We start from the raw sequence: 56,258 nt of genomic DNA, 5'->3' as shown, positions 1-56,258 counted from the left end.
GACGTATCGGCCGATCATGGATTCGGGCAGGTTCGCCCAGCCGTGCCCGGCCTTTACGAGCGCGATTGCGGTGGCCATGTCGGTCACCTTCCACGTGCGGTTGCCGATCACCGGCCGCACGTCAGTCAGCGGCCGCTCGGGATCGGCGATCACGATCTGCCTGAAGCCCGACAACCGCTCGATCGCTTCCGGTTGCGCGCATTCGGCGATCGCCGGATGGCTCGGCGCGGCGACCGCGACGAGCGTCTCGGTCCACAGCGCGTGGATCTGCTCCTGCGGATGCAGGTCGAGCCCGCCATACGCGACGCAGAGATCGACGGCGCCGCGATGCAGCGCATCGATGATCACGTCCTGCGGCGCCGTGACGATGCTGATCGCGAGCGCCGGGTATTTCGCGGCGACGGCGGTCAGCGCGCGGGCGACGGGCGCGCCGTCGAGTTCGGCGGCGAGGCCGAGCCGCAACGTATCCTCGACGCCTTCCGACAAGTGCTGCGCATGCGCGCGCAGCGCGTGCAGCCGCTCGGCGATCGCGCGCGCGTCGGGCAGCAGCGCCGCCATCGCGGCGGTCGGCGTCGGTTCGCGCGTGCCGCGGTCGAACAGCACGAGGTCGAGCTCGGCCTCGAGGTTCGCGATCGCCATGCTGATTGCCGACGGCGTGCGGCCGAGCGCCCGCGCGGCCGCGGAAAACGAGCCTTTGTCGATGACGGTCAGCAGCATGTCGATGTGGTCGCTGGTCAGCATGCACTGGCCTCCTGTCAGAAAAATTGAAAGGACCTGACTTTGGCGGACGCGCTACCCGCTGATAGTCTCGCCACCTTGTTCGATAGAAGGTGGATGGTGATGCAAGGGTGGAAGAGACGCATAGTCTACGTCGTGATGTTCGAGGTGCTCGGTATCCTGATCGCATCGTCGGTGCTCGGCATGCTGAGCGGCGCCAGCGTGGCGGCGAGCGGCCTGCTGGGCGTGATGATTTCGACGACGGGCGTCACCGTCAATTTCCTGTACAACCTCGCGTTCGAGGCGTGGGAACGCAGGAGCGCGGCGACGACGCGCACGGTCGGGCGCCGTGTGGTGCATGCGATCGGCTTCCAGATCGCGCTCGTGACGTTCCTGATCCCGCTGATCGCGTGGTGGCTCGACGTGTCGCTGCTGCAGGCGTTCCTGTACGACGCGGTGCTGATCGTGTTCTTCCCGATCTTCACGTTCACGTACAACTGGGCGTTCGACAGCGTGTTCGGGCTGCCCGATGCGGTCACGCGCAAGGCGGAGCCGGACCCGGCCGTGTGGTAAGCCATGCTGAAGGAATCGCGCAGGCGGATTGACGGGACGAACGCGCCGGCGACGCACGGCGGTTGATGAAGCGGCGCTGCGGCGCGTATCCGCATCGTCGTTGAACAGCGAGGAGAACGGGCGGCGCGGAAGCCGCCCGGGAGCTTTTACGCGGCGACGAACTCGTGCACGAAGCGGTTGAACACGGCGGGGCTTGCCGCGTTCATCCCGTGCGACGCGCCGGCGACGGTCTGCCGTTGCGCGTTGCCGATCCACTGCGACAGCGTGTCGACGTTGTTGCGGAACATCTTCGGGCTGCGCTGGCCGTCGATCAGCAGCGTGCGGCATGCGATGTCGCCGGCGGTGTGCTGCGAGTACGCGGGCAGGGGGTCGCGCAACTGCTTCGGCAGCGTGCTCGCGTTGTCGATCGCCATCGTGCGGAAGCGCGACGTGCTCTTCTTCCATGCGCCCGGCAGGCTCACGGAATCGACGAACATCTCGAGGCCCGATTCGATGTCGCCTTGCCCGATCAGGTTCACGGCCTGCGTGCGCAGCGCGATCGCGGCGGCCGGCAGCGCGGCTTCGCGCACGCCCGGCTGTTGCAGCGGGCCGCCCGGATCGGCGAGCGTCAGCGATTCGACGAGATGCGGATGCTGGCGCGCGACGTTGAACGCGACACTGCCGCCGCGCGAATGGCCGACCAGGTGCACGGGGCCGAGGTCGAGCGCGTCGATGAATTCGGCGAGCTCGTCGACGTGGTTCTGCCAGCTGAACTCGTCCTGGATGCCCGCTTCGACGGCCGGCCAGTAATGGCTGAGGCTCGGCGCGATGCAGCGGTAGTGGGCCGACAGCGACGCGAGCTGCGGATCCCAGTAGCGGTAGTCGCACAGCGAGCCGTGCACGAACACCATCGGCGCGCCGCTGCCCCGCTCGACATACGGCAGGCTGATGCCTGACGAAAGCGTCGCAAATTGCAGGTCGGGGTTCGCGAGCACGGACGGCTCGATTCGCATGTTCATGACTGAAAGACTCAAAGGTGCGTCAACACGACGCAACTATGCATCACGGCGACCTGCAAGGAAAACGCATAATTTTCATCGTGACGATCAATTTTATTGATGGCTCTGCCGGAAACCCTTGTCGGAAGGGGATGGGTGTCGATGCTTTCAATCGTCTGACGATTGGTCGCGGCGCCGGAAAGGCCGGAAGAGGGCGTGCGGCGGCCTGTGTATCGGGATATTGAATCGTGAAAGAACTCGACCTAGCGCTTGCCGATCCCGACCAGATTTTCTAGGCGGATGGAAGAACGGCGATACAGGCAAGCAGTATTCACGAGGCGAGATGAAGGCGTTAACACAAAGCCGCACGCTATTCGTAAATTAGGCAAAAGATAGCCCCTTGTCAGAACGGGGTATAAAAAATCCGAATATTAAGATATCCGAATAATATTGAGATGTGTGATCGATGCGCCCGGCTACGATTGTGGTTTTATAAGAGGGCCGGGTGATGAATAGAAGAATTGCAGTTGTTGGTGATAGCCTTTCAAGTGGCGGGACGATCCAACCCTACAGCGGGCCACGGTTCCTTGTGCACGGACATCAAGCGGCTCTGATCGGGGGCAGCGCATTCTGCACTGCGTGCATGAGCATCGGCATCATCGCGAAGGCGGGTGGTCCATACCGGCTCAAGTTTCAGGGAGAGGTTGCACTAGACCGCGACATCATCCTGTGCGGTTGTTCGACGCAGCCACATATCACCGCGTTACTTGCCGGCGACGCGTGGTGTAGTGATGGGTTAAAGGGGCTCGGAGAGGTCGTTTCGAGCCGCACAACCACAGGCGGAATCGCATCAATCAAAAAAGGTGCGTTTGACGAGCAAGTCGAGATGACGGTAAACGGCGACGTTGTTGCCGAACCGACAGGCTACCCATACTACATCGAGACGGCAGACGGCCGAGTGCAATCCGGCGAGCTTGATGCGAGCCGCATCCTGCCTCGCATCCATACGGGTGATGCATCCGGGGAGTACACCGTCTATTGGGGAGACGAAGCCATTGCGAAACAACGCCACGGGGTAAGCGATGCCTAACCCGCCCACAAAAGTCATCACGAACAAAAAGGAAAAATCGAAGAAGTCGGTGCCGCTCCAAGCTCTGTCGTTTCAAGCGCTCTGGAACGCGTACCCGACTGAAGACCCCTATGACGACCGTACCGGCGAGTATGAAAACCAGTGTGCGATCCGTACGAGTGCCACGTTTCATAAAGTCGGGAGCAGCATGAAGTCGTTTTCCCAAAGTGTCTTGAAGCCGATGCCGGGCAAGAAAACGCTGGGTCGTCTGATTCTCGATGAAAAGGCGACCGCGACCCGCGCTTACGAACTGGCTGAGTGGCTGAAGCTGCGCCCCTTTCTCGGCATGGGGAGGCCTGAGAACATTACCGGGACGGATTGGCAGGACAAAATAAAAGGTCGAACCGGTATCATCTACTTCTTCGGTTATTGGCGCCAGGAAGGAGATTCCGTCGGCGCACTGAGCGGCGGTCACATCGACCTATGGAACAGAGACACGCTCACACCGTCCTTTGCGTCGTTTTGGCGGTTTCGCCTTGGTAGACGAACGATGCCGGACCCACGATCCTGGTTTCGTTCTGGTGGGAACGTAAACTGGATATCAGACCTCGCGGAATCCAAAGAGATTTTATTTTGGGAAGTGAAATGAAGCGTATGGCTTTCGCAGTTCTAGGCTTCGTGTGGGGACTTCTGGTGACGGGGGCATCTTTCTATGTCTTCAACCGTATTGATTGGCCCAAGTCATCATCCCCTGCAGTTGGTTGCGGAGAGTCATGTGCGTCTCACATGGGTTTGGTCGCGACGATGCTCGTCATTCTCCTGTGGCCATCGATCGCCTGTGCTGCGCTCAATGCTATTGCTTATGGACGTTGGTCGTTGCACAAATGGCGCATCGCGTTCGCTATCGTGACTTTTTTGGCGATTCTATTCCATCTCGTGACCTACGTGGTCTAGTCGATTAGGTGCGGCGTGATGAATAAGTGAAGCAACTCGCTTTCCTAATCCGGGCCTCGTATTGGGTGCTCGTTGCAAGGTGACTTATTGAGAAAATGATGCCGGGTTGCGGTCTGTTGCTGTTCGAAGCAATTCGCAAAGGTGCGGTGCACGAGCCGCGAAAGCGGCCCGCCCCGTCAGCGCACCGCCAACGCGGGCGCGGTCTGAAGCACGACCGGGAGGTCGTTGTCGGTCGCGAACTGCATCGCGAAATCGAATGCGTCCGCACACACGGTGCGCAATTCGTCCGACACGAACAGGCATTTGACGTTGCCGTCGACGACGGGCATCGCGAGCCGCGACAGCGCGCACGGATAGCCGGGCCGCCGCTCGCCGACGAACAGCGTGATGACGCCCGCGAGGCGTTCGGGCCAGTCGCTCGGGCGGAAGGTTTTCTGCGCGTGCGTGACGCCGCGGATCAGGTGGCCGGTGACGCGGCCGTGTTCGGTGATGTCGATGCGATCCATGCTGTGCGTGTCCTCGTTCGCGTCATTCGCCGCCATCGGCCGCCGCGTCGCCGCGCGCGGGAATCCGCAGGTTGCGCAGCTTGTGATAGAGCGTTTTCTTCGGCATGCCAAGCGCTTCGCTCGCCTCTGCGACGTTGCCATTGTGACGCTGCAGCATGTCCTCGATCAGCATCCGCTCGAAATACGCGAGCTGCTCCGCGAGCGTGCCGCCCGCGGCCGGCGTGCCGCCGGACGACAGCAGGCTGTCGCCGGTCAGCCCGAGCACGAAGCGGTCGGCCACGTTCTGCAGTTCGCGCACGTTGCCGGGCCACGCATGCGTCATCAGTTCGGACACCTGCGCAGCCGTGACGACCGGCGCCGGCTGCCCGAAGCGGCGTGCGGCCGCGAGCACGAAATGCTCAAACAGCAGCGGGACGTCCTCGCGCCGCTCGCGCAGCGGCGGCAGTTCGATCTGCGCGACGTTGAGGCGATACAGCAAGTCCGCGCGAAAGCGGCCGTCGGCCGCGAGCTCGGCTAGATCGGCCTTCGACGCGGCGACCACGCGGCAGTCGACCGGAATCAGCTCGTTCGCGCCGAGCCGCTCGACCACGCGCTCCTGCAGCACGCGCAGCATCTTGACCTGCAGTGGAATCGGCATCGTCTCGATCTCGTCGAGGAACAGCGTGCCGCCGTCCGCCCATTCGATCTTGCCGATGCGTTTCTTGATCGCGCCGGTGAACGCGCCGGCTTCATGGCCGAACAGTTCGCTCTCGAAGACCTGCTCCGGCAGGCCGCCGCAATTTAGTGCGACGAAATGCGCGTCGCGCCGGCCGCCGAAGTCGTGCAGGCTGCGCGCGATCAGTTCCTTGCCGGTGCCCGTTTCGCCGGTGATCAGCACCGACACCGACGTATCGGCGAGGCGCAGGATCTTCTTGCGCACGTCGGCCATCGCGGGCGATTTGCCGAGCACGAACGCCTCGATGCCCTGCCAGTTGTTCAGCGCCGCGCGCAGCCCCTGCACTTCCAGCGTCAGGCGGCGCTTCTCGACCGCGCGCGCGACGCGTCCCGCGATCACGTCCGACGAGAACGGCTTCTCGATGAAGTCGTACGCGCCGACCTGCATCGCGCCGACGGCCGTCGAGATGTCGGCATGGCCGCTGATCAGCACGACCGGAATCTGCGCGTCGATGGCCATCACGCGATCGAGCAGCTGCAGCCCGTCGATGCCCGGCATCCGCACGTCCGACACGATCACGACCGGCGCGCCGGGTGCGACGTGATGCAGCGCGTCGGCGGCCGACGCGAATGCGTCCACTGCGAAGCCGGCAAGCGCTACCGCCTGCTCGACGCCGATCCGGACGTTTTCATCGTCCTCGACGACCAGCACCCGAATCTCATCTTCCATGCTCTGTCCTTTGCAGCGTGGCCGCCGCGAATTCGATACTGAACTGCGCGCCGCCTTCGTCGCGGTTCGTCGCGGCGATCTTCGCGCCGAACGCCTCGACGATGCGCGACGTGATCGCGAGGCCGAGCCCGAGGCCCTGACCGCGCGGCTTGGTCGTGACGAACGGCTCGAACAGGTGCGGCAGCACGTCGGGCGCGATGCCCGCGCCGCTGTCGGCGACCGTGAAGCGCACGCGGCCGGCTTCGTCCGGTCCGGCGGCCTCGATGACGATGCGGCGCACGGGTGCGTCGTGCACCGCGTCGAGCGCGTTGCCGAGCAGGTTCACGATCACCTGCTGCAACTGGCTCGATTCGGCCGACACGGCGGTGCCCGGCGCGATGTTCACGTCGAGCTGCACGCCTTCGTCGCGGATCCGCGCATCGTAGATCAGCCGCGCATGCGCGACGGCCTCGTTCAGCGACACCGCGACGCGCTCGACGTCCGGCTTGCGCGCGAAGGTCTTCAGCTCGCCGGTGAGCACCGCCATGCTGTCGACGAGCTTGCCGATCCGTTCGAGATTGGCGAGCGCCGGCGCGGGCTGGCCGCGCTCGAAGAACGTGCGCGCGTTGTCGCACAGCGTGCGGATCGCGACGAGCGGCTGGTTCAGCTCGTGCGTGAGGCCGGCGGCCATCTGCCCGAGCACCGCGAGCTTGCCCGCATGCACGACTTCCTGCTGCGATGCGCGCAGCCGCTGCTCGGTGCGCTCGCGCTCGACGATCTCGCGCTGCATCCGTTCGTTCGCGGCCGTCAGCGCGGCCGTGCGCTGCGCGACGGTCAGCTCGAGCTGGTCGTTCGCGCGCCGCAGCGCGTCCTGCGCGTTCAGCCGCGCGACGATGGCCCGACGGCGCTGGATCGCATAGCCGGCGAGCAGCGCGGCGATCAGGAACGCACCGGTGACGAATACGAAGGCCGTCTGCTGCTGGCGCCGCGCGCCCGCGATGTCGAGCAGCACCATCAGCGAATCGCCGGCCTGCGGCGCGGGGCGCGACATCACGAGATAGCGCGTGGTGCGGCCGCTGTGGCGTGTATCGGGGAAGGTGCCGAACCACGCGGCCGCGCTGCGGTCGCCGATGTGGCGGTACGGCAGCGCGTCGACCGTGCGGCCCGCGTATTGCCGCGACGCCTGGATGTCGCGCTGCTGCTGCGCGGTGATCGGGCGCAGCGCGGTGAATTTCCAGGCGGGTTCGGTCGAGATCACGGCCACGCCGTTGCTGTCGACGACCATCGCGGCGACCCCCGGTGCGCGCCACGCCGACTCGAGCGGATCGACGCTGATCTTCACGGCGGCCACGCCGATCGGCACGCCGTTGTCCCGCACCGCGCTGGCGAAGTAGACGCCCGGCACGCCGGTGTTGGTGCCGATGCCGAAGAAGCGGCCGCTGCCGCGCGCGAGTGCGTCCTTGAAATACGGCCGGTACGACACGTTGGTGCCGACGAAGCTGAGCGTCTCGTTCCAGTTGCTGGCGGCGATCACGTCGCCCTGCAGGTCGATCACGTCGACCGCGCCGCTGCCCGCGTCGCGGTTCACGGCTTCGAGGTAGGTGTTGACCGTGTGTACGAGTTCGGGAGCCTCATGCGGCGCGGCTTTCAGCATCGTGCGCACGCCGTCCTGCCGCGCGACCAGGCCGGGCAGGATCTCGAAGCGGCCGAGTTCGCTCTTCAGGCTCGACGCATACAGGTCGAGCCGGTGCGCGCCGGTTTCCTCGAGCGCGTCGATCGCGCGTTCCCACGCGAAATCGACGGCCGCGGCCGCCACGCACCCATACAGCACGCCGGCCGATGCCCAGCCCCACCACGGGATTCCCTTGAAGCTCTTCTGCACGTTCGCCCTCATCGAAGCCCGCATCCGTCCGCCCGGCGTGACGCCCGAAGCGACGCCCCGAACGACGCGCGCCGCGCGCCGGCTGGGCCGGCGGCGGCGCGTGCAAAGCAGCCTGCGCGACGGTGCGCGCGGCGGCGCGTCATCCGAAGTGGGCGACCAGGATCAGCGTGACCGTGACGACGATCGCGCCGCCGATCCGCGTTGCGATCTGCGCGAACGGCATCAGCTGCATCCGGTTCGCGGCGGTCAGGATCGCGACGTCGCCGGTGCCGCCTTGGCCGCTGTGGCAGGCGTTCACGATTGCGGTGTCGATAGGGTACATCTTCATCAGGCGGCCGACCACGAAACCGGTGCCCATCAGCGTCGCGACGGTCGACACGATGGTGACGACGTTGACGATCGTGAACGCGGCGGTCAGCTTGTCCCACGGGGTCATCGCGACGCCGATCGCGAACAGCAGCGGATACGTGACGGCGGTCGAGAAGAACTTGTAGACGACGAACGCGCCTTCCTGCAGCGGCGGCGACACCGCACGCGCGAGCTTCACGAGCACCGCGAGGAACAGCATCGCGACCGGCGCGGGCAGGCCGAACAGCTTGTGCGCCATCAGGCCGACCAGGTACAGCGTGATGGCCGTGATACCGGCGCCCGCGATGTGCGAGACGTCGACGTGGCCGCGGATTTCCTCGTTTTCGGGCGTCATGTCGCCCGATTCGCCGACCTGCAGGCGGCCGTTGCCGGTCAGGTGCGGGAAGCGCTTGCCGAGCATGTCGAGCGCGCCCGACAGGATGATCGCGGTCAGGCTGCCGAGCATCACCGGCGGCAGCACCATCGCGAACATCTCGCCTTGCGGCAGGTGCATCAGTTCCGAATAGCCGATCGACAGCGGAATCGCGCCTTCGCCGACGCCGCCCGCCATGATCGGCACGACGATGTACAGCAGCGTGTGGCGCGCGCCGAGGCCGAGCGCGGTGCCGACCGCCGTGCCGACGATCGCGGCCGCGACCGAGCCGGCCGCGAGCGGGATGAAGATCTTCACGAAGCCCTGGATCAGGACGCGGCGATCCATGCTCAGGATGCTGCCGACGATGATCGACGCGATGAACAGGTACAGGAAGTTGGTCGACTTCGTGAACTCGACGGTGAGGTTCAGCACCGGCTTCGGCAGCACGTGGTAGTACGTGAGCGCCGACGGCACGAAGGTCGCGAAGATCGCGGCCGCGCCGATGTTGCGCAAGAGCGGCAGGCGCTTGCCCAGTTCCGCGCAGGTGAAGCCGAAGAACGCGAGCACCGCGATCGCCATCGAGATCTCGCCGGGCACCTTGCCGGTCACCGAGAAGCCGACGATCAGCGCGAGCAGGATGAAATAGACGGGCAGCGGAATGATGCCGATGCGGATTTCCATCAGTTTCCACCAGCCTTCCGGCCAGAAGCGCGCGCGCGGGGCGGCGACGGCGTCGGAAACCGGCTCCGGATGGGACGGGGTATGGATAGAGGTCTGCAAGACGTGTCTCCTGATGTTGGTATGCCTGCATGGCTTCGCGGCATCGTGTGCCGTCTATTACGCAACCCCCGTGCCAGAAATCCGGGCCGCCGGAATATTTTTAATGCATTGATTTATAAGGGGTTTGTTTCGTCTGCGGAAAGAGCGGCCCGACTGGCTGGCCGAGATTTCGGAATTCGTCCGGCGCCGAGGCCGAGATTTCGGCCTGACGGCCGGCCGGGTGCCCGGTCGGGCCGCCGATCCCGCATGGCCGCCCGCCATATCGCCGCGCGCGATTTTCTTCGCACAATCGCTTCGTAGACCGCCCCCGCGCCGCTCTCTATCATCGGCTGATCTTTTCCGATGCGATTGACCCTGTCCGGAGAACGCCCGTGCGTTCGCCGCGGCGTCGCTCATCCATCGATACCGTCTTTGGACAGGAGAGTGGTTTCATGCTGCATGCCGTTTTTTCCGCCCGCTTTTCCGCCGGCCGCGTCGCGCGCCTGCTGGCTGCCGCCGTGCTTGGCGTCGCATTGCTCAATGGCGCGCACGCCGACACCGCGCCGCTGAAGGTCGGCATCTCGACCAGCCCGCAGATCGAAGCGCTGAAAGTTGCCGCGAAGGAAGCGAAGGCGCAGGGGCTCGACGTGAAGATCGTCGAATTCACCGACTGGAATACGCCGAACGCGGCGCTCGCGAACAAGGACATCGACGTCAACTACTTCCAGCACATCCCGTTTCTGGAGAACGCGAACAAGCAGGGCGGCTACAACTTCGTGTCGATCGCGCCCGGCACGATCATGAAGATCGGCCTCTATTCGAAGAAGGTGAAAAGCTTCAGCGAGCTGAAGGACGGCGCGAAAGTCGCGATCGCGAACGATCCGGTGAACGGCGGGCGCGGGCTGTTGCTGCTGCAGCGCGCGGGGCTCATCACGCTGAAGCCGGGCGCCGACTACCGCGCGACGACGCACGACATCGTCGCGAACCCGAAGCACCTGAAGATCATCCCGCTCGAAGCGTCGCAGCTCGCGCGTTCGCTCGACGACGTCGATCTCGCGCAGGGCTACCCGAGCTTCATCAAGCTCGCCGGCACGACCGACCCGAACAGCGCGCTGCTGTTCGACGGCACCGAAAACAAGATCTTCGCGATCCAGTGGGTCGTGCGGCCGGACAGCGTGAACGATCCGCGCATCCGCAAGTTCATCTCGATCTACCAGCACTCGCCGGCCGTGCGCAAGGCGCTCGACAACGCGTTCGGCTCGCTGTACGCGATCGCGTGGTGACGGAGGCGGGCATGACGACGGCGAACCGCAAGAAAATCCTGCTCAACGCGTTCAACATGAACTGCGTCGGGCACATCAACCACGGTCTGTGGACACATCCGCGCGACCGCTCCGCGCACTACACCGATCTCGACTACTGGGCCGACCTCGCGAAGACGCTCGAACGCGGCAAGTTCGACGGGATCTTCCTCGCGGACATCGTCGGCGTGTACGACGTGTTCGGCGGCGGCCCCGATGCCGCGCTGCGCGAATCGGTGCAGGTGCCCGTCAACGATCCGCTGCTGCTGGTGCCTGCGATGGCGCAGGTCACGCGGCACCTCGGCTTCGGCGTGACCGCGAACCTCACCTACGAGCCGCCTTACCTGTTCGCGCGCCGCATGTCGACGCTCGATCACCTGACGAAAGGGCGCGTGGGCTGGAACATCGTTACCGGCTATCTCGACAGCGCCGCGCGCGGCATGGGCCTCGCGCAGCAGATCGGCCACGACGACCGCTACGAGCGCGCGGACGACTACATGGACGTCGTCTACAAGCTGTGGGAACAGAGCTGGGACGACGATGCGGTGATCCGCGACGCGCAGGCGCGCGTGTTCGCGCAGCCCGGCAAGGTGCGGCGCGTGAAGCACGACGGGCCGTTCTATTCGATCGACGCGATTCATCTGAGCGAGCCGTCGTTGCAACGCACGCCGGTGCTGTACCAGGCCGGTTCGTCCGCACGCGGCGTCGAGTTCGCCGGCCGTCACGCGGAATGCGTGTTCGTGAACGGGCAAAGCAAGGCCGCCGCGCGCGCGGCGACACTCGACATTCGCGCGGCCGCTGCACGGCAGGGCCGCGACCCGGCGTCAATCAAGATCTTTGCCGGCGTGAGCGTCGTGACGGCGGAAACCGAACTTCTGGCGCGCGAGAAATTCGACGAATATCGGCGCTACGCGAGCGCCGAAGCCGGTCTCGCGCATTTCGCGAGCTCGACCGGCATCGACTTCGCGAAGTATGGCCTCGACGAACCGATCTCGTACGTGAAGACCGATTCGATCCAGTCGGCCGTCGACGCGATCTCGCGCAAGAGCACGACCGGCACGTGGACCGTGCGCCGCATGCTCGAACAGATGTCGCTCGGCGGCCGCTATGCGCCGATCGTCGGCTCGCCGTCGCAGGTCGCGGACGAGCTGCAGTCGTGGATCGACGAGACCGGCATCGACGGCTTCAACCTGACGCGCACCGTGATGCCCGAGTCGTTCGAGGATTTCGTCGACTGGGTCGTGCCCGAGCTGCAGAACCGCGGCGTCTACAAGGAAGACTACGATCCCGCGCCGACGCTGCGCGAGAAGCTGTTCGGCGCAGGCCCGCGCCTGCCCGCGTGGCACACGGGCGCACAGCACCGGCCGGGCGCCGCCGTGCGCGCCGAATCCGCGCATCCCGCGCATGTCTGAACGTGACGGAGCGAAGCGATGACGCAATTGTTCGATACGCTGGGTTTCATTGAGACGTCGGCAGTGCGTGCGGGAGCCGAGGCAACGGCACATGACGAAGCGGCCGCGTCGGCCGAATCGACCCGCGCCGGCGCCGCCGTATCGCTGGAGCAGGTCGGCAAGGTGTTCGCGACGCCGCGCGGCCAGGCTGCCGCGTTGCGCGACGTGACGCTCGACGTGCGGCGCGGCGAGGTCTTCGGGATCATCGGCCGCAGCGGCGCCGGCAAGTCGACGCTGCTGCGGCTCGTGAACGGGCTCGAGCGGCCGAGCTCGGGCCGCGTGCGCGTGCAGGGCGTCGATGTCGGCGCGCTCGACGAGGATGGCCTCGTCGCGCTGCGGCGCCGCACCGGCATGGTGTTCCAGCATTTCAACCTGCTGTCCGCGAAGACGGTGTTCGAGAACGTCGCGCTGCCGCTGAAGATCGCCGGCGTGCCGAAGGCCGAGCGCGTGCGCAAGGTCGAGGCGCTGCTCGAACTCGTCGGGCTCGCCGCGAAGCGCGACGCGTATCCGGCCAGCCTGTCGGGCGGGCAGAAGCAGCGCGTCGGCATTGCCCGCGCGCTCGTGCACGATCCGGAGGTGCTGCTGTGCGACGAGGCGACGTCGGCGCTCGATCCCGAGACGACGCAGTCGATCCTCGCGCTGCTCGCCGACATCAATCGTCGCCTCGGGCTGACGATCGTGCTGATCACGCACGAGATGGAAGTGATCCGCGCGGTGTGCGACACGGTCGCGGTGATCGAACAGGGCGAAGTCGTCGAAACGGGCCCCGTGTGGCGCGTGTTCGGCGATCCGCGCCACGGCGCGACGCGCGCGCTGCTCAGCACGCTCGTGCATGACCTGCCGGCCGAACTGGCCGCGCGCGTGCAGCCGTTGCCGGAACAAGCGGCGTTGCCTGAAGGCGCGCAGGTCGTGCTCGACGTCCGCTATACGGGCGAGAGCGGCGGCGAGCCGGATGTCGGCGCGCTTGCAGTGGCGCTTGGCGGCTCGGTGCGGTTCCTGCACGGCGGAATCGAGCGCATCCAGGGGCATGCACAGGGGCGGCTCGTGATCGCGGCAGCCCTGCGCGCGGAAGATGCCGGCCAGCCGCCGGCCCGCGGCGGTGCAGTGGCCGCGCTGCTCGAACGCGCACGTCGCCACGCGAATCACGCAGAGGTGCTCGGCTATGTTTGACCTATGGTGGCCCGAACTGCTCGACGCGATCCGCGACACGCTGTCGATGGTCGCAGCGTCGGCCGTGATTGCCGCGCTGATCGGCATCCCGCTCGCGGTGATCCTCGTAACGACCGCGCCCGGCGGCATCTACGAGCGGCGCGGCGTGAATGCGGTGCTCGGCGCGCTCGTCAACGTGTTCCGCTCGACGCCGTTCATCATCCTGCTCGTCGCGCTGCTGCCGTTCACGCGCGTGCTGATCGGCACGACGATCGGCGTCTGGGCGGCCGTCGTGCCGCTGTCGATCGCCGCGATCCCGTTCTTCGCGCGGATCGCCGAGGTGAGCCTGCGCGAAGTCGACCGCGGGCTGATCGAGGCCGCGCTCGCGATGGGCGCGAAGCGCCGCCACATCGTCTGGCACGTGCTGCTGCCCGAAGCGCTGCCCGGCATGCTCGGCGGCTTCACCATTACCGTCGTCGCGCTGATCGGCTCGACGGCGATGGCGGGCGCCGTCGGCGCGGGCGGCCTCGGCGATCTCGCGATCCGCTATGGCTACCAGCGTTTCGACACCACCGTCATGGCGACCGTGATCGTGATCCTGATCGCGCTCGTCTCGGCCGTGCAAATCACGGGCGACCGCCTGGTCCGACGTGTGACCCGGCGTACCTGAGCGACGCCACAAGCGTCCGCTCGCTTCATTCATGATCCTGAGAGAAAGAACCTATGACCTTGCCCATCGGCGCGCCGCGCGAATGGAACGGACAATTCGAGGAAGCGCTGTTTCTCGACGTGGCGCGACGCCATCGTGCTGACTTCCCGGCGAAGCTCGCCACGCCGCCGCGCGAGCCGCGCAACGACGACGAACTGGCCGCCGTCGCCGACTACTACACGAAGATGGCGTCGCACGACCTGTTCATCGTGCAGGTCGTCGCGAAGGCGATCGACACGCTGTTCCGCGACGATCCGCATTTCCAGCTGATCCTGTCGCGCCAGCTCGGCGACGACGGCGCGCACGCGGTGATCGGCCGCGAACGCGTGACCGAACTGACGGGGCGTGATCCGCTGCCGGAAGTCGACCGGCTCGTCGCCGCGCACTGGGCGCGCATCGGCGACATCGCGGTGCGCGACATCGCCGGCTTTCTCGCGTTCGAATGGCACTACGAGCTGCACATCCTCGCGAAGCTGTGGATCCAGCGCAAGACCGGCCGCATCGGCGATTCCGCGATGCGCGAGCACGGCGAGAACCGGATCCGGCCGGACGAGGAATGGCATCGCGTGCAGATCGTCCAGTGGTGGTTCGACACGTTGAAGGCGCTGCCGGCAGCCGAACGCGATGCGCTGATCGATCGCGTGATCGCGGCCGACGAGGAAACGCAGGCGCGGCTCGACGGTTACCTGCACGACGAGTACGCGCACACCGCGCACGTGTTCGGCGCGGATATCGCCGAATACCGCGCGATCTACGATGACTGGCGGCGCGAGATCCTGTCGCGGCTGACCGGCCGCCAGCTCGACGCGCTCGTCCCGCTGTCGGGTGAAGCGGTTGCGCAGGAAGCCGTCGCATGAACGATCCACGCGGCCCGGCGACCTTCGCGCCCGATACCGATGCCCCGGCCTTCGACCACGCCGCGCTGGCGCGCGCGATCGACGCGTTGCGCACCACGGCCGCCGCGCGCGACCGCGCGGGCGGTCATGCGGCACAGGAGAAGCAGTGGCTCGCCGATGCGGGCTTGCTGACGCTCGCGGTGCCGCGTGCGTTCGGCGGGCAGGAAGCCGCGTGGCCCGGGATCTACGATGCGATCCGGCAGATCGCGCGCGTCGACAGTGCGCTCGCGCATCTCGTCGGGTTCCAGTGCCTGCAGGTGGTGAGCGTCGACGTGTGGGGCAACGCCGCGCAGCGCGAACGCTACCTGCGTGGCACGGTCGAGCAGCAATGGTGGTGGGGCAATGCGGTCAATCCGCTCGACACGCGGCTCGTGGCCACGGCGACGCCTGACGGCGGCTACCGGCTCGATGGCGTGAAGGGCTTCTGTTCGGGCACGCGCGGCTCGCAGCGGATGACGGTGTCCGCGCACGATCCGGACACCGGCCGCACCGTGTTCGGCGTGGTGCCGACCGATCGCGCGGGGATCACGGTCAACGAAGACTGGGACCCGATCGGCCAGCGCCAGACCGACAGCGGCAGCGTGCGCTTCGACGGCGTGACGCTTGCGGCGGACGAGGTGCTGCACCGCTCCGAGACGCCGCCGACCCCGCGCGCGACGCTGCGCACGCTCGTGTCGCAGCTCGTGCTGACCAACCTGTTCGTCGGGCTCGCGGAAGGCGCGCTGGCGGAAGCGCGCGACTACGTGCTGAAGCATGGCCGCCCGTGGATCCAGTCGGAGGTCGCGCAGGCGAGCGACGATCCGTACACGCTACAGCGCTTCGGCGACATGCGTGTGCGGGCGATCGCCGCGGCGGCGCTGGCCGATCGCGCGGCCGCCGCGTTGCAGGACGCGTGGGCGCGGCAGGATGCGCTGACGGCGGACGAGCGCGCCGAGGTGGCGCTCGCGGTATCGGAGGCGAAGATCGTCGCGCAGCGCGCGGCGCTCGAGAACGGCGAGGCGCTGTTCGACGCCTGCGGCGCACGCGCGACGGCCGCGTCGCTCGGCCTCGACCGCTTCTGGCGGAACGCGCGCACGCATACGCTGCACGATCCGCTCGACTACCGGTTGCGGGATGTGGGCCGGTTCGCGTTGACGGGCGAGTTGCCGCAGGCGTCGCTCTATACATGACGGCGTGATGCCGGAGCGGCGCGGTCCGCTTCGGACAAAACCTAACCGGCATGCTGGACGTTTGAAATGATATGTTATATCGTTGCGATACTATATATCACTCGATGATCGTCCACTCTCCTCCCGGAATCGCCCGATGAGCCCCGCACTCTCCCCGTCCACGCGGCTTCCCGTGACCGTCCTGTCCGGCTTCCTCGGCGCCGGCAAGACGACGCTGCTCAACCACATCCTGAACAATCGCGAGGGCCGGCGCGTCGCGGTCATCGTCAATGACATGTCCGAGGTCAACATCGACGCCGCGCTCGTGCGCGACGGCGGCGCGGGGCTGTCGCGCACCGACGAGAAGCTGGTCGAGATGAGCAACGGCTGCATCTGCTGCACGCTGCGCGAGGATCTGCTGATCGAGGTCGACCGGCTCGCGCGCGAAGGGCGGTTCGACCAGCTCGTGATCGAATCGACCGGCATCTCGGAGCCGCTGCCGGTGGCCGAGACGTTCACGTTCGAAGGCGAGGATGGCCGCAGCCTCGGCGAAGTCGCGCGGCTCGACACGATGGTGACGGTGGTCGATGCGTTCAATTTCCTGCGCGACTACGCGTCGCGCGACAGCCTGCAGGCGCGCGGCGAATCGATGGGCGAGGAAGATGCGCGCACGGTCGTCGATCTGCTGATCGACCAGATCGAGTTCTGCGACGTGATCGTGATCAACAAGATCGACCTGATCGACGCCAGCGCGCGCGAGCGGCTCGTCGCGTTGCTGCGCGGCTTGAACCCGCGCGCACGGATCGAGATCGCCGAATTCGGCAAGGTGCCGCTCGAGCGCGTGCTCGACACCGGCCTGTTCGACTTCGAAGCCGCATCGCGCGCGCCGGGCTGGCTGCAGGAGATGCGCGGCACGCACACGCCCGAGACCGACGAGTACGGCATCCGCAGCTTCGTCTATCGCGCGCGTCGGCCGTTCCATCCGCAGCGTTTCTTCGATCTCGTCGAAAACGAATGGCCGGGTGTCGTCCGTTCGAAGGGATTCTTCTGGCTCGCCACCCACCCGACCGTCGCCGGTTCGTGGTCGCAGGCCGGTGCGGTCGCGCGGCACGGGCCGGCCGGCTACTGGTGGGCGGCCATGCCGCCCGAGCGCTGGCCGCAGGACGCGGAAGCCGTCGCGCAGATCCGCGCGCGCTGGGACGAGCACGTCGGCGATGCGCGGCAGGAACTCGTGCTGATCGGCATGGACATGGACGAGCCCGCGCTGCGCGCGCGCTTCGACGCGTGTCTGCTGACCGATGCCGAGATGGCCACCGGCCCCGAACACTGGACCACGTGGGACAACCCGTTCCGCGACTGGCCCTGACCTGAACGCGCTTCCTGCATCGATCCGGATGGAGAAGGCGCTCCACCGGATTTCGAGCATGAACGCACCGCTTCCCGATATTTCCCTGACCGATGCCGCGCCGGGCGGCCGCCCGCTCGAATGGGTCGGCATGCAGGGCATCGACCTGCCCGTTGCAGTGGCCGAACCCGGCTGCCGGCGCGACGTGCATGCGCGCGCCGACGTGCAGGTCGATCTCCCCGCGCCGCACGTGAAGGGCATCCACATGTCGCGGCTGTACCGGCTGCTCGACGGGCTCGATGATGGCGCGGCGCTGTCGCCGGCCTGCCTTCAGCGTGTGCTGCACGCGATGGTCGACAGCCATCGGGACTGCGACACGCGCAGCGCGCGGCTCCGGTTGCGCTTCGACTTGCTGGCGCGCCGCGCCGCGCTGGTGACGGACGGGCTGGCCGGATGGAAGGCCTATCCGGTCCGGCTCGACGCGACGCTGACCGGCTCCCGGTTCGCGCTGCGCGCGCAGGTGACGGTCGTCTATTCGTCGACGTGCCCGTGCTCGGCCGCGCTGTCGCGGCACTGGGTCGAGCAGGCGTTCCTGGCGGCATTCGGTCGCGACGATCGCGTGGAGCCGGCGGCGGTCGCCGCGTGGCTGAAGCGGCACGCGACGGCGGCCACGCCGCACAGCCAGCGCAGCGAAGCCGTCGTCAGCGTGGCGTTGCCCGCCGATGGCGCGACGCTGGGGCTGATCGACCTGATCGATCGCATCGAGCACGCGCTCGGCACGCCGGTGCAGACGGCCGTCAAGCGCGCGGACGAGCAGGCCTTCGCGGTGCTCAACGGCGGGAACCTGATGTTCGTCGAGGACGCCGCGCGCCGGGTCCAGGCCGCGCTGGACGGCCACCATGCGACCCCGCGCGTGCACGTGCGCCATCTGGAAAGCCTGCATCCGCACGATGCGGTGGCCTGGGCCGCGCCGGTTCGCGAAGGCGCCGACGCATGCTGATCCGCAAGTTGTTCCGCTTCGAGAACGCGCACGTCGTGCGCGGCTGCAGCACGCGGCGCTGCTCGCATTCGATCCACGGCCATTCGTACCGCGTCGAGCTGCTGCTGGAAGCGCACGCGCTGGATCACGGGCAGATGATCTACGACTTCGGGCTGCTCAAGGGCGACGTGCGCGAGCTGATCGACGCGTTCGATCACGCCGTGACGCTGTGGTCGGATGACGACCCGTGTTATGTCGAGAGCATGCGCCGGCATTCCGAGCGCTGGGTGCTGCTGCCCGTGTCGCCGAGCGCCGAGCAGTTCTCGCGCGTGTTCTTTCGCCTCGTCGATGCGGCGCTGTCCAGCACCCGCATGACGAACGGCGAAGCCGACGTGCGGCTGCATTCGATCATCGTTCACGAGACCGAGACCGGTTACGCGCAGTGCTTTCGCGACGATGCGTTCAACCCGCGCATGGGCCGCATCGACCTGGACGACATCGTGTTCGCGCCGGCCATCGCCGCACAGTGGCGCGATCCGGGCTTGTTCGAGCGGATCAAGCGCGGCCGCCCCCTTTCAACGCAGGAATCCTGATGATCAGAAAGAACCCGCGCGGCGACCTGCCGCAGATTCATCCGAGCGCCTTCGTCGATCCGACCGCCATTCTGTGCGGGCTCGTGATCGTCGAGGAGAACGTGTTCATCGGCCCGTACGCGGTGATCCGCGCCGACGAAACGGATGCCGGTGGCCGGATTGCGCCGATCGTGATCGGTGCGCATTCGAACATCCAGGACGGTGTGGTGATCCATTCGAAGTCGGGCGCGAGCGTCACCATCGGCCAGCACACGTCGATCGCGCATCGCGCGATCGTCCACGGGCCGTGCAAGGTCGGCAACGGCGTGTTCGTCGGCTTCAACAGCGTGCTGTTCAACTGCACCATCGACGACGGCTGCGTGGTGCGCTACAACGCGGTCGTCGACGGCTGCCACCTGCCGCCGGGGTTCTACGTGCGTTCGACAGAACGCATCGGGCCGGAAACCGATCTCGCCGCGTTGCCGCAGGTGACGGCCGACGCGAGCGATTTCTCCGAGGACGTCGCACGCACGAACAATGCGCTGGTGCTGGGCTACAAGCACATCCAGAACGAGTTCTGAGTCATGGACGAGCCTATCCGACGTGAAGCGGGCGTGAGCGACGCGCTGAAGCGACGTCACGCCGACCTGCTCGTGCATGGTGGCACCGCGATGACACCCAACGGAGCCGAGCGGATCGACATCGCGTGCGTGGGCGGCCGTGTCGTCGCGCTGGGCGCGTTGCACGGCACGTGGAGCGCCGACGTCCTGCTGGATGCCGGCGGCCTGCACGTGTTGCCGGGCGTCGTCGACAGCCAGGTGCATTTCCGCGAACCGGGCTTGACGCACAAGGAGACCCTCGAGGCCGGCACGCGCGGCGCGGTGCTCGGCGGCGTCACGACGATCTTCGAGATGCCCAACACGCATCCGCTGACGCTGACCGCGCAGGATCTGCAGGCCAAGCTGGATCTTGCGCGCGGCCGTGCCTGGTGCGACTACGCGTTCTACATCGGCGGCTCGGCCGCGAATGCCGAACGGCTGCCGGCGCTCGAAAACCTGCCGGGCTGCGCGGGGGTGAAGGTCTTCATGGGCAGTTCATTCGGCGACCTGCTGGCCGACGACGAAGCCGTGTTGCGCCGGATCGTGCGTAACGGGCGGCGGCGCATGGCCGTGCACGCGGAAGACGAGGCGCGGCTGCGCGAACGCCGGGCGCTCGTCGAAGCGAGCGGCGATGTGCGTGATCATCCTCGCTGGCGCGACGAGGAAAGCGCGCTGGCGGCGACGCGGCGCATCGTCGGGCTGGCCGCCGAGACGGGCCGCCGGCTGCATGTGCTGCACGTGTCCACCGCCGGCGAAATGGCGTTCCTCGCGCGGCACCGGCAGCGCGTGACCGTCGAGGTCACGCCGCATCATCTGAGCCTGCACGCGCCCGATTGCTACGAGCGGCTCGGCACGTTCGCGCAGATGAATCCGCCGGTGCGCGAGCGGCATCATCAGGATGCGCTGTGGCAGGCCGTTCGCGATGGCGTGGTCGACGTGATCGGCAGCGATCACGCGCCGCATACGCGCGACGAAAAACGCCGGCTCTATCCGCAGTCGCCGAGCGGGATGACCGGCGTGCAGACGCTGCTGCCGTTGATGCTCGATCACGTGCAGGCGGGCCGCCTGAGCCTCGCGCGGCTGGTCGACCTGACCAGCGCCGGGCCGGCGCGCATCTTCGGCATCGCGGGGAAAGGGCGGATCGCGGCCGGCTACGACGCCGATTTCAGCGTCGTCGACTTGCAGGCGCGTCGCGTCATCCGGGACGAATGGATTGCCAGCGTGAGTGGCTGGACGCCGTACGACGGGTGCGCGGTGACGGGCTGGCCCGTGCATACGGTCGTGCGCGGGCAGGTCGCGGTGCGCGATGGCGAGCTGAACGGGGAGCCGGCAGGGCAGGCCGTGACGTTTCTGGATGCCTAGATCGGCAGGCGAACCGTCTGCTTGATGCGCTTCAGCGGAATCTCGGTTTCGACGTTGCGGACGCCTTCGATCTGCGTGAGCGTCTCCATCTGGAAGCGCTGGTAGTCGTCGAGATCGCGCGCGATCACGCGCAGCAGATAGTCGTAGCTGCCGGCCATCAGGTGGCATTCGAGTACTTCGGGCGCTTGCTCCATCTCGCGTGCGAAGTGTTCGACCGTCTTCTTGTCCTGGCGCTCCAGCGTGACGCGCACGAACGCGGTGAATCGCAGGTCGACGGCAGCCGGGTTCAAGAGCGCGACATACGCATCGATCACGCCCTGTTCCTCGAGCAGATGAACGCGGCGCAGGCATGGCGTGGGCGACAGCCCGGCCTGTTGCGCGAGTTCGGCATTCGTCTGGTTCGAATTCCGTTGCAATGCACGCAGAATGCGTCGGTCGATCGCGTCCAGTTTGATTGGCATTTTTTGCTACCAGAAGCTTGAAAACTAGAGATTAGCTCCAAATCGCTGATTTCATGTAGCCAAATACGCATCCAATCTCCACGGAAGGGCACCGATAATCTGACGACCGGCCGGGCGATTCCCGTCCGTCGGCTATCCCTTCAGGAGCGCTCCCATGTCACATCTATCCTGGCTGCCATTCATCGCAACGTCGCTTCTGATCATCGTCACGCCCGGTCAGGACATGGTGCTCGTGATGTCGCGCACGCTATCCGGCGGCACGCGCGCGGGCCTCGTGACGGCGGCGGGCGTCAGCGTCGGGCTGCTCGTTCATACGATGCTCGCGACGCTCGGTCTGGGCGCGCTTCTTCAGGCATCCGAATGGCTGTTCACGGCGCTGAAGGTGATCGGTGCGCTGTATCTGCTGTACCTCGGCATCACGTTGCTGCGGTCGTCGGGCGAACTGACGCTCGCGAGCGGCCGCGACGGTGCGCCGGCATCGCGGCTTCGCACATTCGCGCAAGGCGCGCTGTCCAACGTGTCGAATCCGAAGGTCGCGCTCTTCTATCTGGCGTTCCTGCCGCAATTCGTGCCGGCGGGCGCCGCGCATCCGATGCTGTCGCTGTTCCTGCTCGGCGCGACGTTTGCCGGCCTGACGTTTCTCGTCAAGGGGCCGGTCGCGTTGTTCGCGGGCCTGCTGTCTGCATCAATCCGCCGCAATCCGCGCATCCTGACGCGCATGCATCGCGTCAGCGGGATGGTGCTGCTGGGGCTCGGCGTGAAGCTGGCGCTCGAGCGCCGCTGATCGCAGCCGCGGCGCCGGCGCGCCTGCCGGCTTTATTCCGCCGGCAACGCATCCGCCAGCGCCCGCATCGCCTCCACCGTCTCCGGGTTCGCCGGAAAGAACGCCTCGATCGCGAGTTCCGACAGCGTCACGTCGACCGGCGTGCCGAACACCGTCGTCGTGCTGAAGAACGTCAGTTCGCCGGCCGCCGTGCGCAGCCGCAGCGGCACGGCGATCTCCGCGAAGTCGGTGCGCGCCTGCGTGTCGTCGGGCTGGCCGGCCGGCGCCGGATACGCGGCGAGTTCGTCGCGCAGCGTGTGCAGCGTGCGGTCGCCGCTCGCATCGATCTGCCGCTGCAGCCGATGCAGGATGTGCGCGCGCCATTCGTGCCAGTTGACGATCTGCGACGCGAGCCCGTCCGGATGCAGGCTCAGCCGCAGCACGTTGACGGGCGGCTGCAGCAGCGCCGGGTCGGCTTGCGTGACCAGCGCGCCGAGCATCCGGTTCGCGGCGAGCAGCGTCCAGTGGCGGTCCACGGCGAGTGCCGGATAAGGCTCGTGGCCGCGCAGCACGGCTTCGACCGCGTGGCGCGCGGCATCCAGTTGCGGATCCGAAAACGGCCGTTCGCGGAACAGCGGCGCGAAGCCGGCCGCGACGAGCAGCGCATTGCGCTCGCGCAGCGGCACGTCGAGACGCTCGGCGAGATGCAGCACCATCTCGCGGCTCGGCTGCGCGCGGCCCGATTCGACGAAGCTCAGGTGGCGCGCGGAGACGTCCGCGTCCAGCGCGAGCGCCATCTGGCTCAGGCGCCGGCGTTGCCGCCACGTGCGCAGCAGCGGGCCGATGCCTGGCGCGCGGCCGGCGGACGGGGAGGGCGAATGGAGGGCGGCGGTCGGGTTCATGTGGCAGATGATAGGCAATCCCGCGCACCTTGGGCATTACCTCGGACGTAAGCATCGCGCCGCTCCCCGGGCGAGTCACCGCGCTGCGTTACCATAGCCCCCGTGCCAACTGAGAGACGACGCCGGACCCGCGATTGAAAACGCCTGGGCCGGTGGCGTGCATATTTACGACAAGGCATTCCAGGGGAATCCAACAATGAAAAAACTTGCCGTCCGGCTCGCCTGCGTGGCGACGCTTGCATTCGCCGCGACCACCGGCCACGCGCAGACCGAAGCTGCGCAGGTGGAAATGAGGGCCGCCGCCGCGGCCGCCAATGACGCGGTCGTGAAAGGCCCGACCGACATCGACGTAAAACACGAAGCCGTGCTGAAGCTGAAAGCCGGCGAATCGTTCGTGCCGGCTGCCGAAGCCGGCCGCTACCTGCGCTCGATGGGTAACTCGATCGACGAATCCAAGCTGGTCGGCCTCGTGCTGCCCGACGATCCCGATGCCGACTGGATCTCGGTCGTGTCGTTCGAGCCGAGCGGCTATATCCGCGACGACGACGCGAAGGACTGGAAGCCCGACGAGCTGCTGAAGAGCCTGCAGTCCGGCACCGAGGAAGACAACCCGGGGCGCAAGGAGCGCGGCCTGCCGGAGACCGAGGTGGTCGGCTGGGCGAAGGCGCCCGCGTACGACGCGGCCACGCACCGGCTCGTGTGGTCCGCGATCATCCGCGACAAGGGCGCGGCCCCGAACGCGGAGAACGACGGCGTGAACTACCGGACGCTCGTGCTCGGCCGTGACGGCTACCTGTCGCTGACGATGGCGTCGACGCTGGCCGACCTGCCGAAATACAAGGCGTCGGCCGACGAGCTGCTGTCGAACATCCGCTTCAACGACGGCAAGCGCTATGCCGATTTCAACAAGTCGACCGACCACGTCGCCGAGTACGGCCTTGCGGCGCTGATCGTCGGCGTCGGCGCGAAGAAGCTCGGCCTGCTCGCGCTGATCGGCGCGTTCGCGGTGAAGTTCTTCAAGATCGGCGCGGTCGCGCTGCTGGCCGGCGGTGCGGCACTGAAGCGCTTCTTCGGGCGCAAGCCGAAGGCGGCCGCGGTGCCGGCCGTCGCCGAGGCATCCAGCGTATCCGACGTATCCGGCACGGAGCGCAAGGAATGACGAAGCTGTTGCTGCTGATCTTCGGCGGCCTGAAGCTCGGCAAGGTGCTCATGTCGGCGGGCACCATGCTGGCGTCGATCGCGGTCTACGCGCTGTTCTACGGCTGGCGGTTCGCGGCCGGTTTCGTGGCGCTGCTGCTGGTGCACGAGGCCGGCCACTATATCGCCGCGCAGCGGCGCGGGCTCGACGTCGGGCTGCCGACTTTCATCCCGTTCGTCGGTGCCTGGATCCAGCTGAAGGAGATGCCGCACGACGCGGAAACCGAGGCGTACGTCGGGCTCGCCGGGCCGTTCGTCGGCACGCTCGGCGCGCTAGCCTGCTACGCGGCCGCGCGCCACACCGACAGCAACCTGCTGCTCGCGCTGTCGTACACGGGCTTCTTCCTGAACCTGTTCAACATGATTCCGCTGTCGCCGTTCGACGGCGGGCGGATCACCGCGGTGCTGTCGCCGCGCATCTGGTTCGCGGGCGTGCCGGTGCTGATCGCGCTGTTCGTGTACCGCCCGAGCCCGTTGCTGATCGTGATGGCGATCCTCGCGCTGCCGCAGCTGAAGCGCGCGTGGCGCTACGATCCCGACGCGCCGGAGAACCGTGTGTACTACGCGACATCGATCGAGACGAAGACGACGTACGCGCTCTGCTACGTGGGCCTGCTCGCGTTCCTCGCGCTGATGACGTCCGGCGTGCACGACATGCTACGCGTCGCACATTCGTCGATCTGACTGCTGATACCGGGTATCCGATGCAACAACGGCGGCCGTTTTCATGCGGCCGCCGTTGCTTTGTCTTGAAGCCGAACGTCAGGCGTCGCGATGACGCAGTTCGACGCGTTTGATGTCCTTCACGATCACGAGATAGCTGAACACGGTGACGAGCGCGTTCAGCCCGACGAACACGAGCGCGCCGTTGAACGAGCCGCTCGCGCCGACGAGGTAGCCGATCGCGATCGGCGCGACGATGCCGGCCGTGTTGCCGAACATGTTGAACAGGCTGCCCGACAGGCCGATCGCTTCCTTCGGCGCGGTATCCGCGACGACGGCCCAGCCGAGCGAGCCGATCCCCTTGCCGAAGAACGACACGGCCATCAGCACGATCACCAGCACTTCGCTGTCGACGTAGTTGCACCCGATGATGACCATCGACAGCGCCATCCCGCCGACGATCGGGATCTTCCGCGCGAGCGTGAGCGACACGCCGCGGCGGATCAGCCCGTCCGACAGCATCCCGCCGAGCACGCCGCCGAGGAACCCGCAGATCGCGGGCAGCGACGTCATGAAGCCGGCCTTCAGCAGCGACATGCCGCGCGCCTGCACGAGGTAGATCGGGAACCACGTGAGGAAGAAGTACGTGAGCACGTTCACGCAGTACTGGCCGAGGTACACGCCGATCAGCATCCGGTTCGACAGCAGCTGGCGCACGTAGTACCAGCCGGCCACGCGGCTGCTTTCGGAGCGCGCGCCGTTGCTGCTGCGTGCAGCGGTGCGCACGAGGCCGCCGCCTTGCTCGATATGGTCGAGTTCCGCGCGGTTCACGGCCGGATGGTCGGCCGGATCCTTCATGACCCGCAGCCACAGGAACGCGAGCGCGATGCCCGCGAGGCCGAGCCACAGATACACCTGGTGCCAGCCGTACGCATGCGTGAGCCACGCCATCAGCGGCGAGAACACCACGGCCGCGAAGTACTGCGCGGCGTTGAAGATCGCCGACGCGGTGCCGCGTTCGGCGGTCGGGAACCAGCTCGCGACCACTTTCGCGTTCGCCGGAAAGGCGGGGGCTTCGGCGATGCCGACCGCGAAGCGCATCGCGAACAGCGCGGCGACCGCGAACGCGGCGCTGCCGCCGAGGCCGATCGTGCTCTGCAGCAGCGTGAACGCCGACCACAGGAAGATGCTGGCCGCATACACGCGCCGCGCGCCGAAGCGGTCCAGCAGCCAGCCGCTCGGCAGTTGCGCGAGCACGTACGCCCAGCTGAACGCCGAGAAGATGTAGCCCATCGTCACCGGATCGATGCCGAACGCCTTGCGGATCGGCGTGCCGGTGATCGACAGCGTCGCGCGGTCCGCATAGTTGAGCGTCGTGACGACGAACAGCATCGCCAGGATCCAGTAGCGCACGGCGGTCCGGCGCGCGGTGCGCGCGAGGTCGAGCGGAAGCTCGCGAGAAGGGGTTTGATTAGGCACTTTAATGTATGTCGTCGTATGACTTGGCGACAGTTTATTGGCAATAATCAGACGCAGAAACCTCGGGTTTTCCCTCTGGATGGTGACGTGAAGGCGTAAAAATCCCAGATATTGGCGCGTGAAATAGGGGTTTTGCGCGTGCCGGCACCTGCCCGACCATTGACGCGAATATTGAGGTTATGTGGGCGGACATCATATCTGTTGAGCTACAATGAACGACCTATTCCCGAACCACGGAGCACACCCCATGCAACTGACTGGAGAGATGCTGATCGGCGCCGAAGCGGTCGCCGGCTCGGCCGGTACCTTGCGCGCGTTCGACCCGTCGAAGGGCGAGCCGATCGACGCGCCGGCGTTCGGCGTTGCGTCGCAGGCCGACGTCGAGCGCGCATGCGAACTCGCGCGCGATGCGTTCGACGCGTACCGCGCGCAGCCGCTCGCGGCCCGCGCGGCGTTTCTCGACGCGATCGCGGATGAAATCGTCGCGCTCGGCGACGCGCTGATCGAGCGTGCGCACGCCGAAACGGGCCTGCCCGTCGCGCGGCTGCAGGGCGAGCGCGGCCGCACCGTCGGCCAGCTCCGGCTGTTCGCGCGCGTCGTGCGCGACGGGCGCTTTCTTGCCGCGTCGATCGATCCCGCGCAGCCGGCGCGCACACCGCTGCCGCGTTCGGACCTGCGGCTGCAGAAAGTCGGGCTCGGGCCCGTCGTCGTGTTCGGCGCGAGCAATTTCCCGCTCGCGTTCTCGGTGGCCGGCGGCGATACGGCGTCGGCGCTCGCGGCCGGCTGCCCGGTGATCGTGAAGGCGCACGAGGCGCACCTCGGCACGTCCGAGCTGGTCGGCCGCGCGATCCGCGCCGCCGTCGCGAAAACCGGGATGCCGGCGGGCGTGTTCTCGCTGCTGGTCGGCCCCGGCCGCGTGATCGGCGCGGCGCTCGTCAGCCATCCGGCGGTCCAGGCGGTCGGCTTCACGGGGTCGCGGCAGGGCGGCATGGCGCTCGTGCAACTCGCGAACGCGCGCCCGCAGCCGATTCCCGTCTACGCGGAAATGAGCAGCATCAACCCCGTCGTGCTGTTTCCGGCGGCGCTCGCCGCGCGCGGCGACGCGATCGCGACGGGCTTCGTCGATTCGCTGACGCTGGGCGTCGGCCAGTTCTGCACCAACCCGGGCCTCGTGCTCGCGATCGACGGCCCCGATCTCGACCGCTTCGAAACCGTCGCCGCGCAGGCGCTCGCGAAGAAGCCGGCCGGCGTGATGCTCACGCGCGGCATCGCCGATGCGTATCGCAACGGCCGCGGCAAGCTGGCCGAACTGCCGGGCGTGCGCGAGATCGGCGCGGGGGAGGCGGCGCAGACCGACTGCCAGGCCGGCGGCGCGCTGTACGAAGTGGGCGCGCAGGCGTTCCTCGCCGAGCCGGCGTTCAGCCACGAGGTGTTCGGGCCGGCGTCGCTGATCGTGCGTTGCCGCGATCTCGACGAAGTCGCGCGCGTGCTCGAAGCGCTCGAAGGCCAGCTGACGGCCACGCTGCAGATGGACGCCGACGACAAGCCGCTCGCGCGCCGGCTGCTGCCGGTTCTCGAACGCAAGGCGGGCCGCCTGCTGGTCAACGGCTACCCGACCGGCGTCGAGGTGTGCGATGCGATGGTGCACGGCGGGCCGTTCCCGGCCACGTCGAACCCGGCCGTCACGTCGGTCGGCGCGACGGCGATCGAACGTTTCCTGCGGCCGGTGTGCTACCAGGATTTCCCGGACGATCTGCTGCCGGAAGGGTTGCAGGAAAGCAATCCGCTCGCGATTCCGCGGCTGCGGGACGGGAAGGCGGAGTAATCGTCACGCACGGCTGATGGCGTCATGACGGCGGTCAATGCGCCGATTGCGTGCCTGAAATCGGAAAGGCGGAGGTAGCCGGTCGGCTGCTTCCGCCTTTTTTGCGTGCTTCGGAAACTGTCGGAGAACGGATGCATGCCACCCCGGCAGACTTTCGCCGCCCGCGCTTTTCTCCTACAGTACCGAAGCCCCGGGTCGACCGACCTGCGGGCGAAGCCTGAGAGATCCAGAAAAAGTCTAAAAGGGTACCGAATCCATGAATATCAACAAACGTGGCGACCACCTGTTCGCGGCCGGATTGTGGAAAGCGATCGGCGACGTCGCGAAATCCGTGCGCACCCAGATCGGCCAGTACAGCGAAGGACGCGTGCTCGCGAATGCACTGCTGGAATTCCAGCGCGACCTGGGCGGCAGCGAATTCGACATCACGATCAACCAGGGGCGGCTCGTTACGGGTTCCGACGCGCACTCGCTCGTGTTCGGTCAAGCCGTTCGCCGTTTCCGGCAGGACATGGAAGCGCTGGTGTTCGCGCTCCAGTACCGGCGCGGCATCGATGAACGCGATCCGGGCCTGCGCACCGAAGCGTTGATGCAGGCGAACAGCCAGCTCGCGACCGCGAAGCAGTCGGCGACGATCACGGTCGGCCGGTTCTTCGACGCGGTCGTTGACCGCGACGTACTCGGGCAGATCCTTGGCAGCGAATCGAATTCGCGCGCGCGATCGGGTGCGCAGGACCAGATCGAGGCGACACGCGTCAAGCTGGGGAACGTGCGTTACCGGATCGTCGGGGTCATCGCGCAGATGTGACGGTGGCGACACGCATTGCGGCGGATGCGTGCGTCATCGCGGAAAGCGCGCAAAAGGTGGCGGCCGGCGAATGCCGGCCGCGATGTAGCACTGCCGGCGCGGTGCCAATGAAGACGTGCGCTGCCGACGAACACCGCTTATTGCGGCCCCATCTTCTTGATCAGCACGTCGAGCTCTGCTGCTTCTGCATCGGTGAGATCGACGAGCGGCGCGCGCACCGGGCCTGCATCATGGCCGACGAGCTTCGCGCCCGCCTTCACGATGCTGACCGCATAGCCCGCGCGGCGATTGCGGATCTTCAGGTACGGCAGGAAGAATTCGTCGATCAGGCGGCCGACCGTGGCGTGGTCGTCCTTCGCGATCGCTTCGTAGAATGCCATCGCCGTCTTCGGGATGAAGTTGAACACGGCCGACGAATACACCGGCACGCCGAGCGCCTTGTACGCGGCGGCATAGACTTCAGCCGTCGGCAGGCCGCCGAGGTACGCGAACCGGTCGCCGAGGCGGCGGCGGATCGTCACCATGCTTTCGATTTCGCCCACGCCGTCCTTGAAGCCGATCAGGTTCGGGCAACGATCGGCGAGGCGCTCGAGCATGTCGGCGTTCAGCTTCGAATTCGCGCGGTTGTACACCACGACACCGATCTTCAGCGCACGGCACACCTGCTCGACGTGGTCGGCGATCCCTTCCTGGCTGGCTTCGGTCAGGTAATGCGGCATCAGCAGCACGCCGCTCGCGCCGAGGCGCTCGGCCTCCTGCGCATATTCGATTGCGACGCGCGTCGCGCCGCCCGCGCCGGCGAGGATCGGCACCTTGCCCTTGCAGGTTTCCGTCGCGACACGGATCACGTCCGAATACTCGCGCTGCGTGAGCGAGAAGAATTCACCGGTGCCGCCGGCCGCGAACAGCGCGCTCGCACCGTAGGGCGCGAGCCATTCCAGGCGCTCGGCATAGGTGGACGGGCGGAAGCTGCCGTCGGCGTCGAAATCCGTCAGCGGAAACGACAGCAGGCCGTGGGAAATGATCTGTTTGAGTTCTTGCGGTGAGGTCATGGTTGGGTCGTCCGTCTAGCGCGAGTGCTGGGTTCGTTGGGAACGGCATACGAGCCACATTGGCGATGTCGTTGTATGTCATCGTACAACGAGGGGAGGGGCGACGCAAGCGGTTTGCTGGTCGATAAATAGTAGGGTCTTTCCGGATAAGGGTTTACGCAGCATCGCCGAGCAAGGTCGAATGTCGTATGATGACTAATGATATGGCCGATAGCCTCCAGGAATTCCGATGACTGCTTCCCCGCTCTATATCCGTGTGCATCCGGACGACAACGTCGCGATCGTCGTCAACGACGGCGGCCTGCCCGAGGGCGCGACGTTCGCCGACGGGCTGACGCTGCGCGAAGGCGTGCCGCAGGGGCACAAGGTTGCGCTGGTCGATCTCGCGGCCGGCGACCCGATCGTCCGCTACAACGTGGTGATCGGCTATGCGCTGGTCGAGCTGCGCCGCGGCAGCTGGGTCAACGAGCGCACGATGCGCATGCCCGAGCCGCCGGGGCTCGACGACCTGCCGCTCGCGACGCGCGCCGCGCCGCCGCTGCCGCCGCTCGAAGGCTATACGTTCGAGGGCTTCCGCAATGCCGACGGCTCGGTCGGCACCCGCAACATCCTCGCGATCACGACGACCGTGCAGTGCGTGTCGGGCGTCGTCGAGCACGCGGTGAAGCGGATCAAGGCCGAGCTGCTGCCGCGCTACCCGAACGTCGACGACGTGGTCGGGCTCGAGCACACGTACGGCTGCGGCGTGGCGATCGACGCGCCCGACGCCGACATCCCGATCCGCACGCTGCGCAACATCAGCCTGAATCCGAACTTCGGCGGCGAGGTGATGACCGTGAGCCTCGGCTGCGAGAAGCTGCAGCCCGAGCGCCTGCTGCCGCCCGGCACGATTCCGGTCGCGGCCGACGGTGCGACCGACAACGGCGGCGTGGTGTGCCTGCAGGACGCCGCGCACGTCGGCTTCAACTCGATGATCGACTCGATCATGAAGATGGCCGAATCGCATCTCGAGCGGCTCAACCGCCGCCGCCGCGAGACGTGCCCGGCATCGGATCTCGTCGTCGGTGTGCAGTGCGGCGGCAGCGATGCGTTCTCGGGGCTCACCGCGAACCCGGCCGTCGGCTTCGCGGCCGACCTGCTGGTGCGCGCGGGCGCGACGATCATGTTCTCCGAGGTGACGGAAGTGCGCGATGGCGTCGCGCAGCTCACGTCGCGCGCGGCGAACGAGGACGTGGCGCGCGAGATCATCCGCGAGATGGACTGGTACGACCGCTACCTGCAGCGTGGCCGCGTCGACCGCAGCGCGAACACGACGCCCGGCAACAAGAAGGGCGGTCTGTCGAACATCGTCGAGAAGGCGATGGGATCGATCGTGAAATCGGGCAGCGCGCCGATCGCCGGCGTCGTGCGTCCCGGCGATCGCGCGAAGCAGAAGGGGCTGTTGTACGCGGCGACGCCCGCGAGCGATTTCATCTGCGGCACGCTGCAGCTCGCGGCCGGGATGAACCTGCACATCTTCACGACCGGCCGCGGCACGCCGTACGGGCTCGCGCAGGTGCCGGTGATCAAGGTCGCGACGCGCAGCGACCTCGCGCGTCGCTGGCACGACCTCATGGACCTCGACGCGGGGCAGATCGCGACCGGCGCGGCCACGATCGAGGACACCGGCTGGGCACTGTTCCGGCTGATGCTCGACGTCGCGAGCGGCAAGCGCCGCACGTGGGCCGAGCAATGGAAGCTCGCGAACGCGCTGACGCTGTTCAATCCGGCGCCGGTGACCTGACGCGCGCGGCTGTTGCGGCCGGACGAAGCGGGCGCCCGAGGGCGCCCGTTTTCATCGCGGCGGCTCGTGCACGTGCACGTGCACGGGCCCGCGTCCGGGCCGGGCGGTCGTCACTCGATGCCGATCGGCAGCGACAGCCCCACCTTCACGCGTGACATCACGACCATCGTCTCGAAGTGACGGATGTTGTGGTGTTGCCGAAACACGCGCGTGGAAAACTCCTCGTAGTGGTCGATGTCGCGCATCGCGATCATCAGCACGAAATCCGCACGGCCCGTCACCACATAACACTGCATGACTTCCGGCAGCGATTTCAGGAACCGCTTGAATTCGTCGAGCAGGTCGACCCGTTCGCGCTCGACCTGCACGAGCACCAGCATCGTCAACGGGAGGCCGACCTTGGTCGGATCGACGACGGACACGTCCTGCTGGATGTAGCGCTCGTCGCGCAGCCGCTTCACGCGTCGCAGGCACGCGGGCGGGCTGAGGCCGATCTCGGCGGCGAGCGCCTGGTTCGTGATCTGGTTGTCGTGCTGGAGGCGGGCGAGGATCCGCAGGTCGAAGTCGTCGAGCGGCGCGGCGGCAGGATTCATCGGATTTCCTTCGGAGAGAAAAAACGAAACAAACTCACGAACGAAGCCGCTCGATGTTTATCGGATTTCGTGACGGCTGCCGATAATCGTAGCATCCGTCAACGACGAAGCTGCGAGGAAAACATCATGCGTTCCCGACGTCTGCTGCTGGCGCCGCTCGTGCCACTTGTGTCGCTTGTACTGGCCGTTCCCGCGTTCGGTGCGGATACGGTCGTCGTGGGTTTTGCCGGCGCGCTCACGGGCGCGCAGGCGCATTTCGGCGAGGACAGCGCACGCGGCATCCGGCTGGCCATCGATGAAATCAACGCGGCGCATCCGAGCGTCGCCGGGCATCCGGTCACGTTCGCGCTCGACGCGCAGGACGACCAGGCCGCCCCGAAGGTCGCGACGACGGTCGCGCAGCGCTTCGTCGATACGCACGTCAGCGCGGTGATCGGCCACCAGAATTCGGGCACGTCGATCGCCGTCGCGCGGCTCTATGCGACGGCGAGCATCGCGGAGCTGACGCCGTCGGCCACCAATCCGGCGTTCACGCGTCTCGGCTATCACACGACGTTCCGGATGCTTGCGAACGACGACTTCCTCGGGCAGGCCGTCGCCCGCTATGCGGTCGAGCAACTGCACGCGCGCCGCATCGGCGTCGTCGACGATCGCACGGCTTACGGCCAGGGCATCGCGGATGTGTTCGTCGACGGGCTCGGGAAGACGGGCACGGCCGTGGTCGGCCGCGAATACACGACCGACAAGGCATTCGACTTCGGCGCGCCGCTGACGCTGCTCAAGGGCAAGGCGCCCGACGCGATCTTCTTCGGCGGCATGGACACGCAGGGCGGCCCGATGCTCAGGCAGATGAAGAAGCTGCGAATTGTCGCGCCGCTGCTGGGTGGCGACGGTCTGTGCACGCAAGAGATCCTGAAACTGGCCGGCGATGCGCTCGACGGCAACCTCGTGTGCGCGGACGGCGGCCGGAGCCTCGCGAAGATGCCGGGCGGCCCCGCGTTCGCGGCGCGCTTCACGCAGAAGTACGGCGCCCCCGTGCAGCTCTACGCGCCGTATGCCTACGACGCGATGATGGCCGTCTATCACGCGGTGATGCTCGCGCAGTCCACCGATCCGGCGAAGATCGTCGGCGCGCTGCATCGCGTCGACTTCCAGGGCGTGACCGGCCGGATCGCGTTCGACGCGAACGGCGAGCTGCGCAATCCGGCGGCAACGATTTCGACGTTCAAAGGAGGCAACAAGGTGACTTTGTCGGAGGTAGTGAAATGAATACGCGGATTCTTCCCGTGGGCACCGCATCGTTGCGTGACGTCGCGCGGCCGGTCGGCGACGTTGCCGATCCCGCCGTGCGCGAAGCGGCCAGCGCACTGCGCGCCGCGCTACGCGCGTTTCGCGACGAACACGGTTTCGGCCGCGCGGTCGCCGCGCCGCAGATCGGCGTCGGGCAACGGATGATCGCGCTCGCGCTGGACGGCTGGCCCGACGTGATCGTGAACCCCGAGATCGTGTGGCGCAGCGATGCGCGCATGACGCTGTGGGATGACTGCATGTGCTTTCCCGACCTGTTCGTGCGCGTCGAGCGCCACGCGTCGGTGAGCGTGCGGTACACGACGCTCGACGGCGAACTGCATCGGCGCGATGCGCTGTCGCCCGATGTGTCGGAGCTGATGCAGCACGAGATCGATCATCTCGACGGCAAGCTGTCGTTCGATCGTGCGGCGGGACCGAATGCGGTCGTGCATCGCAGCGTGTTCGACGCCGATCGCGCGTCGTTTGCCGCGCAGGTCGACTACGCGCCACCGTACGTTCCCGCCGCGACGCGCACGACGCAGGAAGGTAGTCAGTCAGCCGAAGCACCCGCGTATCCGCCGGGTGCCGCGTACATGAACGGCCGCTTCATTCCGATCGCCGACGCGCGCGTGTCGGTGCTCGACTGGGGCTTTCTACATTCCGACGTCACGTACGACACCGTGCACGTGTGGAACGGCCGCTTCTTCCGCCTCGACCGGCACATCGCGCGGTTCAGGCGTTCGCTGGCAAGGCTGCGGCTGAATGTGCCGCTGAGCGACGACGCGCTGCGCGACATCCTCGTCGAATGCGTGCGCCGCTCGGGCCTGCGCAACGCGTACGTTGAAATGCTGTGCACGCGCGGCGTGTCGCCCACCTTCAGCCGCGACCCGCGCGACGCGGTGAACCAGTTCATCGCGTTCGCGGTGCCGTACGGCTCGGTCGCGAACGAGCGGCAGTTGCGCGAGGGCCTGCACCTGCACCTGATCGACGACGTGCGGCGGATTCCGCCCGAATCGGTCGATCCGCAGATCAAGAACTACCACTGGCTCGACCTCGTCGCGGGGCTGTTGAAGGGCTATGACGCAGGGGCGGAGTCGGTCGTGCTGAAGTGCACGGACGGCAGCATCGCCGAAGGGCCCGGATTCAACATCTTCGTCGTGCGCGACGGCCGGCTTCGGACGCCCGAGCGCGGTGTGCTGCACGGCATCACGCGGCAGACCGTGTTCGAGCTGGCGGCGTCGATGGGCATCGACGCGCAAGCCGATCGCATCGACGACGTGCAACTGCGCGATGCGGACGAGGCGTTCATCACGTCGACGGCCGGCGGGATCATGCCCGTCACGCGGCTGAACGGCGCGCCGATCGGCGACGGCCGGCCGGGCCCGGTGACGCGCCGGTTGTTCGACGCGTACTGGGCGAAGCACGAGGATCCGGCGTGGAGCCTGGCGGTCGACTACGCGGCCAATTGATGGCTGATGGCTGATGGCTGATGGTTGATGGTTGATCGCGGTGGCGCGGGTGCGATTTCCTTACCTCGTACGTAATCGACCGCCCGCGCGAGGCCGGCGACGATGTCTGCACGCGAACAAGCAACACGCAACACGCGACGTTCGCGACATCGTCCTCTCATCGACCCAAGGAGCCTCGCCATGAACACCGCCCCATCCGCCTCGTCCGTTCACGCCGACCTGATCGACCGCTACATCGACGCCTGGAACGAACCCGATGTCGCGCGCCGCCGCGCGCTGATCGATGCGACCTACGCGAGCGACGCGGCGTATCGCGATCCGCTGATGGCCGGCGACGGCCACGCGGGCATCGACGCGATGATCGCGGCCGTACAGGCGCGCTTCCCCGCGTTCCGCTTCCGCCGCACGACCGACGTCGACGGGTTCGGCCAGCACCTGCGGTTCTCGTGGGCGCTCGTGTCGCCCGACGGCGCGGCGATCGTGAAGGGTTCGGACTTCGGCACCGTCGACGCATCGGGCCGCCTCGCGTCGGTCACGGGTTTCATCGACGAAATGCCGGCCGCGGCGTCGTGATACGAGCGATGCATGCGCAGCGGCCACCGGGATCGGGTAACGTTATGCGTTCGTTCCTGATCCCGGAGACTAGCCGACATGCTGAAGAATCTCGACCCGCTGCTGCACGCCGACATCCTGCACACGCTGCGCGCGATGGGCCACGGTGACGAAATCGCGATCTGCGATGCGAATTTCCCGGCGGAATCCGTCGCGGAGCACACGGTGGTCGGCCGCGCGTTGCGGATCGACGGTGCCGATTCGGCACGCGTCGTGCGCGCGGTGCTGTCCGTGCTGCCGCTCGACACGTACGTCGACACCCCCGCGTGGCGGATGGAAGTCGTCGGCGATGCAGCCGCGGTGCCGCCCGTACAGCGCGAAGTGCAGGCCGAGATCGATCGCGCCGAAGGGCGCCCGGTGCCGCTCACGGGGATCGAGCGGTTCGCGTTCTACGAGCGCGCGCAGCAGACGTACGCGGTGATCGTCACCGGCGAGCTGCGCGGCTACGGCTGCTTCATCTTCAAGAAGGGCGTGTTGTTGAGCGACGCGGGCTAAACGCCTTGGCGATACCGCTGCCTTCGGGCCGCGCGGCGGCCGCCGTGTAAAGATTTGCTACAACCTTTTTCTTGGACACGGCCGAAACTCTGTCTATGCTGGCCCATTTGCCGCGGGCCCCGCAGGGTCGCGCGGCGCCGAGTTGTCCGGGTATGCTCCGGGCGGCCGGCCGAATTGCATACGAGGAGAGAGGCATGACGCGTTCCGTCGATTCCGGCGTCATTTTTTTCGCGCGCCTGGCGCTGGCGGCGTTGTTCCTGTGGGGCGGCGTGATGAAGCTGCTCGGCTACGGCGATTTCATCGGCTACCTGCATGGGCTGAACGTGCCGTATCCGCAGGTGATCGGACCGATCGTCGTCGCGATCGAGGGGCTCGGCGGGCTGCTGCTGATCGTCGGCTACAAGGTGAAACCGCTCGCGCTGCTGATGGCGTTCTACACGGTCGCGACCGCGATGGTCGGGCACAATTTCTGGGACGCGACGGACGCCGCGGTCCAGCACGACATGGTGATCCATTTCTGGAAGAACATCGCGATCGCCGGCGGATTCCTGCTGTTGTACGTCACCGGCGCCGGCGGCGCGAGCATCGACGGCCTGCGCCGGCCGAGCACGACGTACGGCAGCCTGCGCTGATCGCACGTCGTCGCGCCGTCGCCGTTGCGCTGAAGCAAAACAAAAGGGCCGAATCCCGCGGGATTCGGCCCTTTTGTTCATGGAGCGCGTGCATTCGGTCATTCAATGCGGCGCTGGACGCCACCGCACGCGCGCCGTCGCCGCTCAGTGCGGCGAATCCTCCTTCGCATCCTTCGAGAACTGCACGGCGATCGCGCCGAGCACGCAGATCGCCGCGACGTACACCACCGGTGCGAGCGGATTCGACTTCATCATCAGCGACACGATCACCGGCGTGAGGCCGCCGAAGATCGCATACGCGACGTTGTACGAGAACGAGATGCCCGAGAAGCGCACGACGGCCGGGAAGCTCTTGACCATCACGAACGGCACCGCGCCGATCGTGCCGACCATGAAGCCCGCGATCCCGTAGTAGAGCGGCAGCGTCGACGCGTCGGCCGCGACCTGCGCGAACAGCAGGTAGTAGCACGCGGCCAGCCCGATGCCGCCGATGGCGAGCACACGCTTCGCGCCGATCCAGCCCGCGAGCGAACCCGCGGTGATGCAGCCGGCCGTCAGGCACAGCGTCGCGACGCTGTTCGCGAACAGCGTCGTCGCGGGTGTCAGGTGGAACTGCTTCTGCAGCAACGCGGGCGTCATCAGGATCACGACGACGATCGCGGCCGACAGCATCCACGTGAGCAGCATCGACACGATCACCGCGCGGCCGTGGTCGCGCAGCACGGCCTTCAGCGGAATCTCGGCCGCGAGCGCCTTTTTCGCCTTCATCTCGGCGAACACCGGCGTCTCGTGCAGCCAGCGGCGCAGGTACACCGAGAACAGGCCGAACACGCCGCCGAGCAGGAACGGGATGCGCCACGCGAACGCGCCGACTTCGGCGCTCGAGTAACGGCTGTTGATGCCGGCGGCCACCAGCGAGCCGAGCAGGATGCCGGCCGTCAGGCCCGCGGTCAGCGTGCCGCACGCATAGCCGATGTGGCGCGACGGCACGTGCTCGGACACGAACACCCACGCGCCCGGCACTTCGCCGCCGACGGCCGCGCCCTGCAGCACGCGGAACAGCAGCAGCAATACCGGCGCGAGGATGCCGATCGTGTCGTAGGTCGGCAGCAGGCCCATCAGCAGCGTCGGCACGGACATCATCAGCACGCTCAGCGTGAACATCCGCTTGCGGCCGAACAGGTCGCCGAAGTGCGCCATGATCACGCCGCCGAGCGGGCGCGCGAGGTAGCCGGCCGCGAAGATGCCGAACGTCTGCAGCTGGCGCAGCCAGTCGGGAATGTCGTGCGGGAAGAACAGTTGCCCAATCGCCGGCGCGAAGAACACGAAGATGATGAAGTCGTAGAACTCGAGGGCGCCGCCGAGTGCGGCGAGGCCAAGGGTCTTGTAGTCGCTGCGCGTGAGCGCGCGTTCGGCGGCGCGAGGCACGCCGCTCAATTCGGAAGCTTGCATGGTCAGGACGATTGGTTTTTCGAATGGTGTTGTCGGTGCTGCGTCTCCAGGGCCCGCTTTTCGGCATGGACTGACAAGGCGCGGCTTGCATCGTCGAAGCGTGCCGCGTGCCGGGTGCGGCACGAAACACGCGCCGCCGCACCGGGATGGGGCGCGGCGGAGACGAAGCGTCAAAGCGGGTGGGGGGATTCTACAGGAGCGCGAAATGCACGCGCGTGGGGGCGCGCCGAGGAACGGTTCGGATCGCGAAGCCGGAGCAGACGCAGACGCAAAAGCGCACGCGGCGCGGGCGGCCGGTGAGCCGCTGACGCGCCGCGTGGGGCGGGGTTTTACGTATCAGTTGCCGGCGATCGTATCGACCGGCTTGAACGCGCCGTGCTCGACCTTGTAGATCGTCACCGGCGCATCCCTCAGGTCGCCCTTCGTGTCGTACGCGATGCTGGGGGCCGACACGCCCTTGACCGACACCTTGCCGAGATACGGCGTGTACACCTTCGGGTCGGTCGAGTTCGCGTCCTTCATCGCGGTGAGCAGCGCGATCGTGCCGTCATACGAGTACGGCGAGTAGGTGATCACGTCTTCGTTGAAGCGCGCCTTGTAGCGCGCCGCGTAGCCGGCGAAGCCGGGCATCTTTTCCTTCGGCAGCCCGCCCATGTAGACGATCGCGCCTTCGGCCGCGTCGCCGCCGACCTTCAGGAACGTCGGCGAGCGCGACATCTCGCCCGTCACGAACGCCGACTTCATCCCGAGCTGGCGCATCTTGCGGATCATCGGCGACGATTGCGCGTCGCCGCCCCCGTAGAAGATCGCGTCCGGGTTCATCCCTTTGAGGTTGGTCAGGATCGCGGAGAAATCGAGCGCCTTGTCGTTCGTGAAGTCGCGCTTGATGATCGTGCCGCCCGCCGCTTCGACGGCCTTCGCGAATTCGTCGGCGATGCCCTGGCCGTAGGCCGTGCGGTCGTCGATGATCGCGATGCGCTTGAAGCGCAGCGTCTTCACCGCGTACGTGCCGACGATGCGGCCCGCCTGCGCGTCGCTCGTCAGCAGCCGGTAGGTCGTCTTGTAGCCGCGCGCCGTGTATTGCGGCGACGTGGCCATCGAGATCTGCGGCAGCCCCGCGCGATCGTACAGGTCGGATGCGGGAATGCTCGTGCCCGAGTTGAAGTGCCCGATGATCCCGCGGACGTTGTCGTCGATCAGCCGCTGCGCGACGGTCGTGCCGGTGCGCGGGTCGGCCTGGTCGTCCTGCGAGTCGAGCTGGAACGTGACGGGCTTGCCGCCGATGGTCGGACGCGTCGCGTTGAAATCGGCGATCGCGAGTTGCACGCCCTTCTGCATGTCCGTGCCGTAGTTCGACTGCGGGCCGGTCAGCGGTGCGGCGAAACCGATCTTGACGACGTCGGCGGCGATGGCGTGCGTGCCCGACAGTGCGCAGGCAGCGGCCAGCGCGACGTGCGATACCTTCAGCTTCACTTTCACTTCCCCTTGATGGCGTGGTTGGGCCGCCGCCGGCTGGCGGGCCGGCGCCGGTAAACCGGGCGAGACGGTTCGGTCGGCAGGCCGATGCGAGGGCCGTGCGTGCTTGCCGCGTGCTGTCCGGGCTGTGCCGGAATCGGCGCGCCTGATGGCCGATGCCGCAGGCCATGCATGCCGATTGCTGCCGCGGCGTGAGGTCGTCTCGTGACCGTGAAGCGAAGTCTAGATAGCGAAAATGCGTGCGTCTTGCGCGTTCGATGCGTGGGCGGCGACGATATCGGCATATCGTCGATAACCCTGATATATGCCGAAATCGTCACGCCGAATGCGCAAACGCGCCAAGACGCTGCACGTCCGCATTTCTATGCTGGCAAGTTCGGGCGTACGGTGCCGGCGTGCGAGTGCGCCAGTCCGCGCGCGGCGTGTCGGCACCGGCGCACGCGTGGTGGCTGCGTCGACACAAGCGGATTCGCCGCCGGCCGCCGCACGCTCGACGCAGTGGTTGCGCACGCAACGTATGTCGCGTGACGATGCCGGCCGATCGGCGGCGCGCCGCGACGCGACGGCCGCCGCCAACTTGCCCGCCTTTGCGATCGGCGCGACGCGATCGAAGGGGCGCTTCTATAATCGACGCCATCTGCCACTCGCATTGCGGTTGCCGGGATGACGCCCTTGCTTGCCGTACCGCCCATGAGCCTGTCCGAACCGTTGCGCTACCAGCCCGACAACGCCGATTTCGGCGCGATGCTTGCGCACTTCCGCCTGCTCGAACCGGTGTTCGATGCACTGCCGGACGTCGCGTTCTTCGTGAAGGATGCGAGCGGCCGCTACGCGATCGTCAATCGCACGCTGGCGATGCGCTGCGGCTACAAGGACAAGCGCGACCTGCTCGGCAAGACGGCCGACGAAGTGTTTCCGCGCCGCTTCGGCCGCAGCTATTTCGAGCAGGACATGGCGACGATCAACGCCGGCCAGCAACTGATGGACCAGCTGGAACTGCACCTGTATCCGGGCCGTCAGCCGGGCTGGTGCCTGACCTGCAAGGAGCCGCTGCGCGACGCCGCGGGCAGGGTGGTCGGCCTCGCGGGCATCTCGCGCGACCTGAAGGCACACGAGGGATCGCACCCGGCGTACAGCCGGCTCGCCGACGTCGTCCAGCACATCCAGGATCACTACGTGCAGCCGCTGAACCTGAAGCATCTCGCGCAGATGGCGGGGATGTCGGTCGCGCAGCTCGAGCGCTACTTCCACAAGGTGTTCCACCTGACGCCGCGCCAGGTGCTGCTGAAGACGCGGCTCGATGCGGCCACCGCGCTGCTCGTCACGCACGACAAGGTGACCGACGTCGCGGCGCTATGCGGCTATACGGACCACAGCGCGTTCACGCGCCAGTTCAAGGCGACGGTCGGCGTCACGCCGACGGAATACCGGTTGATGCTGCAGGAGCGGGCGGGGTGACGCGACACGCCGACAGGGCCGGCGAGTCGCTGGGAATCGGGGTGATGCGGGAAAGCGGGAAAGGGATGAAGACGCCGGCTCAGCGGTAGCCGAGCCCTTTCAGGACGGCGGTGCCGTCTTCGGTCAGCCGGAAGCTGGGTGCCGTTTCGGTGTCGAGCTTGACCATCTCGACGAGACCGGCTTCCTGCAGCGCAGGCAGTTCGGGTTTGGCATTGGCGCCGATCGGTGCGTGCAGCAGCACGAGCAGCGTCGCGATTTCATGATGACTGAGCAGGCGGCGCAGCATCGTCTTCTTTGCAGGGGGCGCGGCCGGGCGGCCCGCGGGTGCTTCTACGGCGCTCATCGCTTTCCTCCTTTTCGAGATAACCATCGGGTACTGGTTGCGGATGGTGCCGTCGAAGACTTAAGCGATTCTTAAAACCGCGGTGGGCGACGGAATGCTGCGCTGCGGTACGGGTTACCGGATGTAACGCCATATGGAATGCGGTTTCCGGCCCGATCGTGGCGAGCCGCGCGGATGGGGGCGCGGCCGAGCGATTCCCCACGATGGTGCACCCAGGATGCGGCCCTTTGAAGCAGCCGCAGGCCGCGAATGTGATGCGCCCCTTGAATCCCTGCCCGCTTCCTTCCCTTATTTCCTGCGCTGCGCCTGGGCGGCGAGCCGCACGGCCGCATTCGTCGCGCCGTAGCCGTCGTATCCGCCGCGCCGCTCGACGATCTCGAGCGAGAAGCGGTTGTCGACCAGTTCTGTATACGCGTGCAGGAATTCGCCGCCGTGCTCGTCACGGTCGTACAGCAGGTGATGCGTGCTCAGCGTGTCGATCAGGTCGTCCGGCAGCGCGTAGCGTGCGGCGAGATCGTCGTAGTAGTTCGGCGGAATGCGCAGGAACGGAATGCCGTCGGCTGCGAACGCGGCGATCGTCTTCACGATGTCGTCCGTGCGGAACGCGACGTGGTTCAGCCCCGTGCCGTGGTAGCGGTCGAGCGATTCGGCGACCGCCGTGTGCCGGTCGACGGACGCGTTCAGCGCGATCCGCACCGAGCCGTCGGCGCTGCGCACCGCGCGGCTGCGCATCAGCCCGTACGGGTCGGGCACGAGCCAGCTGCGTTCCGCCTCGAAGCCGAATGCCGTCTTGAAGAACAGGATCCACGTATCGAGCGCGTCGGCCGGCAGTGCGAGGCACACGTGGTCGATACCCGTGAGCGGGCCGACTTCGCTCGGGCCGTCGATGTCGGTCAGCACGAAATCCGATTCGTACAGCGTCGGCGCGTTCGGCGCTTCGTCGACGAAGTATTCGAGGCTGCCGTCCGGCGCCTGCACGCTCGGCAGCACGCGCTCGTTCGGCCCGACGCGGCCGGAGAACGGCGCATAGCCGAAGCCGGCTGCGCGCTCGAACGCCACTTTCGCGTCGTCGACACGGAATGCCGATGCGCACAGCGACAGCCCGTGCTGCTGGAAGAACGCGTCGGCGAACGAGTCGCGCTCGGCGTTCAGCACGATCGATGCGGCGCCGTGCTGGAACAGCCTCACGTCCTTCGAGCGATGGCGGCCCGCGAGCCGGAAGCGCATCCGGCCGAGCCACTCGCCGACGGTCGCCGCCGCCTGCGCGTCGACCGCGAATTCGATGAACTGGAACCCGACGTGCGCGGGCGGCGCCGGCGGCGCGAACAGCGGCTGGCCGGCGGCCGGCGCGCGGCCGTCCTGCGCGAGCCGCTCGCGCGTCAGTTCTTCCAGATAGAGCAGCGAACGATGACCGTCGGCAGCCGTGATCGCGGTCGGCGCCGCGCGGAAGCCGTCGTTGAAGATCTCGAGCGACAGCGGCCCCGTATAGCCCGACTCGATCACGCGCGCGGTGAAGCGTGCGAGGTCGAAGTCGCCCTGGCCTGGGAACGAGCGGAAATGGCGGCTCCATTCGAGCACGTCCATCGCGAGCTTCGGCGCATCGGCGATCTGCACGAACGCGATCCGGTCGCCGGGGATGTCGGCGATCGCGTCCGGCGAATCGTCGAGCGACAGTGTGTGGAAGCTGTCGAGCGCCAGGCCGAGATGCGGGCTGTTCACCGCATTCACGAGTTTCCACGCATGGCCGTAGCGCTTCACGACGCGACCCCATGCGAGCGCTTCGTACGCGGCGACCACGCCGGCCTGCCGCGCGGCTTCGGCGAGCGCGCCGAGCTGGTCGACGAGCAGCCCGTCGTCCGCGATCGTGTCGGCCGACACGTTGCTGCATACCAGGATGCGGTCGGTGCCGAGTGCATGCATCACGTCGAACTTGCGCTTGATCCGGTCGAGGTTGCGGGCGAGCTGGGCCGCGCTCACCCCCTCGAAGTCGCGAAAGGGCTGGAACAGCACGATGTCGAGGCCGAGATCGGCGGCCATGCGCCGGACGTCGGCCGGCGATCCATCGAAGTAGACGAGGTCGTTTTCGAAGATTTCGACGCCGTCAAAGCCTGCGGCCTGGACGGCGGCGAGTTTCTCGGCGAGCGTGCCGGACAGTGACACGGTGGCGATCGAGCGCTGCATGGGCGATTCCTGCGGATGAGCGGGGCATGGCGCCGGTCGAATCGACCCTGAATGAACCAGTCATTGAATTCGTCGCGAACGCCATATCCCGAATTTACTGGGCTGGTGATGCGTATTGTACAAACTAACTAGGTGGTACAAATTAGCGAAAACCCGAAAAGACAGCCCGCTTGCACGGGCGCACACTAGCGCCACATTCCGATGTCTTCGGGGCGGCGCCGATCGTGGTCTGCCCCTGTTTCAGGAGCAGAAACACGATGAGCAAGCACAAGGTGCTCGTGCTGAACGGCCCGAACCTGAATTTGTTGGGCACCCGCGAGCCCCATATCTACGGCGCGGAAACGCTGGCCGACGTCGAGCAGCGCTGCCGTACGGCGGGCGAGGCGCTCGGGCTGGAAATCGACTTTCGCCAGTCGAACGCCGAGCACCAGTTGATCGACTGGCTGCACGCCGCCCGTCACGACACGCACGGCATCGTGATCAACCCGGCCGCCTATACGCATACGTCGGTGGCGCTGGCCGATGCGCTTTCCGCGATCGCGAAGCCGGTGATCGAAGTGCATATCTCGAACGTGCATCGCCGCGAGGCGTTCCGGCACCATTCCTATGTGTCGGCGCTCGCCGAAGCCGTGATCTGCGGCTGCGGCACCGAGGGCTACGTGTTCGCGCTGCAGCGTCTGGCGACGCTGTTCGCGCAGGGAGCCGCACGATGAGCCGCCCGTCGTTTCTGATCGGCCTGATCGGCCAGGGCATCGGCGGCTCGCTGTCGCCCGCGATGCACGAGGAAGAAGGGTTCCGCCAGGGGTTCGGCTATGTCTACCGGCGCATCGATCTCGACGTGCTGGGCGTGACCGTCGACGCGCTGCCGCAACTGCTCGATGCCGCGCAGCGGATGGGCTTCAACGGCCTGAACATCACGCACCCGTGCAAGCAGCGCGTGATCGAGCACCTCGATGAGCTGTCGGACGATGCGCGCGCGCTCGGCGCGGTGAACACCGTGCTGTTCAAGGACGGCAAGCGGATCGGCCACAACACCGACTGGTCGGGTTTCGCGAAATCGTTCCGCCGCGGGTTGCCCGACGCGTCGCTCGAACGCGTCGTCCAGCTCGGCGCGGGCGGCGCGGGCGCGGCCGTGGCGCATGCGGCGCTGCAAACGGGCGCGGCCGAGCTGACGATTTTCGATGTCGACGGCACGCGCGCCGCCGCGCTCGCGGCCGAGTTGCAGCAGCGCTTCCCGGCGGCACGCGTCGTGCAGGGCGACGATCTCGCGGCCTCGATGCGCGCCGCGACGGGCCTGATCCACTGCACGCCCACCGGCATGGCCAAGCATCCGGGCCTGCCGCTGCCGGCCGACCTGCTCCACGCGGGCATGTGGGTGGCCGACATCGTGTACTTCCCGCTCGAAACCGAACTGATCCACGCGGCGCGCGCGGCCGGTTGCGCCACGCTGCCGGGCGGCGGGATGGCCGTCTACCAGGCGGTCGACGCGTTCGAGATCTTCACCGGACGCACGCCCGACGCCGAGCGGATGTTCGAACACTTTCAGTCGCTCGTCGCGCGCTGACCCCTTCCATAAAGAGAGACCAGGAGACGACCATGCAGCACACCACCCACACGAGCGCCGCGCCGGCGCAGGCGGCCGGCACCGTCCGGCGCACTTCGGCGCGCTACAAGATTCTCGCGCTGCTCGCGATCGGCACGATGATCAACTATCTCGACCGCACCGTGCTGGGGGTGGCTGCGCCTCAGCTCACCAAGGAGCTCGGCATCAACGCGGCCGTGATGGGCATCATGTTTTCCGCGTTTTCGTGGACGTATGTCGCGATGCAGGTTCCCGGCGGCCTGTTCCTCGACCGCTTCGGCAGCAAGATCACCTATTACTGGTCGATGACGCTGTGGTCGCTGTGCACGTTCCTGCAAGGCTTCGTGCCGGGCGTCGCGACGCTGCTCGCTTGCCGGCTCGGCCTCGGCGTGACGGAAGCGCCGTGCTTCCCGACCAACAGCCGCGTCGTCGCGACGTGGTTCCCGCAGAACGAGCGTGCGATGGCGACGGGTACCTACACCGTCGGCGAGTACATCGGCCTGGCGTTCTTCAGCCCGGTGCTGTTCGCGCTGATGGGTGCGTTCGGCTGGCGCTCGCTGTTCTGGGTCGTCGGCGCGGTGGGTATCGTGTTCGGCCTGGTCTGGTGGAAGTTCTATCACGAGCCGCGCAACCATCCGGGTGCGAACTCGGAGGAGCTGGCCTATATCGAGGCGGGCGGCGGTCTCGTACACGGTGCGCGCAAGAGCGGCGACAAGGGCGACAAGCCGGCGCAGGCCAAGTTCAGCTGGTCGATGGTCGGCCAACTGGTGAAGAAGCGCCAGCTTGCGGGCATCTGCCTCGGCCAGTTCGCCGGCAACTCGACGCTCGTGTTCTTCCTGACCTGGTTCCCGACCTACCTCGCCACCGAACGCCACATGGGCTGGCTGAAGATCGGCTTCTTCGCGGTGATGCCGTTCATCGCCGCGTCGGTCGGCGTGATGTTCGGCGGGATCTTCTCCGACTGGCTGCTGCGTCGCGGCAAGTCCGCGAACCTCGCGCGCAAGCTGCCGATCATCGCGGGCCTGCTGCTCGCATCGACGATCATTCTCGCGAACTACGTGCAGAGCAACGAGGCCGTGATCGCGATCATGTCGGTCGCGTTCTTCGCGCAGGGGATGGCTGCCCTCGGCTGGACGCTCGTGTCGGACATCGCGCCGGACGGCCTGCTCGGCGTCACGGGCGGCATCTTCAACTTCGCGGCGAACCTGGCGGGCATCGTCACGCCGCTCGTGGTCGGCTTCATCGTCGCGTCGACCGGGTCGTTCGTCGGCGCGCTCGTGTTCATCGGCGTGATCGCGCTGGTCGGTGCGGCGTCGTACATCTTCGTGGTCGGCGACATCAAGCGGATCGAGCTGTAAGCACCGGCTCCACGCAGATCCTGTGCGTCAGCCCGGCAGCCGCAAGGCCGCCGGGCTTTTTTGCGTGGTACGGCGCTTACGCGCGCTGAACTGCGATGCCGAGCGATTCGACCGCCTGCGCAATGGCCGCGACCGCGCGGCGGATATCGTTCGAGTCGATCGCGCCGATGCAGCCGACACGGAACGTCTCGAGCTGCGTGAGCTTGCCCGGATACAGGATGAAGCCCGCGTCGCGCACCGCGTCGTAGAAGCGGCGGAAATCGTAGGCCGGGTGGTCGGGCGCGTGGAACGTGACGATCACCGGCGCCTGTACGCTCGCATCGAGGAACGGCGTGAAGCCGAGCGCGTGCATCGAATCGACCAGCGTCCGGCAGTTATCCACATAGCGCGCGCCGCGCGCCGGCTGGCCGCCTTCGGCGAGGTACTGATCGAGTGCGGCGCGCAGCGCGGCGATCACGTGCGTCGGCGGCGTGAAGCGCCACTGGCCCGTCTTGCGCAGGTACGCGTATTGATCGTGGAGATCGAGCGCGAGCGACGGCGAGTTGCCTTCGCTCGCGTCGAGCGCGTCGCGCCGCACGATCGCGAACCCCATCCCCGGCACGCCTTCCAGGCATTTGCCGCTCGCCGAGATCAGCGCATCGATGCCGCTACCGGCCAGCGTGATCGGCAGCGCGCCGAACGAGCTCATCGCGTCGACGATCAGCCGCTTGCCGCGGCGCCGGCACACGGCGGCGATGTCGTCGAGCGGGTTCAGGATCCCGGCGCTCGTCTCCAGATGCACCTGCGCGACGTGCGTGATGCGCGGCTCGCGCACGAACGCGGCTTCGAGCAAGGCCGGATCGACGGCCGCGTCCTCGCCGAACGGCAACGCGATGGCTTCGATACCCAGCCGGCCGAGGATCTTCAGGATGCGCGCGCAGTACGCGCCGTTGTCGGGCACCAGCACGACGCCGTCACGCGGCACCAGCGTGCCGAGCGCGGCTTCGACGGAGAACGTGCCGCTACCCTGCATCGGCACGCACACGTATTCATCGCCGCCGTGCGCGATCGCGACGAGATCCGCGCAGACGCTGGCCGTCAGTTGATTGAACGCGGCATCCCACGAGCCCCAGTCGTGTTGCATTGCGTGGCGCGTTGTGGCGGACGTGGTGAGCGGGCCAGGCGTAAGAAGAATCGGATCGGACATGGTTTTCCTCTGCAAAGGTCGGAAGAAACGCCGGGAAGCATTTCTGAATGACTTGCATGATATTGGCAAAATGTGTCATTTTTTGGAAATTGCCGCATTCGTCACGGGTTTGTCATCGAACGCTGTGATCCTTCGCTTGCCGCGCGAAACCTCACCTCGGCGCGGTAGCGAGGCGGGCCGTCGATCGGCCTTGCCCGGAGATAACAGGAGAGCCGGATCGTGCCCCGGCCATTTGGTGTTCCGCCTACGGAGAAGTCAGATGACACTGCAGAAACCCTCGCGCGCCGCTGCCGGCGCGTTCCGCAAGCTTGCGCTGGCCGCCAGCGTCGCCGGCCTGATGGGCGCCGCGCTGCCCGCACATGCGGCGAACGCGGTCGTGCTGTATACGGCAGACGGCCTCGAGAACCTCTATCGCGATGTGCTGCCGGCTTTCGAGAAGAAGGAAGGCGTCAAGGTCAACATCGTGACGGCGGGCAGCGGTGAAGTCGTCAACCGCGCGAACATCGAGAAGAACTCCCCGAAGGCCGACGTGATCGTCACGCTGCCGCCGTTCATTCAGCAAGCGGGCCAGATGGGCCTGCTGCAGCCGTACCAGAGCGTGAACTACAAGAACGTGCCGGCCATCGCGAAGGCCGAAGACGGCACGTGGGCGACGTTCGTGAACAACTACTTCTCGTTCGCGATCAACCCGGACGTCGTGAAGAGCCAGCCGAAGACGTTCGCCGACCTGCTCGCGCCGGCCTACGCCGGCAAGGTCGCGTACTCGAACCCGGCCACCGCCGGCGACGGGATGGCCGTGCTGATCCTGACGACGTCGCTGATGGGCGAGGACAAGGCGTTCGACTACCTCGCGAAGCTGTCGCAGAGCGTGAAGTTCCACACGAAGGGCACGGGCTACCTGAACGTGCTGCTGTCGCGTAACGAAATCAGCGTCGCGAACGGCGACCTGCAGATGGACCTCGACGACGCCGAACACGGCGCGCTGTCCGTCAAGCCGATCTTCCTGGCCGCGAAGGAAGGCGACCAGCCGACCACGTTCCAGCTCCCGTACGGCATCGGCCTGATCAAGAGCGGCCCGAACCAGGACGCCGGCAAGAAGCTGATCGACTACCTGATGTCGACGGACGTGCAGTCGAAGGTGCCGGATATGTACGGCATCCCGGGCCGCACGGACGTGCCGCTGGCCGGCAAGAACGGCGAAGCGGTCAAGAAGGCGATCGCGGGCGTGAAGCTGATCCCGGTCGACTGGACCCAGGTGATGGCGAAGAAGCCGGTGTGGATCGAGCGCTGGAAGAAGGACGTGATCGGCAGCTCGGGCAAGCAGCTCGACGTCGTCAAGCCGAAGTGATCGGCGCACGCCGCCTGTATTTGTGAGCAAGAGGATGAACCCGGTGGACACCACCCTGACCCATCCCGGCGCATTCGGCGCCGCCGAACCGCAGGCAGCCCTGCGGTCCGGCGCGCCGGGCGGCGTGCAGATCGAACACCTGAGCGTGCGCTACGGCGCACGCACGGTGCTGGAAGATCTGTCGCTGTCGATCGGTGCCGGTGAATTTCTGACCGTGCTCGGCAAGAGCGGCTGCGGCAAGACCACGCTGCTACGCTTCATCGCCGGGTTCGTGAAGGCCGACGGCCTGACCGGCACGCTGGCCGTGGCCGGACGCGACCTGACCTATGCGCCGCCGCACAAGCGCAATCTCGGTCTGCTGTTCCAGAATTACGCGCTGTTCCCGCACCTGACGGTGTTCGAGAATGTCGCATTCGGGCTGCGCGCACGCGGCATGGCGTCGTCGGAAGTGACGCGCCGCGTCGCCGATGCGCTGAAGCTCGTGCAGCTCGGCGATGCGGGCCATCACCTGCCCGCGCAACTGTCGGGCGGGATGCAGCAGCGCGTCGCGCTGGCGCGCGCGCTCGTGATCGAGCCGGACGTGCTGCTCCTCGACGAGCCGCTGTCGGCGCTCGACGCCAACCTGCGCGCCTCGGTGCGCAGCGAACTGAAGGCGCTGCACGAGCGCCTGCCGAACCTGACCGTCGTCTGCGTGACGCACGACCGCGACGACGCACTCGTGCTGTCCGATCGCGCGCTGCTGATGCGCGACGGCCACATCGCGCAGCTCGGTACGCCGCAGCAGCTGTACGACGCGCCGCAGGACGGCTACGTCGCACGCTATCTCGGCCCGGCGAACCTGCTGCCGCCGCACGTGATCTTCCCGCTCGGCGATCCGCGCCACGAAGTGCGCGGCAAGGTGGCCTGCGTGCGCCCCGAGCGCCTGACCCTGATGCCGCCCGCCGCGGGCGGGCTGCACGGCACGGTATCGTCCGTCGAATGGCAGGGCGCGGACCTGTCGATCGCGGTCACGATCGATGCGGCCCCCGACGAGCCGGTGCGCGTGACGATGCAACGCGGCCGCGGTGCGGCTCCCGAGCGCGGTGCGCGCGTTTCCCTGCATTGCGAGGCAGACGATGTCGTCCTTATCGAGCCCTGAAGCCGGCCTGCCGCCGCACGTGCTCGCGTCGGCCGCCGCGCACGCCGCCGCCGCGCGGCGCCGCAAGCGCATGGGCGACCTGCACCTGGCCGCGCTCGCGATCGTCCTGCTCGGCCCGCTCGTCGTCTATCCGCTGGTGCGGCTCGTGCTGCTGAGCGTGTCGGGCGACCACGGGCTGAGTTTCGCCGCGTACCGCACGTTCTTCGGCAACCCCGACACGCGCAGCGTGATGCTGACCACACTCGGCGTGCTGTTCGCGAGTGCCGGCACCGCGTCGGTGCTCGGCGTGCTGCTGGCCGCGCTGCTGTTCTTCAAGCCCTTTCCGGGCGCGTCGCTCGTCACGCGTTTCCTGGAGCTGTACGTCGCGTTCCCGTCGTTCCTCGTCGCGTTCACGCTGATCTTCCTGTACGGCTCGCAAGGCTCGATCAGCATCGCGCTGCAGCACCTGTTCCATCTGGAGGAGCCGCCGCTGAACTTCCTGTTCGGCATCGGCGGCGTGATCCTCGCGCAGACCGTGTTCTATACGCCGTTCGTCGTGCGGCCGACGCTCGCGTCGTTCGCGACGCTCGATCTGCGGCTGATCGAAGCCGCGCGCAGCCTCGGCGCGTCCGGCTGGATGCTGGCGCGCCGCGTCGTGCTGCCGATCGCGTGGCCGGGCATCGCTGCCGGCACCGTGCTGTGTTTCCTGCTGACGCTGAACGAATTCGGGATTCTGCTCGTGCTCGGCAGCGCGCGGCTCGTGACGCTGCCGGTTGCGATCTACAGCAGCGCGACGGTCGACCTCGACCTGCCGACCGCGTCGGCCGGCGCGGTCGTGATGCTCGCGCTGTCGTTGGCGCTGTATGCGGTTTATCGCCGGGTGAACCGGCGTGCGACGGGAGGAAACGATGTCCGCTGAATTTCGTATCGGGCAAGCCGTGCCGCGCCACCAGATCGGCTGGGGCGACACGGTGCTCAAGCATGCGTCGCGCGCGGCGCTCGCGCTGGCCGCGTTCGCGTGCTTCTGGCTGTTCGTGTTGCCGGTCATCGTCGTCGCGCTGTCGAGCGTGTCGACGCAGTGGTCGGGCACGATCCTGCCGGCCGGCTACAGCCTGCGCTGGTTCGAGCGGCTCGGGTCGCCGGAATACGATGCGCTGCTGACGAGCCTGGAAATCGGCTTCGGCGTGTCGGCGGTCGGCACGATCCTCGGGCTGTGGCTCGCGCTGGCGCTCGAAGGGCGCGACCGGCGCGGCCTCGGTGCCGTGGTCGATGCGCTCGTGATGGTGCCGAACGGTGTGCCGAGCGTCGTGCTCGGGCTCGCGGTGCTGATCGCGTATCACCAGAAGCCGGTCGACCTGTCGAGCTCGGCGGCAATCGTCGTGCTCGTGCAGCTCGCGCTGATCTTGCCGTTCTGCTATCGCTGCGCGGCCGCCGCGCTGCGTCCGGAACTGACCGTGCTGCGCGAGGCCGCGGCAAGCCTCGGTGCGTCGCCCGCGATGGTGCTGCGTCGCGTGCTGCTGCCGCAGCTCGTGCCCGCGCTGCGCGCGAGCCTCGCGCTCGGTTTCGCGCTGTCGCTCGGCGAGCTCGGCGCGACGCTGACGGTTTATCCGCCCGGCTTCGCCACCGTGCCGATCGTCGTGATCGGCCAGGTCGAGCGCGGGTATTACCTTCCGGCATCGGCGCTGTCGCTGCTGATGCTCGGCGCGTCGCTCGCGGCGCTGCTGCTGATCGCTGCGCGCGTGCCGCGCGGCAAGCGGGTGGCATCATGAACGCCGCGTTCGCCTTGCGCCAGCCTGGTGACGCGTCGGCAGCCGGCGCATCGACGGGCCTCGCGGGACGTTCCGTCGACGTCAACGGCCGTCACTACCGGCTGCCGGTCGAGCCGACCGTCGTCGTCTGCGTCGACGGCTGCGAGTACGACTATCTCGAACGGGCGGTGGCAGCGGGCGTCGCGCCGTTCATCGGCCGGATGATCGCGGAAGGCACGGCCTGGCGCGCCGATTGCGTCGTGCCGACCTTCACCAACCCGAACAACCTGTCGATCGTCTGCGGCGTGCCGCCGTCGGTCCACGGGATCTGCGGCAACTATTTCTGGGATTCGGCCGCCGACGGCGGGCGTGGCGCCGAAGTCATGATGAACGACCCGGCCTACCTGCGGGCCGGCACGCTGCTCGCCGCGGCGTCCGACGCGGGTGCGCGCGTCGCCGTCGTGACGGCGAAGGACAAGCTGCGCCGGCTGCTCGGCTGGCAACTGAACGGCATCTGCTTTTCGGCCGAGAAGGCCGCGCAGGCGAATCTCGCGGAAAACGGGATCGTCGACGTGCTCGACTGGGTCGGCCTGCCGTCGCCGGACGTCTACAGCGCGGCGTTGTCCGAATTCGTGTTCGCGGCCGGCGTGCGGCTTGCGCAGACGCGCCAGGTCGACCTGATGTACCTGTCGACCACCGATTACGTGCAGCACAAGTGCGAGCCGGGCAGTGCGGGCGCGAACGCGTTCTACGCGATGATGGACGGCTATCTTGCGCAGCTCGACGCGCTCGGCTGGGCGATCGGCCTCACGGCCGACCACGGGATGAACGCCAAGCACGATCCGGCGACGGGCCGGCCGAACGTCATCTATCTGCAGGACGCATTCGACGGCTGGTACGGCGCGCAGGCCGCGCGCGTGATCCTGCCGATCACGGATCCGTACGTCGTGCACCACGGCGCGCTCGGCTCGTTTGCGACCGTCTATCTGGCGCCGGGCGTCGACCGGGCCGAGGCGATGTGGCGCGTCGGCGGCCTCGACGGCGTCGAGCTCGTGCTCGACAACGCGGAAGCCGCCGCCCGTTTCGAGTTGCCGGCCGACCGGATCGGCGATCTCGTCGTGATCGGCCGCCGCGACATGACGCTCGGCACGCGGGAGCGCGAACACGATCTGTCGGGCCTCACGGTGCCGCTGCGTTCGCATGGCGGCGTGTCGGAGCAGGAAGTGCCGCTGCTGTTCAATCGCCGTATCGAGCCGGCCGATCCCGCGCGTCGCCCGCGCAACTTCGACGTGTTCGATTTCGTGCTGAACCGGGTCGCGACATGATGGCTCATCCCCGACACGATCACCCGGCGTTTCGTGCAGAGGCGCTGCGCTGGTGCGGCACCCGCGCGACGCGGGAACGCACGCTCGACGTCATGGACCCTTACACGGGCACGCGCGTCGGGACGGTGCCGCTGGCGAGCATCGACGATGTGCGCGCGGCATTCGACTACGCGATGGCGTACCGGCCGAAGCTCACGCGGTACGAGCGTTCGCAGATCCTCGAGCGTGCGGCCGCGCTGTTGCGCGAGCGCACCGAGGAAGCATCCGACCTGATCACGCTCGAATCGGGATTGTCGAAACAGGACTCCCGCTACGAGATCGGCCGCGTGGCCGACGTGTTGAAGTTTGCGGCAGTCGAGGCGTTGCGCGACGACGCGCAGAGTTTCTCGTGCGACCTGACGCCCCGCGGCAAGGCGCGCCGCGTGTTTTCGCAGCGCCAGCCGCTTGACGGTGTGATCGTCGCGATCACGCCGTTCAATCATCCGATGAACCAGGTGGCGCACAAGATCGCGCCGGCGATCGCGACCAACAACCGTGTGATCGTGAAGCCGTCGGAGAAGGTGCCGCTGTCGGCGTTCTACCTGGCCGATCTGCTGTATGAAGCCGGGCTGCCGGAGCCGATGCTGCAGGTGCTGACCGGCGATCCGCGCGAGATCGCGGACGAACTCGTCACGCATCCGCATGCGTCGCTGATTACGTTTACGGGCGGCGTGGCGATCGGCAAGGCGATTGCCGCGCGGGCCGGCTACCGCCGCATCGTGCTGGAGCTGGGCGGCAACGATCCGCTGATCGTCCTCGAGGACGCCGATCTCGAACGCGCGGCGTCGCTGGCCGTGCTCGGCTCGTATCGGAATTCGGGCCAGCGCTGCACGGCGGTCAAGCGGATGCTGGTACAGCGTTCGATCGCGCCGGCGTTTACCGAATTGCTCGTCGAGAAGACGCGTGCATGGAAGTACGGCGATCCGTTCGATCCCGCCAACGAGATGGGCACGGTGATCGACGAGGAAGCGGCTCGGCTGTTCGAGGCGCGAGTGGAAGAGGCGGTCGCGCAGGGCGCGCGCCTGCTGACCGGCAATGTGCGGCGCGGCGCGCTGTATGCGCCGACCGTGCTCGACAACGTCGATCCGTCGATGACGCTCGTGCGCGAGGAGACCTTCGGGCCGGTCTCGCCGGTGATCACGTTCGACACGATCGACGACGCGATCCGGATCAGCAACGGGACGGCGTTCGGGCTGTCGTCGGGCGTCTGTACCGACAGCACGGCGGCGGTCGTGCGGTTCGTGAACGAGCTGAACGTCGGCACGGTGAATGTATGGGAAGTGCCCGGCTACCGGATCGAGCTGTCGCCGTTCGGCGGGATCAAGGATTCGGGGCTCGGTTACAAGGAAGGCGTTCAGGAGGCGATGAAGAGCTTCACGAACCTGAAGACGTTTTCGCTGCCTTGGGAGTGAATGAATGGCATTGACGGTGGAAGAGATCCACGGGCTGTATCGCGAGCATGGCCATGTGGCCTATAGCGGCGAGCCGGTCACGCAGCTCGAGCATGCATTGCAGAGCGGATTGCTGGCCGAAGAGGCGGGGGCGGACGAAGCGCTGGTCGCGGCGGCGTTCCTGCATGACCTCGGGCATCTGCTGAATCGCCAGGGCGAGACGCCGAGCGCGCGCGGGATCGACGATCTGCATCAGTATTACGTGCTGCCGTTCCTGCGGCCGCTGTTTTCCGACGCGGTGCTGGAGCCGATTCGGCTGCACGTCGACGCGAAGCGCTGCCTGTGCCGCACGGACGCCGGCTACTTCGAGAGTCTGTCGCCGGACTCGGTGCGCAGCCTCGCGCTGCAGGGCGGCATCTTCAGTGAAGAGGAGACGGCGGCGTTCCTGCAGCGCCCGTTCGCGGAGGACGCACTGCGTCTGCGCCGCTGGGACGATATGGCGAAGGAAGAAGGCAAGGTGACGCCGGATCTCGATCACTATATGGAGATCGTCTCGCGCCAGGTGCGCGTGGCGGCCTGACGGTTCGGCCGCTTCTATCTATATAAGGCCCCGCACGCGGCAGCGTGCGGGGCCTTATATTTTTTGAGAAACCCCTTGCGCAGATCGAGGAGGCTGCCTACAATCACGCCTCTTTCGCGCTAACGGAAACGCGGCGCGGGGGAAGGGAAGCAGGGTTGGCGGTGTGCTGGAGTCTGGGGCGCGCAACTGGCCTGGAAGTTGAGCCCCGCAGTCGCAACGATGTAGTGTAAAAAGTTGTTGACGAGCTGCGAAACACGGTTCATAATCTCGCTTCTCTGCTGCTGAAAACGCAGCGCTGCTGAGAAACACGAAGTTCCTCGCAGAATGCTCTTTAAAAATTAACAGCCGATAAGTGTGGGCGCTTGATGGAAGCGAGCTGATCCTCGGATCAGATAGCGAAAGTATCAAGAGTCTCACACTAAAGTAAGTCAGGTTTATGAAGTGATTCATATTCCTGTCAGCTTTGAGTGAGCGACCGGTTCTTAACTGAACCGAAAACAGTAACAGGTTTAAACTGAAGAGTTTGATCCTGGCTCAGATTGAACGCTGGCGGCATGCCTTACACATGCAAGTCGAACGGCAGCACGGGTGCTTGCACCTGGTGGCGAGTGGCGA

At 67.0% G+C, this 56,258-nt stretch carries 52 protein-coding genes and 1 rRNA gene (1 of these 53 running past the window's edge); 37 read left to right on the top strand and 16 right to left on the bottom strand.

The annotated features are described in order from the left end of the window. A protein-coding gene (locus tag LGM89_RS29075) for a LysR family transcriptional regulator (RefSeq protein ID WP_226274746.1) crosses the window boundary here: on the bottom strand, positions 1-741 show its 5' portion. Its footprint begins 150 nt before the window's first position; only the first 741 of its 891 coding nucleotides appear in the window; its start codon is at positions 739-741; the stop codon falls past the left edge of the window. Positions 742-840: 99 nt separating this feature from the next. Between LGM89_RS29075 and LGM89_RS29070 the strand changes: the two genes are divergently transcribed. Then, positions 841-1,290, top strand: a complete 450-nt coding sequence (locus LGM89_RS29070; RefSeq protein WP_089496178.1) for a PACE efflux transporter — start codon at positions 841-843, stop codon at positions 1,288-1,290. Positions 1,291-1,436: 146 nt separating this feature from the next. Here the strand turns inward: LGM89_RS29070 and LGM89_RS29065 are convergent, their stop codons facing one another. Then, positions 1,437-2,288, bottom strand: coding sequence for an alpha/beta fold hydrolase (locus tag LGM89_RS29065; protein ID WP_226207354.1), 852 nt, complete (start codon positions 2,286-2,288; stop codon positions 1,437-1,439). A gap of 487 nt (positions 2,289-2,775) precedes the next feature. On the opposite strand from LGM89_RS29065, the gene LGM89_RS29060 reads away from it, so the two are divergent. Both LGM89_RS29060 and LGM89_RS29055 read left to right on the top strand, forming a co-directional pair. Then, positions 2,776-3,357 carry a PAAR domain-containing protein gene (locus tag LGM89_RS29060; protein ID WP_226274745.1) on the top strand — a complete coding sequence of 194 codons (582 nt, stop codon included), beginning with the start codon at positions 2,776-2,778 and terminating at the stop codon, positions 3,355-3,357. Then, entirely contained in the window at positions 3,350-3,985 is a 636-nt protein-coding gene (locus LGM89_RS29055; RefSeq protein WP_226274744.1) for a type VI secretion system amidase effector protein Tae4, read from the top strand. The genes LGM89_RS29060 and LGM89_RS29055 overlap by 8 nt, the downstream gene beginning before the upstream one ends. Positions 3,986-4,466: 481 nt before the next feature. Here LGM89_RS29055 and LGM89_RS29050 read toward each other — a convergent pair whose 3' ends face one another. From LGM89_RS29050 to LGM89_RS29035, 4 genes are all read right to left on the bottom strand, one after another. Further along, complete coding sequence (locus LGM89_RS29050; RefSeq protein ID WP_089459283.1) at positions 4,467-4,796, bottom strand: DUF3579 domain-containing protein; 330 nt, start codon at positions 4,794-4,796, stop codon at positions 4,467-4,469. A gap of 22 nt (positions 4,797-4,818) precedes the next feature. Further along, positions 4,819-6,180, bottom strand: a complete 1,362-nt coding sequence (locus LGM89_RS29045; RefSeq protein ID WP_089428993.1) for a sigma-54-dependent transcriptional regulator — start codon at positions 6,178-6,180, stop codon at positions 4,819-4,821. After that, positions 6,170-8,053, bottom strand: a complete 1,884-nt coding sequence (locus LGM89_RS29040; protein WP_226274743.1) for a sensor histidine kinase — start codon at positions 8,051-8,053, stop codon at positions 6,170-6,172. The genes LGM89_RS29045 and LGM89_RS29040 overlap by 11 nt, the downstream gene beginning before the upstream one ends. A 127-nt stretch (positions 8,054-8,180) precedes the next feature. Continuing rightward, the gene (locus tag LGM89_RS29035; RefSeq protein WP_089433376.1) at positions 8,181-9,545 is read right to left on the bottom strand and encodes a 2-hydroxycarboxylate transporter family protein; all 1,365 of its coding nucleotides are present in this window, start codon (positions 9,543-9,545) and stop codon (positions 8,181-8,183) included. Positions 9,546-9,976: 431 nt separating this feature from the next. Here LGM89_RS29035 and LGM89_RS29030 point away from each other — a divergent pair, with 431 nt between their 5' ends. From LGM89_RS29030 to LGM89_RS28980, 11 genes are all read left to right on the top strand, one after another. Further along, positions 9,977-10,807, top strand: a complete 831-nt coding sequence (locus tag LGM89_RS29030; protein WP_089428996.1) for a MetQ/NlpA family ABC transporter substrate-binding protein — start codon at positions 9,977-9,979, stop codon at positions 10,805-10,807. Positions 10,808-10,818: 11 nt separating this feature from the next. Further along, positions 10,819-12,237, top strand: coding sequence for an LLM class flavin-dependent oxidoreductase (locus tag LGM89_RS29025; protein WP_226274742.1), 1,419 nt, complete (start codon positions 10,819-10,821; stop codon positions 12,235-12,237). 18 nt (positions 12,238-12,255) lie between these two features. After that, positions 12,256-13,446, top strand: coding sequence for a methionine ABC transporter ATP-binding protein (locus LGM89_RS29020; RefSeq protein WP_226207357.1), 1,191 nt, complete (start codon positions 12,256-12,258; stop codon positions 13,444-13,446). After that, complete coding sequence (locus LGM89_RS29015; protein WP_046546161.1) at positions 13,439-14,095, top strand: methionine ABC transporter permease; 657 nt, start codon at positions 13,439-13,441, stop codon at positions 14,093-14,095. The genes LGM89_RS29020 and LGM89_RS29015 overlap by 8 nt, the downstream gene beginning before the upstream one ends. A 53-nt stretch (positions 14,096-14,148) precedes the next feature. After that, entirely contained in the window at positions 14,149-14,991 is an 843-nt protein-coding gene (locus LGM89_RS29010) for a hypothetical protein (RefSeq protein WP_089496136.1), read from the top strand. Then, complete coding sequence (locus LGM89_RS29005) at positions 14,988-16,199, top strand: acyl-CoA dehydrogenase family protein (protein ID WP_089496137.1); 1,212 nt, start codon at positions 14,988-14,990, stop codon at positions 16,197-16,199. Before LGM89_RS29010 ends, LGM89_RS29005 begins: the two co-directional genes overlap by 4 nt. Before the next feature lie 136 nt (positions 16,200-16,335). Further along, positions 16,336-17,544 carry a zinc metallochaperone GTPase ZigA gene (gene zigA, locus LGM89_RS29000; protein ID WP_089496138.1) on the top strand — a complete coding sequence of 403 codons (1,209 nt, stop codon included), beginning with the start codon at positions 16,336-16,338 and terminating at the stop codon, positions 17,542-17,544. Between the two features lie 58 nt (positions 17,545-17,602). Next, a complete protein-coding gene (gene folE2, locus LGM89_RS28995) occupies positions 17,603-18,523 on the top strand; it encodes a GTP cyclohydrolase FolE2 (RefSeq protein ID WP_226274741.1) in 921 nt (306 codons plus the stop codon). Continuing rightward, positions 18,517-19,095, top strand: coding sequence for a 6-pyruvoyl trahydropterin synthase family protein (locus LGM89_RS28990; protein WP_226207362.1), 579 nt, complete (start codon positions 18,517-18,519; stop codon positions 19,093-19,095). The genes folE2 and LGM89_RS28990 overlap by 7 nt, the downstream gene beginning before the upstream one ends. Beyond that, on the top strand, positions 19,095-19,655 hold the full coding sequence (locus tag LGM89_RS28985; RefSeq protein WP_089433370.1) for a carbonate dehydratase: 561 nt from the start codon (positions 19,095-19,097) through the stop codon (positions 19,653-19,655). Before LGM89_RS28990 ends, LGM89_RS28985 begins: the two co-directional genes overlap by 1 nt. A 3-nt stretch (positions 19,656-19,658) precedes the next feature. Beyond that, a complete protein-coding gene (locus tag LGM89_RS28980) occupies positions 19,659-21,035 on the top strand; it encodes a dihydroorotase (protein ID WP_226274740.1) in 1,377 nt (458 codons plus the stop codon). Here the strand turns inward: LGM89_RS28980 and LGM89_RS28975 are convergent. Further along, on the bottom strand, positions 21,032-21,496 hold the full coding sequence (locus tag LGM89_RS28975) for an Lrp/AsnC family transcriptional regulator (RefSeq protein ID WP_089433368.1): 465 nt from the start codon (positions 21,494-21,496) through the stop codon (positions 21,032-21,034). The two genes, LGM89_RS28980 and LGM89_RS28975, sit on opposite strands and share 4 nt — an antisense overlap. Before the next feature lie 154 nt (positions 21,497-21,650). On the opposite strand from LGM89_RS28975, the gene LGM89_RS28970 reads away from it, so the two are divergent. Next, positions 21,651-22,280, top strand: a complete 630-nt coding sequence (locus LGM89_RS28970; protein WP_089496142.1) for a LysE family translocator — start codon at positions 21,651-21,653, stop codon at positions 22,278-22,280. 32 nt (positions 22,281-22,312) lie between these two features. On the opposite strand, the gene LGM89_RS28965 is transcribed toward LGM89_RS28970, so the two are convergent. Beyond that, positions 22,313-23,161 (bottom strand): helix-turn-helix domain-containing protein, encoded by an 849-nt coding sequence (locus tag LGM89_RS28965; RefSeq protein WP_226274739.1) that lies wholly within the window; start codon positions 23,159-23,161, stop codon positions 22,313-22,315. Positions 23,162-23,357: 196 nt separating this feature from the next. Here LGM89_RS28965 and LGM89_RS28960 point away from each other — a divergent pair, with 196 nt between their 5' ends. Next, positions 23,358-24,320: a DUF2167 domain-containing protein gene (locus tag LGM89_RS28960; protein WP_089496144.1), complete on the top strand. Its 963-nt coding sequence runs from the start codon at positions 23,358-23,360 to the stop codon at positions 24,318-24,320. Beyond that, positions 24,317-25,042, top strand: a complete 726-nt coding sequence (locus LGM89_RS28955; protein WP_089462013.1) for a site-2 protease family protein — start codon at positions 24,317-24,319, stop codon at positions 25,040-25,042. Before LGM89_RS28960 ends, LGM89_RS28955 begins: the two co-directional genes overlap by 4 nt. Positions 25,043-25,120: 78 nt before the next feature. Here the strand turns inward: LGM89_RS28955 and LGM89_RS28950 are convergent, their stop codons facing one another. After that, a complete protein-coding gene (locus LGM89_RS28950) occupies positions 25,121-26,500 on the bottom strand; it encodes an MFS transporter (protein ID WP_226274738.1) in 1,380 nt (459 codons plus the stop codon). A 247-nt stretch (positions 26,501-26,747) separates the two neighbouring features. Between LGM89_RS28950 and LGM89_RS28945 the strand changes: the two genes are divergently transcribed. Both LGM89_RS28945 and LGM89_RS28940 read left to right on the top strand, forming a co-directional pair. Further along, complete coding sequence (locus LGM89_RS28945; RefSeq protein WP_226274737.1) at positions 26,748-28,325, top strand: aldehyde dehydrogenase (NADP(+)); 1,578 nt, start codon at positions 26,748-26,750, stop codon at positions 28,323-28,325. Between the two features lie 256 nt (positions 28,326-28,581). Beyond that, positions 28,582-29,133, top strand: a complete 552-nt coding sequence (locus LGM89_RS28940; RefSeq protein ID WP_089429010.1) for a hypothetical protein — start codon at positions 28,582-28,584, stop codon at positions 29,131-29,133. Between the two features lie 137 nt (positions 29,134-29,270). Here LGM89_RS28940 and kdgD read toward each other — a convergent pair whose 3' ends face one another. Next, positions 29,271-30,185 (bottom strand): 5-dehydro-4-deoxyglucarate dehydratase, encoded by a 915-nt coding sequence (kdgD, locus tag LGM89_RS28935; protein ID WP_089429011.1) that lies wholly within the window; start codon positions 30,183-30,185, stop codon positions 29,271-29,273. 229 nt (positions 30,186-30,414) lie between these two features. Here kdgD and garD point away from each other — a divergent pair, with 229 nt between their 5' ends. Further along, entirely contained in the window at positions 30,415-31,968 is a 1,554-nt protein-coding gene (garD, locus tag LGM89_RS28930; RefSeq protein WP_046546146.1) for a galactarate dehydratase, read from the top strand. A 110-nt stretch (positions 31,969-32,078) separates the two neighbouring features. On the opposite strand, the gene LGM89_RS28925 is transcribed toward garD, so the two are convergent. Then, the gene (locus LGM89_RS28925; protein WP_174952042.1) at positions 32,079-32,561 is read right to left on the bottom strand and encodes an Lrp/AsnC family transcriptional regulator; all 483 of its coding nucleotides are present in this window, start codon (positions 32,559-32,561) and stop codon (positions 32,079-32,081) included. Positions 32,562-32,687: 126 nt separating this feature from the next. On the opposite strand from LGM89_RS28925, the gene LGM89_RS28920 reads away from it, so the two are divergent. The 5 genes from LGM89_RS28920 to LGM89_RS28900 all read left to right on the top strand — a co-directional run bounded on the left by LGM89_RS28920 (position 32,688) and on the right by LGM89_RS28900 (position 37,059). Beyond that, positions 32,688-33,830: a branched-chain amino acid ABC transporter substrate-binding protein gene (locus LGM89_RS28920; protein WP_226274736.1), complete on the top strand. Its 1,143-nt coding sequence runs from the start codon at positions 32,688-32,690 to the stop codon at positions 33,828-33,830. Beyond that, a complete protein-coding gene (locus LGM89_RS28915) occupies positions 33,827-35,320 on the top strand; it encodes an aminotransferase class IV (RefSeq protein WP_226274735.1) in 1,494 nt (497 codons plus the stop codon). The genes LGM89_RS28920 and LGM89_RS28915 overlap by 4 nt, the downstream gene beginning before the upstream one ends. 180 nt (positions 35,321-35,500) lie before the next feature. Next, positions 35,501-35,893, top strand: coding sequence for a nuclear transport factor 2 family protein (locus LGM89_RS28910; protein WP_089496152.1), 393 nt, complete (start codon positions 35,501-35,503; stop codon positions 35,891-35,893). 78 nt (positions 35,894-35,971) lie between these two features. Beyond that, the gene (locus tag LGM89_RS28905) at positions 35,972-36,427 is read left to right on the top strand and encodes an RbsD/FucU family protein (RefSeq protein ID WP_089496153.1); all 456 of its coding nucleotides are present in this window, start codon (positions 35,972-35,974) and stop codon (positions 36,425-36,427) included. A gap of 194 nt (positions 36,428-36,621) precedes the next feature. Then, positions 36,622-37,059, top strand: a complete 438-nt coding sequence (locus tag LGM89_RS28900) for a DoxX family protein (RefSeq protein ID WP_089496154.1) — start codon at positions 36,622-36,624, stop codon at positions 37,057-37,059. A gap of 144 nt (positions 37,060-37,203) precedes the next feature. On the opposite strand, the gene LGM89_RS28895 is transcribed toward LGM89_RS28900, so the two are convergent. Together LGM89_RS28895 and LGM89_RS28890 are read right to left on the bottom strand one after the other, a co-directional pair. After that, positions 37,204-38,511 carry an MFS transporter gene (locus LGM89_RS28895; protein WP_089462018.1) on the bottom strand — a complete coding sequence of 436 codons (1,308 nt, stop codon included), beginning with the start codon at positions 38,509-38,511 and terminating at the stop codon, positions 37,204-37,206. Positions 38,512-38,847: 336 nt separating this feature from the next. Then, positions 38,848-39,984, bottom strand: coding sequence for a branched-chain amino acid ABC transporter substrate-binding protein (locus tag LGM89_RS28890; protein ID WP_226274734.1), 1,137 nt, complete (start codon positions 39,982-39,984; stop codon positions 38,848-38,850). Between the two features lie 666 nt (positions 39,985-40,650). Here LGM89_RS28890 and LGM89_RS28885 point away from each other — a divergent pair. Then, entirely contained in the window at positions 40,651-41,445 is a 795-nt protein-coding gene (locus tag LGM89_RS28885; RefSeq protein WP_089459046.1) for an AraC family transcriptional regulator, read from the top strand. Between the two features lie 79 nt (positions 41,446-41,524). On the opposite strand, the gene LGM89_RS28880 is transcribed toward LGM89_RS28885, so the two are convergent. Next, complete coding sequence (locus LGM89_RS28880; RefSeq protein WP_039367795.1) at positions 41,525-41,788, bottom strand: hypothetical protein; 264 nt, start codon at positions 41,786-41,788, stop codon at positions 41,525-41,527. 288 nt (positions 41,789-42,076) lie between these two features. Then, positions 42,077-43,969, bottom strand: a complete 1,893-nt coding sequence (locus LGM89_RS28875) for a bifunctional sugar phosphate isomerase/epimerase/4-hydroxyphenylpyruvate dioxygenase family protein (RefSeq protein ID WP_226274733.1) — start codon at positions 43,967-43,969, stop codon at positions 42,077-42,079. Between the two features lie 257 nt (positions 43,970-44,226). Here LGM89_RS28875 and aroQ point away from each other — a divergent pair, with 257 nt between their 5' ends. The 3 genes from aroQ to LGM89_RS28860 are packed head-to-tail and all read left to right on the top strand — an operon-like array spanning position 44,227 to position 46,909. Next, positions 44,227-44,682 carry a type II 3-dehydroquinate dehydratase gene (gene aroQ / locus LGM89_RS28870; RefSeq protein ID WP_089429019.1) on the top strand — a complete coding sequence of 152 codons (456 nt, stop codon included), beginning with the start codon at positions 44,227-44,229 and terminating at the stop codon, positions 44,680-44,682. Then, complete coding sequence (locus LGM89_RS28865; protein ID WP_226274732.1) at positions 44,679-45,533, top strand: shikimate dehydrogenase; 855 nt, start codon at positions 44,679-44,681, stop codon at positions 45,531-45,533. Before aroQ ends, LGM89_RS28865 begins: the two co-directional genes overlap by 4 nt. 32 nt (positions 45,534-45,565) lie before the next feature. After that, on the top strand, positions 45,566-46,909 hold the full coding sequence (locus tag LGM89_RS28860; protein WP_089496159.1) for an MFS transporter: 1,344 nt from the start codon (positions 45,566-45,568) through the stop codon (positions 46,907-46,909). 76 nt (positions 46,910-46,985) lie between these two features. On the opposite strand, the gene LGM89_RS28855 is transcribed toward LGM89_RS28860, so the two are convergent. After that, complete coding sequence (locus LGM89_RS28855) at positions 46,986-48,095, bottom strand: 2-aminoethylphosphonate--pyruvate transaminase (protein ID WP_226274731.1); 1,110 nt, start codon at positions 48,093-48,095, stop codon at positions 46,986-46,988. 259 nt (positions 48,096-48,354) lie between these two features. Between LGM89_RS28855 and phnS the strand changes: the two genes are divergently transcribed. The 8 genes from phnS to LGM89_RS28815 all read left to right on the top strand — a co-directional run. Then, on the top strand, positions 48,355-49,443 hold the full coding sequence (gene phnS / locus LGM89_RS28850) for a 2-aminoethylphosphonate ABC transporter substrate-binding protein (protein WP_089429023.1): 1,089 nt from the start codon (positions 48,355-48,357) through the stop codon (positions 49,441-49,443). Between the two features lie 34 nt (positions 49,444-49,477). Beyond that, the gene (gene phnT / locus LGM89_RS28845) at positions 49,478-50,581 is read left to right on the top strand and encodes a 2-aminoethylphosphonate ABC transport system ATP-binding subunit PhnT (protein ID WP_226274730.1); all 1,104 of its coding nucleotides are present in this window, start codon (positions 49,478-49,480) and stop codon (positions 50,579-50,581) included. Continuing rightward, the gene (locus LGM89_RS28840; RefSeq protein WP_089441586.1) at positions 50,559-51,479 is read left to right on the top strand and encodes a 2-aminoethylphosphonate ABC transporter permease subunit; all 921 of its coding nucleotides are present in this window, start codon (positions 50,559-50,561) and stop codon (positions 51,477-51,479) included. Before phnT ends, LGM89_RS28840 begins: the two co-directional genes overlap by 23 nt. Next, on the top strand, positions 51,469-52,329 hold the full coding sequence (gene phnV, locus LGM89_RS28835) for a 2-aminoethylphosphonate ABC transport system, membrane component PhnV (RefSeq protein WP_226274729.1): 861 nt from the start codon (positions 51,469-51,471) through the stop codon (positions 52,327-52,329). The genes LGM89_RS28840 and phnV overlap by 11 nt, the downstream gene beginning before the upstream one ends. Continuing rightward, entirely contained in the window at positions 52,326-53,633 is a 1,308-nt protein-coding gene (gene phnA / locus LGM89_RS28830) for a phosphonoacetate hydrolase (protein WP_226274728.1), read from the top strand. The genes phnV and phnA overlap by 4 nt, the downstream gene beginning before the upstream one ends. Continuing rightward, on the top strand, positions 53,630-55,084 hold the full coding sequence (phnY, locus tag LGM89_RS28825; RefSeq protein WP_226274727.1) for a phosphonoacetaldehyde dehydrogenase: 1,455 nt from the start codon (positions 53,630-53,632) through the stop codon (positions 55,082-55,084). The genes phnA and phnY overlap by 4 nt, the downstream gene beginning before the upstream one ends. A 4-nt stretch (positions 55,085-55,088) precedes the next feature. After that, complete coding sequence (locus tag LGM89_RS28820; protein WP_089496165.1) at positions 55,089-55,643, top strand: phosphonate degradation HD-domain oxygenase; 555 nt, start codon at positions 55,089-55,091, stop codon at positions 55,641-55,643. A 511-nt stretch (positions 55,644-56,154) separates the two neighbouring features. Continuing rightward, a 16S ribosomal RNA gene (locus tag LGM89_RS28815) occupies positions 56,155-56,258 on the top strand; the annotation flags it as partial.

This window comes from Burkholderia sp. AU31624 (genome assembly GCF_020420065.1).
In the GTDB taxonomy this organism is placed as follows: Bacteria; Pseudomonadota; Gammaproteobacteria; order Burkholderiales; family Burkholderiaceae; genus Burkholderia.
Note: the sequence above shows the minus strand (reverse complement) of the source record. Positions and strands in the feature narration are given on the sequence as shown.

Excerpts from the sequence above, each read along its gene's own strand:
- LGM89_RS29070 (WP_089496178.1), top strand. The coding sequence starts at position 841 with ATGCAAGGGTGGAAGAGACGCATAGTCTACGTCGTGATGTTCGAGGTG.
- LGM89_RS29065 (WP_226207354.1), bottom strand. The coding sequence starts at position 2,288 with ATGAACATGCGAATCGAGCCGTCCGTGCTCGCGAACCCCGACCTGCAA.
- LGM89_RS29060 (WP_226274745.1), top strand. The coding sequence starts at position 2,776 with ATGAATAGAAGAATTGCAGTTGTTGGTGATAGCCTTTCAAGTGGCGGG.
- LGM89_RS29055 (WP_226274744.1), top strand. The coding sequence starts at position 3,350 with ATGCCTAACCCGCCCACAAAAGTCATCACGAACAAAAAGGAAAAATCG.
- LGM89_RS29050 (WP_089459283.1), bottom strand. The coding sequence starts at position 4,796 with ATGGATCGCATCGACATCACCGAACACGGCCGCGTCACCGGCCACCTG.
- LGM89_RS29045 (WP_089428993.1), bottom strand. The coding sequence starts at position 6,180 with ATGGAAGATGAGATTCGGGTGCTGGTCGTCGAGGACGATGAAAACGTC.
- LGM89_RS29040 (WP_226274743.1), bottom strand. The coding sequence starts at position 8,053 with ATGAGGGCGAACGTGCAGAAGAGCTTCAAGGGAATCCCGTGGTGGGGC.
- LGM89_RS29030 (WP_089428996.1), top strand. The coding sequence starts at position 9,977 with ATGCTGCATGCCGTTTTTTCCGCCCGCTTTTCCGCCGGCCGCGTCGCG.
- LGM89_RS29025 (WP_226274742.1), top strand. The coding sequence starts at position 10,819 with ATGACGACGGCGAACCGCAAGAAAATCCTGCTCAACGCGTTCAACATG.
- LGM89_RS29020 (WP_226207357.1), top strand. The coding sequence starts at position 12,256 with ATGACGCAATTGTTCGATACGCTGGGTTTCATTGAGACGTCGGCAGTG.
- LGM89_RS29015 (WP_046546161.1), top strand. The coding sequence starts at position 13,439 with ATGTTTGACCTATGGTGGCCCGAACTGCTCGACGCGATCCGCGACACG.
- LGM89_RS29010 (WP_089496136.1), top strand. The coding sequence starts at position 14,149 with ATGACCTTGCCCATCGGCGCGCCGCGCGAATGGAACGGACAATTCGAG.
- LGM89_RS29005 (WP_089496137.1), top strand. The coding sequence starts at position 14,988 with ATGAACGATCCACGCGGCCCGGCGACCTTCGCGCCCGATACCGATGCC.
- zigA (WP_089496138.1), top strand. The coding sequence starts at position 16,336 with ATGAGCCCCGCACTCTCCCCGTCCACGCGGCTTCCCGTGACCGTCCTG.
- folE2 (WP_226274741.1), top strand. The coding sequence starts at position 17,603 with ATGAACGCACCGCTTCCCGATATTTCCCTGACCGATGCCGCGCCGGGC.
- LGM89_RS28990 (WP_226207362.1), top strand. The coding sequence starts at position 18,517 with ATGCTGATCCGCAAGTTGTTCCGCTTCGAGAACGCGCACGTCGTGCGC.
- LGM89_RS28985 (WP_089433370.1), top strand. The coding sequence starts at position 19,095 with ATGATCAGAAAGAACCCGCGCGGCGACCTGCCGCAGATTCATCCGAGC.
- LGM89_RS28980 (WP_226274740.1), top strand. The coding sequence starts at position 19,659 with ATGGACGAGCCTATCCGACGTGAAGCGGGCGTGAGCGACGCGCTGAAG.
- LGM89_RS28975 (WP_089433368.1), bottom strand. The coding sequence starts at position 21,496 with ATGCCAATCAAACTGGACGCGATCGACCGACGCATTCTGCGTGCATTG.
- LGM89_RS28970 (WP_089496142.1), top strand. The coding sequence starts at position 21,651 with ATGTCACATCTATCCTGGCTGCCATTCATCGCAACGTCGCTTCTGATC.
- LGM89_RS28965 (WP_226274739.1), bottom strand. The coding sequence starts at position 23,161 with ATGAACCCGACCGCCGCCCTCCATTCGCCCTCCCCGTCCGCCGGCCGC.
- LGM89_RS28960 (WP_089496144.1), top strand. The coding sequence starts at position 23,358 with ATGAAAAAACTTGCCGTCCGGCTCGCCTGCGTGGCGACGCTTGCATTC.
- LGM89_RS28955 (WP_089462013.1), top strand. The coding sequence starts at position 24,317 with ATGACGAAGCTGTTGCTGCTGATCTTCGGCGGCCTGAAGCTCGGCAAG.
- LGM89_RS28945 (WP_226274737.1), top strand. The coding sequence starts at position 26,748 with ATGCAACTGACTGGAGAGATGCTGATCGGCGCCGAAGCGGTCGCCGGC.
- LGM89_RS28940 (WP_089429010.1), top strand. The coding sequence starts at position 28,582 with ATGAATATCAACAAACGTGGCGACCACCTGTTCGCGGCCGGATTGTGG.
- kdgD (WP_089429011.1), bottom strand. The coding sequence starts at position 30,185 with ATGACCTCACCGCAAGAACTCAAACAGATCATTTCCCACGGCCTGCTG.
- garD (WP_046546146.1), top strand. The coding sequence starts at position 30,415 with ATGACTGCTTCCCCGCTCTATATCCGTGTGCATCCGGACGACAACGTC.
- LGM89_RS28925 (WP_174952042.1), bottom strand. The coding sequence starts at position 32,561 with ATGAATCCTGCCGCCGCGCCGCTCGACGACTTCGACCTGCGGATCCTC.
- LGM89_RS28920 (WP_226274736.1), top strand. The coding sequence starts at position 32,688 with ATGCGTTCCCGACGTCTGCTGCTGGCGCCGCTCGTGCCACTTGTGTCG.
- LGM89_RS28915 (WP_226274735.1), top strand. The coding sequence starts at position 33,827 with ATGAATACGCGGATTCTTCCCGTGGGCACCGCATCGTTGCGTGACGTC.
- LGM89_RS28910 (WP_089496152.1), top strand. The coding sequence starts at position 35,501 with ATGAACACCGCCCCATCCGCCTCGTCCGTTCACGCCGACCTGATCGAC.
- LGM89_RS28905 (WP_089496153.1), top strand. The coding sequence starts at position 35,972 with ATGCTGAAGAATCTCGACCCGCTGCTGCACGCCGACATCCTGCACACG.
- LGM89_RS28900 (WP_089496154.1), top strand. The coding sequence starts at position 36,622 with ATGACGCGTTCCGTCGATTCCGGCGTCATTTTTTTCGCGCGCCTGGCG.
- LGM89_RS28895 (WP_089462018.1), bottom strand. The coding sequence starts at position 38,511 with ATGCAAGCTTCCGAATTGAGCGGCGTGCCTCGCGCCGCCGAACGCGCG.
- LGM89_RS28885 (WP_089459046.1), top strand. The coding sequence starts at position 40,651 with ATGACGCCCTTGCTTGCCGTACCGCCCATGAGCCTGTCCGAACCGTTG.
- LGM89_RS28880 (WP_039367795.1), bottom strand. The coding sequence starts at position 41,788 with ATGAGCGCCGTAGAAGCACCCGCGGGCCGCCCGGCCGCGCCCCCTGCA.
- LGM89_RS28875 (WP_226274733.1), bottom strand. The coding sequence starts at position 43,969 with ATGCAGCGCTCGATCGCCACCGTGTCACTGTCCGGCACGCTCGCCGAG.
- aroQ (WP_089429019.1), top strand. The coding sequence starts at position 44,227 with ATGAGCAAGCACAAGGTGCTCGTGCTGAACGGCCCGAACCTGAATTTG.
- LGM89_RS28865 (WP_226274732.1), top strand. The coding sequence starts at position 44,679 with ATGAGCCGCCCGTCGTTTCTGATCGGCCTGATCGGCCAGGGCATCGGC.
- LGM89_RS28860 (WP_089496159.1), top strand. The coding sequence starts at position 45,566 with ATGCAGCACACCACCCACACGAGCGCCGCGCCGGCGCAGGCGGCCGGC.
- LGM89_RS28855 (WP_226274731.1), bottom strand. The coding sequence starts at position 48,095 with ATGTCCGATCCGATTCTTCTTACGCCTGGCCCGCTCACCACGTCCGCC.
- phnS (WP_089429023.1), top strand. The coding sequence starts at position 48,355 with ATGACACTGCAGAAACCCTCGCGCGCCGCTGCCGGCGCGTTCCGCAAG.
- phnT (WP_226274730.1), top strand. The coding sequence starts at position 49,478 with ATGAACCCGGTGGACACCACCCTGACCCATCCCGGCGCATTCGGCGCC.
- LGM89_RS28840 (WP_089441586.1), top strand. The coding sequence starts at position 50,559 with ATGTCGTCCTTATCGAGCCCTGAAGCCGGCCTGCCGCCGCACGTGCTC.
- phnV (WP_226274729.1), top strand. The coding sequence starts at position 51,469 with ATGTCCGCTGAATTTCGTATCGGGCAAGCCGTGCCGCGCCACCAGATC.
- phnA (WP_226274728.1), top strand. The coding sequence starts at position 52,326 with ATGAACGCCGCGTTCGCCTTGCGCCAGCCTGGTGACGCGTCGGCAGCC.
- phnY (WP_226274727.1), top strand. The coding sequence starts at position 53,630 with ATGATGGCTCATCCCCGACACGATCACCCGGCGTTTCGTGCAGAGGCG.
- LGM89_RS28820 (WP_089496165.1), top strand. The coding sequence starts at position 55,089 with ATGGCATTGACGGTGGAAGAGATCCACGGGCTGTATCGCGAGCATGGC.